Source organism: Neomesorhizobium albiziae (genome assembly GCF_900114255.1).
Lineage (GTDB): Bacteria > Pseudomonadota > Alphaproteobacteria > Rhizobiales > Rhizobiaceae > Neomesorhizobium > Neomesorhizobium albiziae.
In genome coordinates this window covers 56503-114173 of record NZ_FOSL01000011.1, presented here as the reverse complement: position 1 = coordinate 114173, position 57671 = coordinate 56503, and the positions used below count along the sequence as shown (strand labels likewise).

44 protein-coding genes and 1 tRNA gene (2 of these 45 only partly in view) are annotated in these 57671 nt (G+C 62.3%); 25 read left to right on the top strand and 20 right to left on the bottom strand.

Annotated elements, in window-relative coordinates; genetic code table 11:
- The 3 genes from F3H98_RS18020 to F3H98_RS18010 form a co-directional block, all read left to right on the top strand.
- Positions 1-533: the 3' portion of a transglutaminase family protein gene (locus F3H98_RS18020; protein ID WP_149761559.1), read on the top strand. It extends 262 nt beyond the left edge of the window; 533 of the gene's 795 nt are visible here — the last part of the coding sequence; its start codon lies beyond the left edge, outside the window; the stop codon is at positions 531-533.
- Positions 534-566: 33 nt separating this feature from the next.
- On the top strand, positions 567-1301 hold the full coding sequence (locus F3H98_RS18015) for a proteasome-type protease (protein WP_149761557.1): 735 nt from the start codon (positions 567-569) through the stop codon (positions 1299-1301).
- 381 nt (positions 1302-1682) lie between these two features.
- Positions 1683-3095 carry a pyridoxal phosphate-dependent decarboxylase family protein gene (locus tag F3H98_RS18010; protein WP_149761555.1) on the top strand — a complete coding sequence of 471 codons (1413 nt, stop codon included), beginning with the start codon at positions 1683-1685 and terminating at the stop codon, positions 3093-3095.
- Here the strand turns inward: F3H98_RS18010 and F3H98_RS18005 are convergent.
- The 5 genes from F3H98_RS18005 to F3H98_RS17985 all read right to left on the bottom strand — a co-directional run bounded on the left by F3H98_RS18005 (position 3090) and on the right by F3H98_RS17985 (position 7983).
- Positions 3090-3860 carry an SDR family oxidoreductase gene (locus F3H98_RS18005; RefSeq protein WP_149761553.1) on the bottom strand — a complete coding sequence of 257 codons (771 nt, stop codon included), beginning with the start codon at positions 3858-3860 and terminating at the stop codon, positions 3090-3092. The genes F3H98_RS18010 and F3H98_RS18005 overlap by 6 nt on opposite strands.
- The gene (locus F3H98_RS18000) at positions 3857-4852 is read right to left on the bottom strand and encodes an ABC transporter permease (RefSeq protein WP_149761551.1); all 996 of its coding nucleotides are present in this window, start codon (positions 4850-4852) and stop codon (positions 3857-3859) included. The genes F3H98_RS18005 and F3H98_RS18000 overlap by 4 nt, the downstream gene beginning before the upstream one ends.
- 120 nt (positions 4853-4972) lie before the next feature.
- Positions 4973-6013, bottom strand: coding sequence for a sugar ABC transporter substrate-binding protein (locus tag F3H98_RS17995; RefSeq protein ID WP_149761549.1), 1041 nt, complete (start codon positions 6011-6013; stop codon positions 4973-4975).
- A gap of 42 nt (positions 6014-6055) precedes the next feature.
- On the bottom strand, positions 6056-6820 hold the full coding sequence (locus F3H98_RS17990; protein WP_149761547.1) for an ATP-binding cassette domain-containing protein: 765 nt from the start codon (positions 6818-6820) through the stop codon (positions 6056-6058).
- On the bottom strand, positions 6817-7983 hold the full coding sequence (locus F3H98_RS17985) for an ROK family transcriptional regulator (RefSeq protein ID WP_149761545.1): 1167 nt from the start codon (positions 7981-7983) through the stop codon (positions 6817-6819). The genes F3H98_RS17990 and F3H98_RS17985 overlap by 4 nt, the downstream gene beginning before the upstream one ends.
- Before the next feature lie 432 nt (positions 7984-8415).
- Between F3H98_RS17985 and F3H98_RS17980 the strand changes: the two genes are divergently transcribed.
- The 10 genes from F3H98_RS17980 to glpK all read left to right on the top strand — a co-directional run bounded on the left by F3H98_RS17980 (position 8416) and on the right by glpK (position 18997).
- Positions 8416-9180, top strand: a complete 765-nt coding sequence (locus F3H98_RS17980; protein WP_149761543.1) for a DeoR/GlpR family DNA-binding transcription regulator — start codon at positions 8416-8418, stop codon at positions 9178-9180.
- Between the two features lie 129 nt (positions 9181-9309).
- Positions 9310-10836 (top strand): glycerol-3-phosphate dehydrogenase, encoded by a 1527-nt coding sequence (glpD, locus tag F3H98_RS17975; RefSeq protein ID WP_149761541.1) that lies wholly within the window; start codon positions 9310-9312, stop codon positions 10834-10836.
- Between the two features lie 18 nt (positions 10837-10854).
- Positions 10855-11937, top strand: a complete 1083-nt coding sequence (locus tag F3H98_RS17970; RefSeq protein ID WP_149761540.1) for an ABC transporter ATP-binding protein — start codon at positions 10855-10857, stop codon at positions 11935-11937.
- Between the two features lie 11 nt (positions 11938-11948).
- Entirely contained in the window at positions 11949-13019 is a 1071-nt protein-coding gene (locus tag F3H98_RS17965) for an ABC transporter ATP-binding protein (RefSeq protein ID WP_149761539.1), read from the top strand.
- A gap of 2 nt (positions 13020-13021) precedes the next feature.
- Positions 13022-13888, top strand: coding sequence for a carbohydrate ABC transporter permease (locus F3H98_RS17960; RefSeq protein WP_149761538.1), 867 nt, complete (start codon positions 13022-13024; stop codon positions 13886-13888).
- Positions 13889-13989: 101 nt separating this feature from the next.
- Complete coding sequence (locus F3H98_RS17955; protein WP_244621781.1) at positions 13990-14808, top strand: carbohydrate ABC transporter permease; 819 nt, start codon at positions 13990-13992, stop codon at positions 14806-14808.
- The gene (locus tag F3H98_RS17950; RefSeq protein ID WP_149761536.1) at positions 14808-15188 is read left to right on the top strand and encodes a hypothetical protein; all 381 of its coding nucleotides are present in this window, start codon (positions 14808-14810) and stop codon (positions 15186-15188) included. The genes F3H98_RS17955 and F3H98_RS17950 overlap by 1 nt, the downstream gene beginning before the upstream one ends.
- Positions 15189-15192: 4 nt before the next feature.
- Positions 15193-15474 (top strand): DUF2160 domain-containing protein, encoded by a 282-nt coding sequence (locus tag F3H98_RS17945; protein ID WP_149761535.1) that lies wholly within the window; start codon positions 15193-15195, stop codon positions 15472-15474.
- Positions 15475-15548: 74 nt separating this feature from the next.
- Positions 15549-17273, top strand: a complete 1725-nt coding sequence (locus tag F3H98_RS17940; protein WP_149761534.1) for an ABC transporter substrate-binding protein — start codon at positions 15549-15551, stop codon at positions 17271-17273.
- Positions 17274-17506: 233 nt separating this feature from the next.
- On the top strand, positions 17507-18997 hold the full coding sequence (gene glpK / locus F3H98_RS17935; protein WP_149761533.1) for a glycerol kinase GlpK: 1491 nt from the start codon (positions 17507-17509) through the stop codon (positions 18995-18997).
- 170 nt (positions 18998-19167) lie between these two features.
- On the opposite strand, the gene F3H98_RS17930 is transcribed toward glpK, so the two are convergent.
- Positions 19168-19668 (bottom strand): BA14K family protein, encoded by a 501-nt coding sequence (locus tag F3H98_RS17930; RefSeq protein ID WP_149761532.1) that lies wholly within the window; start codon positions 19666-19668, stop codon positions 19168-19170.
- Positions 19669-19894: 226 nt separating this feature from the next.
- Between F3H98_RS17930 and F3H98_RS17925 the strand changes: the two genes are divergently transcribed.
- From F3H98_RS17925 to F3H98_RS17915, 3 genes are all read left to right on the top strand, one after another.
- Positions 19895-19970: transfer RNA gene (locus F3H98_RS17925), tRNA-Lys, on the top strand.
- Between the two features lie 302 nt (positions 19971-20272).
- Positions 20273-22669 carry an arylsulfatase gene (locus F3H98_RS17920; RefSeq protein ID WP_149761531.1) on the top strand — a complete coding sequence of 799 codons (2397 nt, stop codon included), beginning with the start codon at positions 20273-20275 and terminating at the stop codon, positions 22667-22669.
- Positions 22670-22953: 284 nt separating this feature from the next.
- Positions 22954-23136, top strand: a complete 183-nt coding sequence (locus F3H98_RS17915; RefSeq protein ID WP_149761530.1) for a hypothetical protein — start codon at positions 22954-22956, stop codon at positions 23134-23136.
- Between the two features lie 123 nt (positions 23137-23259).
- Here F3H98_RS17915 and F3H98_RS17910 read toward each other — a convergent pair whose 3' ends face one another.
- The 3 genes from F3H98_RS17910 to F3H98_RS17900 form a co-directional block, all read right to left on the bottom strand.
- Positions 23260-23856 carry a hypothetical protein gene (locus F3H98_RS17910; protein WP_149761529.1) on the bottom strand — a complete coding sequence of 199 codons (597 nt, stop codon included), beginning with the start codon at positions 23854-23856 and terminating at the stop codon, positions 23260-23262.
- Between the two features lie 468 nt (positions 23857-24324).
- On the bottom strand, positions 24325-28923 hold the full coding sequence (locus F3H98_RS17905; RefSeq protein WP_149761528.1) for a translocation/assembly module TamB domain-containing protein: 4599 nt from the start codon (positions 28921-28923) through the stop codon (positions 24325-24327).
- Positions 28920-30848 carry an autotransporter assembly complex protein TamA gene (locus tag F3H98_RS17900; protein ID WP_431311653.1) on the bottom strand — a complete coding sequence of 643 codons (1929 nt, stop codon included), beginning with the start codon at positions 30846-30848 and terminating at the stop codon, positions 28920-28922. The genes F3H98_RS17905 and F3H98_RS17900 overlap by 4 nt, the downstream gene beginning before the upstream one ends.
- Positions 30849-31326: 478 nt before the next feature.
- Here F3H98_RS17900 and F3H98_RS17895 point away from each other — a divergent pair, with 478 nt between their 5' ends.
- From F3H98_RS17895 to glmS, 4 genes are all read left to right on the top strand, one after another.
- On the top strand, positions 31327-32070 hold the full coding sequence (locus F3H98_RS17895) for a cytochrome c biogenesis CcdA family protein (protein ID WP_149761526.1): 744 nt from the start codon (positions 31327-31329) through the stop codon (positions 32068-32070).
- Between the two features lie 242 nt (positions 32071-32312).
- Positions 32313-33530, top strand: a complete 1218-nt coding sequence (locus F3H98_RS17890) for an MFS transporter (RefSeq protein ID WP_188130452.1) — start codon at positions 32313-32315, stop codon at positions 33528-33530.
- Between the two features lie 236 nt (positions 33531-33766).
- Complete coding sequence (gene glmU, locus F3H98_RS17885; RefSeq protein WP_149761524.1) at positions 33767-35110, top strand: bifunctional UDP-N-acetylglucosamine diphosphorylase/glucosamine-1-phosphate N-acetyltransferase GlmU; 1344 nt, start codon at positions 33767-33769, stop codon at positions 35108-35110.
- Between the two features lie 163 nt (positions 35111-35273).
- Positions 35274-37097 carry a glutamine--fructose-6-phosphate transaminase (isomerizing) gene (gene glmS, locus F3H98_RS17880; protein WP_149761523.1) on the top strand — a complete coding sequence of 608 codons (1824 nt, stop codon included), beginning with the start codon at positions 35274-35276 and terminating at the stop codon, positions 37095-37097.
- A gap of 54 nt (positions 37098-37151) precedes the next feature.
- Here glmS and F3H98_RS17875 read toward each other — a convergent pair whose 3' ends face one another.
- Positions 37152-37583 carry a hypothetical protein gene (locus F3H98_RS17875; RefSeq protein ID WP_149761522.1) on the bottom strand — a complete coding sequence of 144 codons (432 nt, stop codon included), beginning with the start codon at positions 37581-37583 and terminating at the stop codon, positions 37152-37154.
- Positions 37584-37745: 162 nt separating this feature from the next.
- Here F3H98_RS17875 and F3H98_RS17870 point away from each other — a divergent pair, with 162 nt between their 5' ends.
- The gene (locus tag F3H98_RS17870) at positions 37746-38534 is read left to right on the top strand and encodes a DUF502 domain-containing protein (protein ID WP_244621771.1); all 789 of its coding nucleotides are present in this window, start codon (positions 37746-37748) and stop codon (positions 38532-38534) included.
- On the opposite strand, the gene recG is transcribed toward F3H98_RS17870, so the two are convergent.
- Positions 38486-40594: an ATP-dependent DNA helicase RecG gene (recG, locus tag F3H98_RS17865; RefSeq protein WP_149761521.1), complete on the bottom strand. Its 2109-nt coding sequence runs from the start codon at positions 40592-40594 to the stop codon at positions 38486-38488. The two genes, F3H98_RS17870 and recG, sit on opposite strands and share 49 nt — an antisense overlap.
- Before the next feature lie 90 nt (positions 40595-40684).
- Between recG and F3H98_RS17860 the strand changes: the two genes are divergently transcribed.
- Positions 40685-40978: an FAD assembly factor SdhE gene (locus F3H98_RS17860; protein ID WP_149761520.1), complete on the top strand. Its 294-nt coding sequence runs from the start codon at positions 40685-40687 to the stop codon at positions 40976-40978.
- Between the two features lies 1 nt (position 40979).
- Positions 40980-44480 carry a transcription-repair coupling factor gene (gene mfd, locus F3H98_RS17855; protein ID WP_149761519.1) on the top strand — a complete coding sequence of 1167 codons (3501 nt, stop codon included), beginning with the start codon at positions 40980-40982 and terminating at the stop codon, positions 44478-44480.
- 141 nt (positions 44481-44621) lie between these two features.
- Here mfd and F3H98_RS17850 read toward each other — a convergent pair whose 3' ends face one another.
- The gene (locus tag F3H98_RS17850; RefSeq protein WP_149761518.1) at positions 44622-45305 is read right to left on the bottom strand and encodes a DsbA family oxidoreductase; all 684 of its coding nucleotides are present in this window, start codon (positions 45303-45305) and stop codon (positions 44622-44624) included.
- Between the two features lie 13 nt (positions 45306-45318).
- Positions 45319-47046: an extracellular solute-binding protein gene (locus F3H98_RS17845; protein WP_425294853.1), complete on the bottom strand. Its 1728-nt coding sequence runs from the start codon at positions 47044-47046 to the stop codon at positions 45319-45321.
- A gap of 328 nt (positions 47047-47374) precedes the next feature.
- Between F3H98_RS17845 and F3H98_RS17840 the strand changes: the two genes are divergently transcribed.
- The gene (locus tag F3H98_RS17840; protein ID WP_149761516.1) at positions 47375-48001 is read left to right on the top strand and encodes an invasion associated locus B family protein; all 627 of its coding nucleotides are present in this window, start codon (positions 47375-47377) and stop codon (positions 47999-48001) included.
- Positions 48002-48126: 125 nt separating this feature from the next.
- Here the strand turns inward: F3H98_RS17840 and gltA are convergent, their stop codons facing one another.
- Both gltA and gltX read right to left on the bottom strand, forming a co-directional pair.
- The gene (gltA, locus tag F3H98_RS17835; protein ID WP_149761515.1) at positions 48127-49455 is read right to left on the bottom strand and encodes a citrate synthase; all 1329 of its coding nucleotides are present in this window, start codon (positions 49453-49455) and stop codon (positions 48127-48129) included.
- Between the two features lie 179 nt (positions 49456-49634).
- Complete coding sequence (gene gltX / locus F3H98_RS17830) at positions 49635-51059, bottom strand: glutamate--tRNA ligase (RefSeq protein WP_149761514.1); 1425 nt, start codon at positions 51057-51059, stop codon at positions 49635-49637.
- A 121-nt stretch (positions 51060-51180) separates the two neighbouring features.
- Between gltX and F3H98_RS17825 the strand changes: the two genes are divergently transcribed.
- Positions 51181-53577 carry a ComEC/Rec2 family competence protein gene (locus F3H98_RS17825; protein WP_244621770.1) on the top strand — a complete coding sequence of 799 codons (2397 nt, stop codon included), beginning with the start codon at positions 51181-51183 and terminating at the stop codon, positions 53575-53577.
- Between the two features lie 103 nt (positions 53578-53680).
- Here the strand turns inward: F3H98_RS17825 and lexA are convergent, their stop codons facing one another.
- The 5 genes from lexA to trpD all read right to left on the bottom strand — a co-directional run.
- Positions 53681-54403 (bottom strand): transcriptional repressor LexA, encoded by a 723-nt coding sequence (lexA, locus tag F3H98_RS17820; protein WP_149761684.1) that lies wholly within the window; start codon positions 54401-54403, stop codon positions 53681-53683.
- 107 nt (positions 54404-54510) lie between these two features.
- Complete coding sequence (locus tag F3H98_RS17815; RefSeq protein ID WP_149761512.1) at positions 54511-55719, bottom strand: molybdopterin molybdotransferase MoeA; 1209 nt, start codon at positions 55717-55719, stop codon at positions 54511-54513.
- A gap of 4 nt (positions 55720-55723) precedes the next feature.
- On the bottom strand, positions 55724-56215 hold the full coding sequence (moaC, locus tag F3H98_RS17810) for a cyclic pyranopterin monophosphate synthase MoaC (RefSeq protein WP_149761511.1): 492 nt from the start codon (positions 56213-56215) through the stop codon (positions 55724-55726).
- Between the two features lie 5 nt (positions 56216-56220).
- Positions 56221-57054, bottom strand: coding sequence for an indole-3-glycerol phosphate synthase TrpC (gene trpC, locus F3H98_RS17805; protein WP_149761510.1), 834 nt, complete (start codon positions 57052-57054; stop codon positions 56221-56223).
- On the bottom strand, positions 57047-57671 hold the 3' portion of the coding sequence (trpD, locus tag F3H98_RS17800) for an anthranilate phosphoribosyltransferase (RefSeq protein ID WP_149761509.1). The gene runs 398 nt beyond the window's last position; only the last 625 of its 1023 coding nucleotides appear in the window; the start codon falls outside the window, past its right edge; the stop codon is at positions 57047-57049. The genes trpC and trpD overlap by 8 nt, the downstream gene beginning before the upstream one ends.

Here is a 57671-nt window from a genome sequence, read left to right as displayed (position 1 = left end):
TCATGGGCGCACATCGCGGCTTCGCGCCGCTGTGGCTGTTTGGCAGCGAAACGCGCCTCACCACCGCAGGCGACGGCATCCGAGCGCTGGCTGGAGGCGTTGGCGGCGGCTCCGATCTCGACCGGTTGCACCGGCTGATGGGGAACATCCGCGAGCGTGTCGCCTACACGGTCGGCGCCACCGATTCCGGAACTTCAGCCGAGGAGGCGTTGCTCCAGGGCACCGGGGTGTGCCAGGACCACACCCATATTTTCACATCCGCCGCCCGGCTGCTCGGTTTCCCCGCGCGTTATGTCAGCGGCTACCTGATGATGAACGACAGGCTCGACCAGGTTGCCACCCACGCCTGGGCGGAAGCCCATGTCGCCAATCTCGGCTGGGTCGCCTTCGATGTCGCCAACGGCATTTCCGCCGACGCGCGCTACGTCCGCGTCGCAACCGGCCGCGACTACCGCGAAGCCATGCCGGTCTCCGGCATTCGGCTTGGACAAGCGCAAGAACAGCTTGCAGTCCACATCACTGTGGAGCAGTAATCGCCTGAATCAGTGGGCAATCAGTGAGATTCCATGACCTATTGCGTCGGCCTCAGGATCGATAGCGGCCTCGTCTTCATGTCGGACACGCGCACCAACGCCGGAATCGATTCCATCTCGACCTTCCGCAAGATGCACGTCTGGGAGGACCCCGGCGAACGCGTGATCGTGCTTCTGACCGCCGGGAACCTGGCCACGACGCAGGCCGTCGTCAGCCTGCTCGATGAACGCTCCAAGTCGATTGCCGACCGGGTGCCGACGCTGCTGGAGACGCCATCCATGTACCAGACCGCCCGGCTGGTCGGGAATACGGTCAAGGAGGTCATTTCCAGTCACGCGGACGCTGGCCAGAAGGCTGATTCCTACTTCAACGCCTCCTTCATCCTCGGCGGCCAGATCAAGGGCACGCCGCCGCGGCTCTTCCAGATATATCCGGAAGGCAACTTCATCGAATGCAGCGAGGACACACCGTTCTTCCAGATCGGCGAGACCAAATACGGCAAGCCGATCATCATACGCGCCTATGACCGCGCCATGAGTTTCGCCGAAACCGCGAAGCTGCTGATCGTATCGTTCGATTCGACGCTGAAATCCAACCTTTCGGTCGGCCTGCCACTCGACCTGATGTTCTATGAGAAGGACACGATGAGGGTCGGCTTCAAGAAGCGCATCGGCATCGACGATCCCTATTACCGAACGGTCTCCGACGGCTGGTCGAACGCACTGAAGAACGCCTTCAAAAGCCTGCCGGATTTTCCTGAAACCTGACCGCCGCTAGCTTCCATTCCGAATTCTTCGGAATGGAACAAGTCAGTACCCGACGAGCACGCTTTGGGCGGGGGGGCTTGGGATCACGCGCCCGCCGGGTTTGCCGTTCGGAGTCAAGAGCGGCCAGCCGACAATGGAACTTTTGGACGCTCTACACCATCAGGTGTTTTGCTAGAATTTTTATCGGGACTTTCCTTTAGGCCAGACTGCCAAGCATACCACTTATGCGGCGGCGCGCGAAATCGTTCGACCGCTCTAAGTCATTGTTTTATCGCAGTTCCAAACCGGAAAACCGTTGGGCATTTTTCTCGGAAAAAGCCCTGCGTCGGAATCTCTGCTAGTGATTGCGGCATCACGCAAAAACAACGCCAAGGAGCCTTCATGAACCCCGACGAATTCCGCGACTGGTCCACAAAGGCTGCCGAATGGGGCGTCGCCTATCGCGAGACGCTGCGCGAGAGGCCGGTGCGGGCGCAGACGCAGCCCGGCGATATTTTTGCACAGATTGCCGCGTCGCCGCCGGAGACGGCCGAGCCGATGGAGAAGATCTTCGCCGATTTCGAGGAGAAGATCGTTCCCGGCATGACGCATTGGCAGCATCCGCGCTTCTTCGCCTACTTCCCCGCCAACGCAGCGCCGGTGTCGGTGGTCGCGGAATACCTCGTCTCGGCAATGGCCGCGCAATGCATGCTGTGGCAGACGTCGCCCGCCGCAACCGAACTCGAGACGCGCATGGTCGACTGGATGCGCCAGGCGCTCGGCCTTCCCAGCGGCTTTTCCGGCGTAATCCAGGACTCGGCCTCTTCCGCCACGCTCGCCGCAGTGTTGGTGATGCGCGAGCGCGCGCTTTCCTGGGAGGGCAACAGCCACGGCCTGTCCGGCCAAGCCCCAGTGCGCATCTACTGCTCCGGACAGGTCCATACCTCGATCGACCGCGCCATCTGGGTGTCGGGCATCGGCGAGCAAAATCTCGTGCGCGTCGCCTCGGGCGGCCCGCTGCGCGGCATGGATCTTGCGGCGCTTGAGGCGGCAATCGTCGCGGACAAGGCGGCCGGGCTGCTGCCGGCCGGCATCATCGCCTGCGTCGGGGGCACCAGCATCGGCGGCACCGACGATATTGCCGGCGTCTCGGCAGTCGCCGCCCGCCACGGTCTCTACCTGCATGTCGACGCCGCCTGGGCCGGCTCGGCGATGATCTGCGAAGAGTTCCGACATTACTGGAACGGCGTCGAGGGCGCCGATTCCATCGTCTTCAACCCGCACAAATGGCTCGGCGCGCAGTTCGACTGCTCCATCCAGTTCGTCCGCGAGCCGGAGAGCCTGGTGAAAACCCTGGCGATCCAGCCGGAATATCTGAAAACCCATGGCAAGGATGGCATCGTCAACTATTCCGAATGGTCGGTGCCGCTCGGCCGGCGTTTCCGCGCGCTGAAGCTGTGGTTCCTGCTTCGTGCGCACGGGCTGGAGGGTCTGCGTACCATGATCCGCAATCACGTCCGCTGGAGCGAAAATCTCGCGGCGCGGCTGGCCCGAACCCCCGGCTTCGAGATCGTCTCGCAACCGATGCTGTCGCTGTTCTCGTTCCGCCACCAGCCGCGGGCAGGTGGGGATGCCGACCGGCATAATCTCGACCTCGTCAACGCCATCAACGACGATGGCCGCATCTATCTTACCCAGACCCGGGTGGACGGCCGCGTCGCCATCCGTTTCCAGGCCGGCCAGTTCGAGACGACCGAAGCCGATATCGACACGGCCTTCGAGGCTATCGTCGAGATGGCCAATGGATTCTCATGACGGCAGGATGCGGAAATCGGCGCCCTCGGGCAGCAACTGGCCGCCATCGACGACGATGGTCGTGCCGGTGATGTAACTGGCGTCGTCGGAGGCGAGGAACAGGAAGGCGTTGGCTACGTCGCGCGGCTTGCCGAGCCGCCCCAGCGGCACGGCGTCCTCCATGCTTTTGATGAACGCCGCGTCGCGGTGCATCTGCATGCCCTCGGTCAGGATATTGCCAGGCTCGACGCCGTTGACGGTGATGCCATAGCCGGCGAACTCCAGCGCGGCTGCGCGAATGAAGCCGTTGATGCCGGCCTTGCTGGCCGAATAATGGCCATGTCCGGGGCTGGTCACATGCGGCCCGGTGATCGACGAGGTAAACAGCATGCGGCCGGAACGCTGCGCCTTCATCGGGGGCAGGGCGGCGCGGGCGGCATTGAAGGAGCCGCGCAGATTGACCGCCATGACACGGTCCCAGTCGTCGGAGCTGGTCTGCTCGATCAGTTGCCAGGGGTAGACGCCGGCGTTCTGGACGACGATATCGAGCCGGCCGTGCCGTTCCAGCGCCAGCGCCACCGCCGCCTCGGCGTCGGCCATTCTGGAAATATCCGTGTGGATGAAGATCGCGCCGAGTTCGCTTGCGGTCTGCCGCGCGGCGTCGGCCTCGACGTCGGCAAGCACGAGGCCTGCGCCTTCCTCGGCGAAACGCTCCGCGATGCCCTTGCCGATGCCGCGGGCGGCCCCGACGATCAGCGCGATCCTGTCTTGCAGCCTTCCAGTCATGCGAGCCTCTGGCGAATGCCTTGTTTGAACGTGTCGAGCATGACGGCGGCCAGCACCAGCAGCCCATGGATGACCTGGGTGAAATTGGCGGGCAGCCCCATCAGGTTGATCGCCGTGTTGATCGACGACAGCAATAAGACGCCGGCATAGACGCCGGGGAGGGAGCCGACGCCGCCCTTGAGGCTGACGCCGCCGATCACCACGGCCGCGAAGGCGTTGAACAGAAGGCCGACGCCCAGGTTGGCGGTGGCGCCGGAGGTGCGGATCGCCAGCAGCCAGCCTGCAAGACCGGCGATGGCGCCCGCCAGCACGAAGGCGATGATCAGGTTGCGCTTGACCCGGATGCCGGCACGGAAGGTGGCGGTCTCGTTGCCGCCGATCATCACCAGGTGCCGGCCGAACGGCGTCTTGGCCATGATCAGCGAAAAAACGACGAAGCAAAGGATGGCGATCCAGGCTGTCAGCGGCAGGCCGAGCAGGCGCTGGATGCCGAACCAGCGGATGGCGGGCGCCAGGTCCTGCGCGGAGCGTCCGCCCGAAACGGCGAGAACCAGGCCGCGCACCCAGATATAGGCGGCGAGCGTGATGATGAAGGCATTCATCCTGGCTTGCACGATGAGGTAGCCGTTCAGCGAACCGACAAGGGCGCCGACGGAAAGCGCGACCAGCAGCGAAACCGGCACCATCAGCCATTGGGGGTGCAACTGCACGCCCATGCCGATGCCGGCAGAGCAGAACAGGATGCCGACCGCCATGGCGCCGAGGGCTGCCACCGATTCCACCGAAAGGTCCATGTGGCCGGCGATGATGACCAGAGCCAGCCCGATCGACATGACGCCGAGCACGCTCGACGCCTCGATGATGTTGGCGAAGATGCCGAGCTGGAAATAGTTGGGAATGAACAGCGAAAAGATCGCCAGCACGAAAATCAGCATGAACCAGACGAGGTTGTCGAGCACGAATTCGAGGGCGCGGCGCGTGCGTGGGTTCATGCGGGTTTCTCAGTGGTGAACGGTATTTGCATCAAGCCGCGTGGCTTGCGCCAAGTGGAATTCCCCTCTCCACGACGCGAAGCGAGACGGAGAGGGGGAATATGCATCAGCAGGTGAAAATCACTCCACCGGTTTCACCGTGTCGGACGGCGGCTTCAAATTGCCCCAGAAGGCGGGGTTGTCGACGTTTTCCTTGCTGATCGCGGCACCCGGGATCTTGATGTTCGGCCCCCAGGCTTCCGTGGTCACCGTGGACTTGAGGCCGAGCACGTCATATTCGCCAGGCTTGATTTCCTGTTTGCCGACGATCTTGTCCATGAACATGGCGACCGCGGCCGCCTGCGCATAAAGCGGCTGTTCGACCTCGACGTTCAGCCAGCCCTTGCGGATCAGGTCGAGACCGACCGGCGCGCCGTTCGAGCTCATCATCAAGACGTCGCCGGGCTTCTTGCCGGCGGATTCCAGCGATGCGACGGCCGCGACGGAAAGATGCGCCGCATGGCTGAAGATCAGGTCGATGTCGGGATTGGCAAGCAGCTGGTCGGCAACGATGGTGCCGGCATTGCTGGCTTCCCACTGCATGGCAGGGTTCGAGATGATCGTCACCTCGGGAAACGCCTTCATCTTCTCCTCGAAGCCCTTCTGGATATCGAGCGTGTAGGGATCGCCGGGGTCACCCAGCACCTGCAGGATTTTTCCCTTCACGGAGCCGTTCTTCGCGGTGAGCAGCTTTTGGGCCTGCTCGGCCGCGACATGGCCGATCTCGACAGTGCCCGCGACAGACGTAAAGTCGGACGGTGTCGAGGTGATCTGGCGGTCGAACTCGACCACCGGAATGCCGGCGGCGCGCGCCGCCTCGATGGACGGCTTCAAGGCGTTGAAATCGACGGCGGCAAGGATGATTGCCGCGGGCTTCAGCGCGATGACGTCGTTCATCTGGCTTTGCTGGCCGTCAGTCTTGTTGTCGGCGTTCAGCGTTTTCATTTCATAGCCGACCTGCTTCAGAAACATTTCCAGCGCGCTCACCGAGCCGGTCTGGAATTCGTCGAGCAAGGTGGGAACCAGGTAGTAGACCGTGCCCTTCGTCTGCGCGAAGGCCGGCATCAGTGTTGCGAGGCAGAGCGCTGCGACGCTGAACAAGGCTAGAAGTATTCGCTTCATGATCAAGTTCCTCCTGTTGCGCCGGACTCCCTGTTTTTTGCCTCAGCCAGCCGGTCCGGCACCGGCGAGAGTTTCCCCGGTGATCATGTTGATCACCGCATCGGGACTGGTTTTGCCGCGCGCGACATCGCCCGCCACGACGCCGTGGCGGATCACCACGATCCGGTCGGCGACCTGAAAGGCCTGTTGCATGATGTGGGTGATGATGACGACGCCGATGCCCTGGCTTGCCACCTTGCGGATCATTTCGAGCCCGCGCCGCGTCTGGTCGACGCCAAGGGCTGCGAACGGTTCATCGAGAAGCACCAGCTTGCCGCCCCAATGGACGAAGCGGTTGAGTTCGATGGCCTGCCGCTGGCCACCCGAAAGATGCTCCACGTTGCTCCGCAACGACGGAATGCGCGTGCCCGCACTTGCCAGCGCCTTCTCCACCACCGTCTCCATGGCGCGCTCGTCGAGGACGGGGATGCCGAGAACTTTTCGGGTGATCTCGCGGCCCATGAAGAAGTTGGCGACCACGTCGACATTGGTGCACAGCGAAAGGTCCTGGTAGACCGTCTCGATGCCGGCGGCCTTGGCCTCGGCGGGCGTTTTGGCGAGGAACTCCTTGCCTTCGAACAGCATCTTTCCCGAAGTCGGCTCGAGCCCGCCCGAAATGATCTTGACCAGCGTCGACTTGCCGGCGCCGTTGTCTCCCAGCAGCGCCACGACCTCGCCCTTGCCGATCGAAAAACTGATGCCGCGCAGCGCTTCGATGGCGCCGAAATTCTTGCGGATGTCTTCCAGCACCAGCAGCGCTTCGCTCATGCCGCAATTCCCTTGCCTGGCAGAGGGGCACGCACACCCTGTCGTTCCCCGGTGAACATCTGGCCGAAACGCGGCGACAGCACGCCGGAAACCGCAAGGGCTGCGGCGCCGCGCAACACCGAGTGCTGGCCGCCGCGCGCCACCAGCAGGCGAGGGGCGGTACGGTCGCGTCGCGCCGAAACCGAATTGGGAAGGGTTTCGACAGTGCCGGCCAGCCGTTCCAGCAGGGCGGCGGACGCCAGCCCGCCAATGACGATGGTTTCCGGGTCGAACAGGTTTTCGATTGTTGCGACGGTGTTGCGGAAGATCGGCGCGATGTTCTCCACCCAATCGGCTTCGCTGAGCTTCGACCGCCCCAGGGCTTCCAGCGACAGGTAGCGTTCGAGGCAGCCGCGGTTGCCGCACGGGCAGGCTTCGCCGTCAGGTACGAGCGGGACGTGGCCGATCTCGCTGGCGTTGCCCCAGGCGCCGCGAAGCACGGTTGCGTCATGCACCATGGTTCCGCCGAGCCCGACGCCGATATAGAGGTAATAATAGTCTGAGAAGCCGGCGCCGAGGCCGTAAAGCTGTTCGCCGAGGGCCGCCGCCGCCACGTCGGTTCCCAAGAATGCCGGCAAGCCGGTGACCTCGGCGAGGCGTTCCCTGAGCGCCACATCCTGCCAGCCATTCATCGTGGTCGGGCCGACGAAGCTCATGGAATCCACGCCGAACGGGCCGGGCATCACCATGCCGACGCCGAGCATGCGACCGCCGGGTTTGAGCCGCATCAGTTCGGAAACCTGGGCGCCGATCAGTTCGAAACCCTGGTCGGGCGTCGCGTGGGCGGCCTCGCGGTGCACGCTCGCGATGACGTCACCATCGAGGTTGATCAGGGCCGCTTCGATGCCGAGCGGCGTGACGTGGACACCAACCGCATAACCGCCGTCCGGGTTGATCGTCAGCGTTGTCGGCGGCAGTCCGCGCCCCTTAGGCTCCTCCCGTGTGGAGAGGATATATCCCTGCTCCTCGAGTTCGCGCACGATGGTGGAAACGGTCTGGACAGTAAGGCCGACGCGCTCGGCGATGTCGCCTCTCGCGATCGGCCCATGCAGACGCACAGACTCAAGCACGATGCGCCGATTGTACGGCCTTCCGAACCCCTGATTGGTTCCCCGGAGCGTCACGCCAAATCCCTCGCGTTACGGAAACTAAGCACCGACTATTTATTCAGTCAAATGGATTTCAAAATTATCCGGGCCGGTTAAGGGCATTTCTTTCGCGGCGCGAGTTTTGCCGGCGCGATTTTTCAATCTCTCCGGGCGCGGGTTACCCGGCAAAGCGTGAAAATTGCATCCCGGCGCGGAGAGGTGACGGAGAGCGACGGGTCTGTCGGGCGCTTCGACAGGCAATTTTTGGCGGGTTGTCGTGCGAAGATTCCGATTTCATCAAGCCGGAAGGCGAATTTGCAAAAATCGGGGTCACTTAGCGGAGAGTTTTACCGGCAACAGCCGAAAATCTGCTGCCGGCGAGGCGTTTCGTTTGGCCGAAGCATTGACTCCGAACCACTTTCGTTTTCGAATGCATTCATAAAAAACGAAAACGGGAGCACCTGAGCCATGTATCTCACCCCGCGCCATTCGGAAATAATTCAGATGGCGAAGGACAACGGGCGGGTGCTGGTCGATGACCTTGCAACCTATTTTTCGGTGACCCCGCAGACCATCCGCAAGGATTTGAACGATCTGTGCGACCAGCGCCTCCTGACCCGCATTCACGGCGGCGCGCTGTTCCCGTCCGGCATCGAAAACATGGAGTACGAGGCGCGGCGCAAGATCGCCGCCGACGAGAAGGAAGCGATCGGCAAAGCGGCGGCGCGGCTGATCCCCGACAATGCCTCGCTGTTCATCAACATCGGCACCACCACGGAAGCCGTATCGAAAGCGCTTCTCGATCATACCGGCCTGATGATCATCACAAATAACATCAATGTTGCCAATAGGATGCGCGTTTATCCTGAGATAGAGGTCGTGATTGCAGGCGGCGTCGTGCGCGGCGCCGACGGCGGCATCGTCGGTGAGGCGGCGGTCGATTTCATCAAGCAGTTCAAGGTCGACTATGCGGTGATCGGTGCCTCGGCGATAGACCATGACGGCGCGCTGCTCGATTTCGATTTCCGCGAGGTGAAGGTCGCGCAGGCGATCATCGCCAACGCGCGGCAGGTGATCCTGGTTTCGGACTCGACCAAATTCGAGCGCACCGCGCCCGTCCGCATCGGCCATCTCAGCCAGGTTGACACCTTCATCACCGACCGTTGCGACATCGAGGCGGTGCGCAAGATCTGCGGGGAAAACGAGGTCGAGCTCATCGAGACGATGCGTTGAAGGCATGCCGGTTCGGTGAACCTTCTCCGCTCCTAATATTTCGTTTGACATTCGTTAGTGTTTCGAAATAATTCCAAAATGCTTTCGGTAAGCAGCCGGGATGCTGCAGTGCGAAAGCAGGGAGGACTTGTGGACGAACATCCGATCCATGACATTTTCGTCATTGGCGGCGGCATCAACGGATGCGGCATCGCACGCGACGCGGTGGGTCGCGGATACACCGTTTTTCTCAGTGAAATGAATGACTTGGCGAGCGGGACGTCGTCCGGCTCGACCAAGCTGATCCATGGCGGCCTGCGTTATCTCGAACATTACGAGTTCCGTCTCGTCCGCGAGTCCCTGATGGAGCGCGAAGTGCTCTGGAGGAACGCGCCGCACATCATCTGGCCGATGCGTTTCGTGCTTCCTTATGCCGAAGGATTGCGGCCGGCCTGGCTGATCCGGCTTGGGCTTTTCCTCTACGACCACATTGGCGGGCGCAAGGAACTGCCGGCGACGAAGACGCTCGACATGACTGCCGATCCGGCCGGCAAGCCGTTGAAAAAGCTTTTCAAAAAGGCGTTCGAATATTCCGACTGCTGGGTTAACGATGCCCGCATGGTGGTGCTGAACGCCCGCGACGCCGCCGATCGCGGCGCCACCATCCGAACCCGCGCGAAGGTGGTCGGCGCCCGCCGTGACGGCGAGCACTGGATCGTCAGCGTCGAAAACCTGCGCGACCGACGGGTCGAAGAGGTCAAGGCGCGGTTGATCGTCAACGCCGCCGGCCCCTGGGTCGATCATGTGCTGTCGGCGGCGGTCGGCCAGAACGACGTCCACAATGTTCGCCTGGTCCAGGGCAGCCATATCGTCATTCGCAAGAAGTTCGACGATCCGAGGGCTTATTTCTTCCAGAACCGGGACAGTCGCATCATCTTCGCCATTCCCTATGAGGAAGATTTCACCCTCATCGGCACCACCGACCGCGACTATCAGGACGATCCGAAATCGGTTGCCATATCCGATGCCGAGATCGACTATCTCTGCGATGCGGCCAGCGAATATTTCAGCCAGCCGGTGAAGCGCGACGATATCGTCTGGACATATTCGGCGGTGCGGCCGCTTTACGACGACGGCGCCTCGAAGGCGCAGGAAGCAACCCGTGACTACGTGCTGAAGGCCGAGCATCCCGAAGGCTCCGCCCCGATCGTCAACATTTTCGGCGGCAAGATCACCACATACCGCCGGCTTTCGGAGGCCATGCTGGAAAAGATCGAGGATCTGCTCGGCAAGAAGGGCAAGCCGTGGACGGCGAATGCCGCATTGCCTGGCGGGGATTTCCCGGCAAAAGGATTTGATGCCGAGGTCAAAAAGCTCAAGAATATCTATCCTTTCCTGGATTTTGCTCATGCGCGGCGGTTGACGCGCCTTTACGGGACACGCGCCAAGACGATCCTTGGCCTCGCAAAATCGAGCGCCGACCTGGGAAGGAATTTCGGCGCCGATCTGTACGAAGCGGAAATCCGCTACCTCGCCGAGAACGAATGGGCGGTCACGGCCGAGGACGTGCTGTGGCGGCGCACCAAGAGGGGGCTGCGGCTTAGCAAGGAGCAGGCTGCCGAACTCGATAAATTCATGCGCGGACTGGCCAACATGCACACTGCGGCTGCAGAGTAGGGCGGAGGAGAAAAACCGATGCTCGAGCTCAGGAACGTTTCGAAAGTGGTGAGCGGCCAGACGCACATCAGCGATGTGTCGCTGACGCTGCAGCACGGCTCGCTGAACGTGCTGCTCGGCCCGACGCTTTCGGGCAAGACCAGCCTGATGCGGCTGATGGCCGGGCTCGATGCGCCGACATCGGGCTCGATCTGGTTCGACGGCGTCGACGTTACCGGCGTGCCGGTGCAGAAGCGCAAGATCGCCATGGTCTACCAGCAGTTCATCAACTACCCGGCAATGACGGTCTACGAGAACATCGCTTCGCCGCTCAGGGTGGCGGGCGTAGAGCAATCCAAGATCGATTCCGAGGTCCGGCGGGCCGCGGAACTGCTTCGGCTGACGCCATATCTCGACCGCACGCCGCTTCATCTGTCAGGCGGCCAGCAACAGCGCACGGCATTGGCCCGCGCCATCGTGAAGAACGCCGGCCTGGTGCTGCTCGACGAACCGCTCGCCAACCTCGACTACAAGCTGCGCGAGGAACTGCGCGCCGAATTGCCGAAGATCTTCGCCGCCTCTGGCACCATTTTCGTCTATGCGACGACCGAGCCGCACGAGGCGCTGCTGCTCGGCGGCAACACCGCGACATTGTCGGAAGGACGCGTCACCCAGTTCGGGCCGACCATCGAGGTGTTCCGCATGCCGGACGACCTGATCACCGCCAAAACCTTCTCCGATCCGCCGCTCAACACCATCGTGCTGCGCAAATCGGGCAAGGGGTTCCAACTCGATGGCGGGGTCAGCCTGCCGGTCCCGGCGGAGTTTTCGCACATCGCCGACGGCTCCTACACGATCGGCTTCCAGCCGCACCATCTCTCGCTTGGCCGGCCGAACGCGGAGTCCGTGCCGGTGCGCGCCAAGGTGACCGCGACCGAAATCACCGGCTCGGAAAGCTTCGTGCATCTCGATTTCGCCGACGTGCGCTGGGTGATGCTGGAACACGGCATCCACCATTTCGAAGCGGACGAGATGATCGATGTGTTCATCGACCCGCGGCACCTGATGGTGTTCGACAGCGACGGCCGCTCGGCCGCCGCTTCACGGAAACTGGCGGCTTAGGAGGGCGCGAGATGGCTCGGATCGACCTCAATCACATCCGCCACTCCTATGTGGCGAACCCGAAGTCGGAAGCCGACTATGCGCTGAAAGAAGTGCATACGAGCTTCGCCGACGGCGGCGCCTATGCGTTGCTGGGGCCTTCCGGCTGCGGCAAGACCACGCTTTTGAACATCATTTCCGGCCTGTTGCGCGCGTCGCACGGCCAGCTCCTGTTCGACGGCGTCGACGTCAACAAACTGTCGACGCAGGAACGCAACATCGCGCAGGTGTTCCAGTTCCCGGTCATCTATGACACCATGACCGTTTACGACAATCTGGCGTTTCCACTGCGCAATCGCGGCATTGCCGAAGCCGATGTCGACCGCAAGGTGCGCGAGATCCTCGACATGATCGACCTCGCAAGCTGGGCGAAGAAGAAGGCGCGCGGGCTGACCGCTGACCAGAAGCAGAAAATCTCACTCGGCCGCGGCCTGGTGCGTTCGGACGTGAACGCCATCCTGTTCGACGAGCCGCTCACCGTCATCGACCCGCATATGAAATGGGTGCTGCGCTCGCAGCTGAAGCAATTGCACCGCCGCTTCGGCCACACCATGGTCTATGTCACGCACGACCAGACCGAGGCGCTGACCTTCGCCGAAAAGGTCGTGGTCATGTACGAAGGCGGGGTCGTGCAGATCGGCACCCCGGACGAATTGTTCGAAAGGCCGAGCCATACGTTTGTCGGCTATTTCATCGGCTCACCCGGCATGAACGTCATGCCGGTGGCGATCGACGGCCGCAGCGCGCGTGTCGGCAGCCAGACCATCGACCTGCCCGGCAAGTTGAAAAGCCCGGGCGAGGGAACGATGGAACTCGGCATCCGGCCCGAATTCGTGCGGCTCGGCAAGGCCGGCATGCCGGTGTCGATCCGCAAGGTCGAGGATATCGGCCGCCAGAAGATCGTGCGCGCCAATCTCGAAGGCCGCGAGATCGCGGCGATCGTTGGCGAAGACGCCTACATTCCCGCCGACCCGCATGTTTCGTTCGATCCCAAGGGGATCAACATCTATGCCGGCTCCTGGCGTGTTGAGATGGGAGCCTGACCATGGACAGAACCTGGAACAACAAAGCCTGGTTCATGGTGCTGCCGGTGCTGGTGCTGGTGGCGTTCTCGGCGCTCATCCCGTTGATGACGGTGGTGAACTATTCGGTGCAGGACACCTTCGGCAACAACCAGTTCTTCTGGGCAGGCACCGAATGGTTCGAGGAAATCCTGCATTCCGACCGCTTCTGGCAAGCGATGGGCCGCAACCTCATCTTCTCCGCCATCATCCTGGCTATCGAAGTGCCGCTCGGCATTTTCGTGGCGCTAAACATGCCGCGGTCGGGCTGGGGCGTGCCGGTCTGCTTGGTGCTGATGGCGCTGCCGCTGCTCATACCGTGGAATGTCGTCGGCACCATCTGGCAGGTGTTCGGACGCAGCGACATCGGCCTGCTCGGCTACTACGTCAACGCGATCGGCATCGACTACAACTACGTTCGTGATCCGATCGACGCCTGGGTCACGGTCATCATCATGGATATCTGGCACTGGACGAGCCTTGTCGTGCTCCTCTGCTACGCCGGGCTCGTGTCGATCCCCGAAGCCTATTACCAGGCAGCCAAGATCGACGGCGCCTCGCGCTGGGCGGTGTTTCGCTACATCCAGCTGCCGAAGATGAACCGGGTGCTGCTGATCGCCGTGCTGTTGCGCTTCATGGATAGCTTCATGATCTACACCGAGCCCTTCGTGGTGACCGGCGGCGGCCCCGGCAATTCGACGACGTTCCTGTCGATCGATTTGGTCAAGATCGCGCTTGGTCAGTTCGACCTCGGACCGGCGGCCGCGATGTCGATCGTCTACTTCCTGATCGTGCTGCTGCTGTCGTGGGTGTTCTACACCGTCATGACCAACTATGACGCGGAGCGCTGAGCATGGCCGAGCTTAGAGACACGCTTGCAACTGCAAGGACAGAGGCCGAACCGGCCGGAGCGCCTGCGGCTTCGGCAAATCAGGCGGCGGTGGCGCGCGCCATGCGCCGGCGCGGCGATGAATCGCGCTTCTGGTGGCTGACGCCGACCCTCTACATCATATTCCTGATGCTGCCGATCTACTGGCTCATCAACATGAGCTTCAAGACCAACACCGAGATCGTCACCACCATGACGCTCTATCCGCACGCGCCGACGCTGCGGAACTACCAGATCATCTTCAGCGACCCTTCCTGGTATTCGGGCTACATCAACTCGATCACCTACGTGGTCATGAACATGGTGATTTCCGTCTCCGTGGCGCTGCCTGCTGCCTATGCTTTCTCGCGCTACCGCTTCCTCGGCGACAAGCACCTTTTCTTCTGGCTGCTGACCAACCGCATGGCGCCGCCAGCGGTCTTTGCACTGCCTTTCTTCCAGCTCTATTCCGCCTTCGGGCTGATCGACACGCATATCGCGGTGGCGCTGGCGCACTGCCTGTTCAACGTTCCGCTGGCGGTGTGGATTCTCGAAGGCTTCATGTCCGGCGTGCCGAAGGAGATCGACGAAACCGCCTATATCGACGGCTATTCCTTCCCGCGCTTCTTCTTCAAGATTTTCATGCCGCTGATCGCGTCCGGCATCGGCGTAGCAGCGTTCTTCTGCTTCATGTTCTCGTGGGTGGAACTGCTGCTTGCCCGCACCCTGACCACCACCGACGCCAAGCCGATCGCCGCGGTGATGACACGCACCGTTTCGGCTTCCGGTATGGACTGGGGCCTGCTGGCCGCGGCCGGCGTGCTGACGCTTATTCCCGGCGCGCTCGTCATCTGGTTCGTGCGCAACTACATCGCCAAGGGCTTCGCCCTGGGGAGGGTGTGATGAGGTACGTCCTGGCAACGCTCACCGTTGTGCTCGGCGCCGCGCCGGCCTTGGCCGATGCCGAGCCGGAGGAGTTCCGATATGTCGGCGACAACCACAAATGGTCGCTGGTCTGCAACAGTTCGGGTTACCAGCTGAAGTCGCAATACCCGGTCGCCCGTTTTGTCGAGGCCGGCGTCAACTCGAAGGTCGTCGAGGGCATCGAAACGCTCGATCTCGGCAAGACTTGCGATGCGCTTCACAACGTTCTGGGCAAAGGCAAATGGTGCTGGGCCAATGGCGGCTTCCGCGCTGAATTCGAAAATTCATCGATCGGCTTTCCCCGGCAGGAACTGACCTGTCCGGACCCGAAGGACGACAAGGAAGGATGCGGGTGCTGAAGCCATGAACCTTTCCTGGATGGCATGGACGCTGCCGACCGCGATCTTCTTCGCGACGATCTTTGCGCTGCTCGTTGGCATGGCAGTGTGGGAATATGTCTCGCCTGGCGGAAATCCCCGCGTCGGCATCCTGCGCTTCGAAACGACGCGCGGCGACCGTCTCTTCGTTTCGCTGCTTGGCAGCGCCTACATCCATCTCGCTTGGCTGGGTCTTGTCGGACCCAGCCTGTGGTGGGCTCTCGCTCTCTCCGTGGTCTACGCCATCGGCGTGTTCCGCTACGTATAGAGGGGGAAACTGTTGGGACGACCGCGTGCCGGCGGCCGCCCCAAATCGCACTTGCAACCTTTGGGAGGAAACTCATGCGACGGCAAATACTAACATCAACAAGCATTCTCGCACTCATGCTTTGCTCCAGCCAGGCATATGCCGGGATGGACGAGGCGAAGGCGTTCCTTGACAAGGAAATCGGCGACATGTCGACGCTCGACCGCGCCGCACAGGAAGCCGAAATGCAGTGGTTCGTCGATGCCGCGAAGCCTTTCGCCGGCATGGAAATCAAGGTGGTGTCGGAAACCATCACCACCCACTCCTACGAATCGGAAGTGCTGGCGCCTGCCTTCTCGGCCATCACCGGCATCAAGCTCACCCACGACCTGATCCAGGAAGGTGACGTGGTGGAGAAGATCCAGACCCAGATGCAGACGGGCGAAAACCTCTATGACGCCTGGGTGAACGATTCCGACCTGATCGGCACGCACTGGCGCTACCAGCAGGTGCGCAACCTGACCGACTGGATGGCCAACGAGGGCAAGGATGTCACCAATCCGAACCTCGATCTCGCCGACTTCATCGGCACGTCGTTCACCACCGCGCCGGACAAGAAGCTCTACCAGCTCCCCGACCAGCAGTTCGCGAACCTCTACTGGTTCCGCTACGACTGGTTCAACGACGAGAAGAACAAGGCCGACTTCAAGGCGAAGTACGGCTACGATCTCGGCGTGCCGGTCAACTGGTCGGCCTACGAGGACATCGCCGAGTTCTTCACCGGCCGCGAGATCGACGGCAAGAAGGTCTACGGCCACATGGACTACGGCAAGAAGGACCCGTCGCTCGGCTGGCGGTTCACCGACGCCTGGCTGTCGATGGCCGGCAATGGCGACAAGGGCATCCCGAACGGTCTGCCCGTCGACGAATGGGGCATCAAGGTCGACGAGAATTCGCGTCCTGTCGGTTCCTGCGTGGCGCGCGGCGGCGACACCAACGGCCCGGCCTCCGTCTACGCCATCCAGAAGTATCTCGACTGGCTAAAGGCCTATGCGCCGCAGCAGGCCCAGGGCATGACCTTCTCTGAATCCGGGCCGGTGCCGTCGCAGGGCGAGATCGCCCAGCAGATGTTCACGTATACGGCCTTCACCGCCGATTTCGTGAAGGAAGGCCTGCCGGTCGTGAACGAGGACGGTACGCCGAAATGGCGCTTCGCTCCGAGCCCGCACGGCGTCTACTGGAAGGACGGCATGAAGCTCGGCTACCAGGACGTGGGCTCTTGGACGCTGATGAAGTCGACGCCCGACGATCGGGCCAAGGCTGCCTGGCTCTACGCGCAGTTCGTCACCTCCAAGACCGTCGACGTGAAGAAGAGCCATGTCGGCCTGACGCTGATCCGTCAGTCGACCATCGACCACAAGAGCTTCACCGATCGCGCTCCGAAACTCGGCGGCCTGATCGAGTTCTACCGTTCGCCGGCCCGTGTGCAGTGGTCGCCGACCGGTACGAACATCCCGGACTATCCGAAGCTTGCTCAGCTCTGGTGGCAGGCGATCGGCGACGCGTCGTCGGGCGCCAAGACCGCGCAGGAGGCGATGGATTCGCTCTGCGCCGAGCAGGAAAAGGTGATGGAGCGTCTCGAGCGGGCCGGCGTGCAGGGCGATATCGGCCCGAAGATGGCCGAAGAGCATGATCTCGAATACTGGAACAAGGATGCCGTCTCGAAGGGCAACCTTGCACCGCAGCTCAAGATCGAGCCGGAGAAGGACAAGGCGATCACCATCAACTATGACGAACTGGTGAAGAGCTGGCAAAAGTAAGGGGCGTGTTTGCAAACTCTACTGCGGTGGCCAACTGACGGCGTTTTCTGCGCTTCCGGTGCTCACGTACTAAAAGTACGCTGCGCTCCGGTTCTCGAAACCACCGGCATTTGACTCACCGCAGCGAGTTATCAAAACAGCCCCGGGAGCGTTTTCGGCGTTCTGCCTGTTGAAATCGAGGGGAGGCGGGTTACACCGGCTCCCTTCTTCATATCACAGCCGAGGGAGGCTTCATGTCCGGCTTTGTTCTGGCGATCGACCAGGGAACTACCTCTTCGCGCGCCATCGTGTTCGACGGCGCGATGAAGCCCGTTGGGACCGGGCAGAAGGAGTTCACGCAGTTTTATCCGGCGTCCGGCTGGGTCGAACACGACCCGGAGGAGATTTGGGAGAGCGTGCTTGTCACCTGCAAGGCCGCCCTGAAGAAGGCGGACGTCACCGCGGCCGACATTTCAGCGATCGGCATCACCAATCAGCGCGAGACGGTGGTGATCTGGGACAGGGCGACGGGCAAGCCGATTCATAACGCCATCGTCTGGCAGGATCGCCGCACCGCGGCCTTGTGCGCAAAGCTGAAGAAGCAAGGGCTTGAAGCGAAATTCACGAGAAAAACCGGGCTGCTGCTCGACCCGTATTTTTCGGGCACCAAGATCGCCTGGCTGCTCGACAATGTGAAAGGCGCAAGGAAGCGCGCCGAGAAGGGCGAATTGCTGGCCGGCACGATCGACAGTTTCCTGATATGGCGGCTGACCGGGGGGCGGGTTCACGCTACCGACGCCACCAACGCGTCGCGCACGCTTGTCTACAACATCCAGGAGAATGCCTGGGATGCCGAGCTGCTGAAAATATTGCGCATTCCGTCAACGCTGCTGCCAGAGGTGAAGGATTGCGCCGATGATTTTGGAATCACTGAGGAAAAACTGTTCGGCGCGGGCATAAGAATTCTCGGCGTCGCTGGCGACCAGCAGGCGGCGACCATCGGCCAGGCCTGCTTCGAGCCCGGCATGATGAAATCGACCTACGGTACCGGCTGCTTCGCCATCCTCAACACCGGCAGCGACCTGGTCCGCTCGAAGAACCGGCTGCTGACGACGATCGCCTACCGGCTGAACGGCAAGACAACCTATGCGCTGGAAGGTTCGATCTTCATTGCGGGCGCCGCCGTTCAGTGGCTGCGCGACGGCGCCAAGATGATCGGCAAGGCCGAGCACAGCGGCGAACTCGCTGCGCAGGCCGACGACACGCAGGAGGTTTATCTGGTGCCGGCCTTCGTCGGCCTTGGCGCGCCGCACTGGGACGCCGACGCGCGCGGCGCGATTTTCGGACTGACCCGCAATTCCGGTCCGGCCGAGTTCGCGCGCGCTGCCCTCGAAGCGGTCGCCTTCCAGACCCGCGATCTTCTGGATGCGATGCGGAAGGACTGGAAGAGCGGCAACGGAAAGACCGTGCTGCGGGTCGATGGCGGCATGGTAGCCTCCGACTGGACCATGCAGCGGCTGGCCGACATTCTCGACGCGCCGGTCGACCGGCCGACCATCCTGGAGACGACCGCGCTCGGGGCCGCATGGCTTGCCGGCTCGAAAGCCGGCGTGTGGCCGAAGGCCAGGGATTTTTCCAAGGCCTGGGCGCTGGACCGCCGGTTCAAATCCGCCATGGAGCCTGCAATGCGGACGCGCAAGCTGAAGGGCTGGCAGGATGCGGTTCGGCGAACGCTTTCGAAATAGGGTGTGTTGATCAGGTGATGCTGGCCTGACCTGAATCCCAACACACCACGCTAGCGCATGATTTTACCCGAAAATCGGTTTCCATTTTCGGGATCATGCTCTGACCAACGGCGACGTGAAAAACCCGCGCCTTTCAGCGCAGGTTTCTTCTGACTGTCGCAAAGCGATCGTCAGTAGGGTGAAATGCACTGCTGGCGCGGGCCGTTGTAAGGCTGATAGGTGTTGTCGGAAGCCCGATACGACCGGTAGCGGTCGTAGCACCAGCGCACATGCGCGTTGCCGCTGCTGACGGCAGGAGGCGCGGCAAGCGCTCCGCCGATGATCGCGCCAGCGACAAAGGCACCCGCCGGGAACCACCAGCCGTTGTATACGCGGTAGCCCGGACGGTAGTCGCGATAGCCGCGATAGCCGTTGTAGTAGTAGATGTTACCGCGGCGGTTGAAGCACCCGTAGCAATTGCCACGATAGGCCGGACGGCGGAATTCGCCACGATAGGCGGGACGAAACTCGCCTCGACGCGGATACCGTCGGTACTGGATATCCCAGACATCGGTTGTCGCCGACGTCGTGCGCGGCGCCATGACTGGCGCTGCATTGACCGGTAGGAGGCTGGTGGCGGTGAGTGAAAGCGCCAGCGCCGCCGTGCATAGCCCCGACAACAGCTTCTTCATCTTGGTATCCTCGTTAAAGTTGTATTCCCCGCAACGAATGGAAAGCATATTTGGTTCCCAAAGGCGAGCCTGGCATCGCCCCGGGAAGGGGACAGATCGAGCCGGCGGGCATAGCGTGCGAGCCCGCTTGGAAAGAGCGGCGGGCACGATGTTTTTCGGGTTGACCGGCCCCGCCTGTCTCCCTATGTTCCGCCGCAATTTCCGGGGCGGTTTTGCCGGCCCACGGGAGCGCGTAGCTCAGCCGGTAGAGCAACTGACTTTTAATCAGTAGGTCCAGGGTTCGAATCCCTGCGCGCTCACCAACAAAATCAATAATTTACAAGACAATTGTGACAGGGCCTAATGGCCAAAAAGTAAAAACGGGTACATTTTCGGGTACAGCCGCTTTTTTTTGTCCCGATAGTGTCCACTGACGCGCGTGATCCCACGCCAAAGCTGATGACCCAAAAAAGCGCGCAGAAACCCCGGAAGGGATCGGGAATCTTCCCATCCCGAAATAGGGCAACGCCCGATGATCTGCGAGGAAGCAAAATCGCATGATTGGATCGCCGTTGGTTCAACTCCCCAGCGGACGCAACGGCAGAGAATCCGCGAGGAGCCAAGCATGAGATTCCACTCCGGCAGCAGCAGCGTTTTTGGATCGGCTAGAAAAACCCTAGCGCTCAGTGTTTCAATTTTAGTTGCTACAAGTTGTAGTGCAGCAATTGCCCAGGACGCCGCGGTTACGCAACGTGGTCAGGCGGTTTTGCCCTACGCAGAGCAAAAGTATCGAGGGAACGTTGGGACGAGCTATCTGGATTCCGATCCGGCGGAGTTTCCCGCCCCACAAAAGGCTCCGGCAGGGGCACCGAATGTCTTGCTCATTCTCCTCGACGACGTCGGCTTCGGCCAATTCTCGGTGACCGGCGGTGGTGTGCCGGCGCCGAAGATGGAGGAACTGGCCAAAGAAGGTTTGCTCTTTAACCGCTTCCACACAACGGCGGTGTGTTCGCCTTCGCGTGCTGCGCTTCTCACTGGTCGCAACCATCATGTCGCTGGCACCGGGAACATTACCGAAGTTGCGACTGGATTCGATGGCTACACGGGGATCATTCCCAAGGACACCGCGACGGTCGCAGAAATCCTGCACCAGAACGGCTACGTCACTGCCTGGTTCGGCAAAAACCACAATACGCCTATCTATGAGACCAGTCCGATGGGGCCGTTTGACCACTGGCCGAACGGCCTGGGCTTTGACTTCTTCTACGGATTCATGGCCGGCGACACCAGCCAGATACGACCCTATCTCTACCAAAACCAGACGCCACTCGGCACGCCAACTGCACAAGACTACTATCTGAGCGTCGACCTAGCGGATCAAACGATCAACTGGCTCCAAGGGGCGGAGGCAATCCAGCCCGAGAAGCCTTGGTTCATCTACTACGCTCCGGCAGCAACGCATGCGCCGCACCAAGCCCCGAAGGAACTTATCGACAAGTTCAAAGGTCAGTTCGACATGGGCTGGGACGCCTATCGCGAGCAAACTTTTGAGCGGCAGAAGAAGATGGGTGTCATCCCGCAGAACTCGGTGCTGACAGAACGCCCACAGAGTCTCCCCGCATGGAACACGCTCACCGAGGATCAGAAACGGCTCTACAGCCGCATGATGGAAGTCTTCGCGGCCTACGGAAATCAAGTGGACCACGAGGTGGGTCGGGTTCTCGATTTCGTCAAAACTATGCCCGATGCCGAAAACACCATGATCATCTACATCGTTGGTGACAACGGGTCGTCAGCGGAGGGCGGATTCGATGGCACGCTAAATGAGAACGCCTTCTTCAACGCGTATCTCATGAAAACGGACGAGATGCTGGACCGGATCGACGAAATCGGGACGGAGAAGCACTTCAACCATTTTCCAGCGGCATGGGCGCACGCCATGGATACGCCTTTCAAATGGGCGAAACAGGTCGGGAGCCATCTCGGCGGTACCCGCAACCCGATGATCGTGAAATGGCCCGCCCGGTTCCAGCATGGTGGCGAGGTCCGCAGCCAGTTCACGCATGTGATCGACGTAGCGCCGACTATCCTCGCCGCGGCGGGCGTCGAAGAGCCGCGAAGTGTGAACGGAACCGAACAGACGCCAATCCAAGGCCGCAGCTTCCTGCAGGCTCTCGAGAAGGCCGATGCACCTGAGTTCCGCACCAGTCAGTACTTCGAGATGTTGGTCAACCGTGGCATGTACAAGGACGGTTGGTGGGCTGCGTCACTCTCTTTCGAGCCATGGCAGCCTGAACGCGGTGAATTTGATCCATTGACTGCGAAGTGGGAACTCTACAACCTCGACGAAGATTTCACGCAAGCAAATGATCTTGCTGAGAAGGAGCCTGCGAAACTTGCCGAACTGACTACCCTTTGGTGGGCACAGGCTTCGGCAAACAAGGCGCTGCCGCTCGATTGGCGCGGAGCAGAGCGTTTTAGCTCTGAGTTAACAGGTAAGCCGAACCTTGCTGCGGGGAGATCGACGTTCGTCTACCCGGTTGCGCTAGCCGGGCTTCCAGAAGCATCTGCGCCAGACTTGAAGAACAAGTCGTTTTCCATCTCTGCTAAAGTCCGGATCGACGACAATGCCAGCGGGATGATTTTCACTCAGGGCGGCAATACCGGCGGCTGGGCACTCTATCTGAAAGAGGGCAAGCTCGTGGCCGCTCACAACTACATCGACGTGGAACACTATTCGGTCGAAAGCACCGGCCCCGTGCCATCTGGCGAACACGAACTCAAAATGGAGTTCTCGTACGAGGGTGGAAAGGAGACGGGCAAGGGGGGCACCGTGAAACTCTCCGCCGATGGCCAACAGCTTGGCATTGGAAAGATCGAAAAGACCACCCCGTTCAAATACTCGCTGTCCGAAAATCAGGATATCGGCTCTGACACGGGCACTCCGGTGACTTACGATTATACCCCACCGTTCAACTTCCAGGGGACCTTGGAGGAGGTAGTCGTGGAAGTGGGGCAGTAAGCGGTTCCGGCTAGGAAAGGGCTTCGAGGCGCGTCATGCATTCTTGCATGGTCGAGTAAAAGCCCATCGTAGGCGCGTCTGGCGCGAACTATGAATATCTGGCTGAGACGCTCGACCTATACGGCAATCGACGGAATTGCGAAGATGTCAGACCGAATCGAGCTGGACCGTCAAATTGACGATTCGAGAAAGCCGCCAGGGCATGGTGGGGGCAACATATGTCGGATTCGCCTCACGAGCGGCGCGGTGATCGCCGCAATTTTGCGCGGGGATCAGCCGTTATCGTGAAAACTGCCGTGGTCATGCTTGTCGGCTTGACCGTCGCCGGCTGTGGCGCGGCCAGCGCGGCCCGGGAGAGCGGCAAACTGTTCGACAAATACGGTTGCCTCGCACGGGAATTCAAAGGTGAGCCGCCGTGCAAGGCGCCGGCCACGCCGGGCGATACCGCCACGGTCGCTCCCAACTGAGGGCGATACGGGACGGCGCGACAGATTCAAGGTTTTCGCAGTCGTGGCATTTCCGGAATTGCGCCCGTGATGCCCTTCCAGCGCCGTCAGCAGTTTTTCTTGTAGAAGACGCCGAGCTTGCGGCTATCTCAGGGTGTATTGGCTGAGAGCCACGCCGTCGATCTGTCCATCTTTAAGGCGGTAAACGAGAGATTGGAGCTTGCCTTTCCCGTCCGCATCGGGCTGGACGTTGTGCGTGTAGCGAATAATGCCATCCGATGTCGCCGCTCCAAACGTGGCGACGAGGTCTTTTTCGCCGCCGTCGAGACTGGGCACCGGCAAAGTCCAGTGGGACAATGTCTCGGGACCGACTTCGCATCCCGACTGCGCCGCGTCACCTTCGTCACCGGCGATCGTGGTGAGGACACCCTTGCCCTCAGCGCCGCGACCGTCCGAAATGAACCACTGGCGATTGTAGCGATCGCCAATCTTGACCTCGTAGCAGAGCCAACTGACGGGGGCCGCGTCGTTTCCACGGTTGTGGATGGTTCCGCCAAACTGGGCCACGACTTCGTCGAGCGTCGTCTTCTCAAGAACGATGTCGAGCGTGTCCGCCTTTATCGTGTTGTCAAAAGGCCCGCGCATCGGGAGTTGTTGCGCATCTGCCGCCAGACCGGACAACACAAGCGAGGGGAAACCCGTCAGTCTGAGATCGTCGGCAGCAGCCTGCCCCAGAGGCAAGCTGCCTACCAGAATGGCTATGGAGACTGCGAGCTTCGACCGTCTGGGTTTCCTATTTTTGCACGCCGCATGCATGGTCCTGACCCCTCTACCTCGATTTGACATGACCGACTCCTGCGTGGCCCCGGACGGGAGCCGGTTCGTTTACTGTCAGGCGTCGACCCTCTTGCTGATTTGATCCAGTTGATGGCTCCTTTGCACGCGTTGTCCCAACGATCACAATCGTCGACGACCGCGTCGAGGCCGACATCGGCGGTCTCGCCGGCGCGACCGCGAGCGAAAGGCTAGAATACCGATGCAGGCAGGAACATCAGGTTATCTCCCATAATTCCTGGAGGATTCTACCGAGCGCCTTATGCGCATTTGCCATGGGAAGTCTTGTTCGCCTAGCACACGCCGATCATTGTCGACGGGAAACATCAAGCGCCGCAGGAACGAGCCCTGCTGGGTGACGCCGCTTTTGCGCCGTCAGTAATCTTTCTCGTAAAAGATGCCGAGGCCAGTATCGCCGTCGGAGCCTACCGAGCCGCGCGCCTTCAGATTGTCGGTGACGTCGAGGTTGATGGTGCCCTTGGTCGAGCCGCCCGCGCCGGCCTCGACGCCGAGATAGACATTGTCGCTGATGTAGCGCCCGGCGCGCACAGCCGCGTTGCCCTCGCTGTCGGTGACGACATCGAGATCGTCGAGGCCCGTTGCGGCGCGCAGGTTGCCGAGCAGCGACGTGTTGCCGCCGCCCGCAAGCTCGGCGGCGGCCGCGGCGAGTTGGGCGATCTGGATGGGCGACAGTTCGTTGATGCCGCGATTGAAGATCAGGCGGGCGAGCACCTCGTCCTGCGGCAACTCGGGTTGCGAGGAGAATTCCACTTTGAGGTCGGAGACGCGGCCGCTGACAGTGATGAAAACGGTGATGTCCTGGCCGGGCGAGCGGGCGACGAAGTTCAGGAACGGGTCGAGGTCGCCGACCAGCGTAACCGTGCCTTCGTCGAAGGTGATGCGTTGGCTGAGGATCGAGAGCCGCCCGCGGATCATCTGGAAGCCCCCGACCGGCTGGATATCGGTGACAGGGCCGGTAAGGCGCACGGAGCCACCAAGTTCGGCGTCGAGGCCGCGGCCGCGAACGAAGATGCGGCGCGGCGCGTTGACCGTGACGTCGAGCCTGACGACGCTCGGCCGCGCGCTCGGCGTTGGCGTGCCGTCGTTGGCCTTGGCGCGCTTCAGCGTTGCCACCACGCCCCTCGGCGCGTCGATATGCTTGACGTCGATGGCGGCGGCGGCCCCGCCAAGACTGTCGGGCACCAGGATTTCGGCGCGGTCCACGTCGATCGTGCCGCTGAGGAGCGGATCGCGGGTGAGGGCGCCGGTTATCGCAAGGGCGCCATCCACCGTGGCCACGACCATGTTGCCGTCCGCATATCTGGCCTTGTCGAGGGTGATGCGGATGTTGGCGGGGAAACCGGCTGCAGCGTTTGTCGAAATGGTGCCGGAGGCCCCGATCCTGCCGCCGGAGGCGAGAGCTGCCGAGACGTTGCGGAGCGTCACGGTTTCGCCGTCGATGCTCGCCATCACCGCGATGTCGCGCAACTGCACGTTGGTCTCCGGATCGACGAAGCCGGCACCAACCGTTGAGAACATGCCGCGTATCGACGGCTTCCTCAGGTTGCCGGAAACATTGGCGCTGAGTTTCAACGTGCCCGAAACCTGGGCGCCGCGCTCGGCCAGAAAACGGTTGGCAAGCGACAGCGGGGCCTCGCCGTTGATGGTGACGCCGATGCCGTCGCCGGCAAGCGGCACGCGGCCGCTCGCCGAGACGGTCAGGCCTTGCGGGCCGTTGACAGTTGCCGACGAAAGATCGAGCACCCTGCCGCCGTAGCGGCCGGTGGCCGCGACATCGAGCGGTGCGACGCCGGCGGCTTCTAGGGGTGCCGCCCTGACGCCTGCGGCGCGCAGCTGGAACGACGCGCCGGGATCGGCAAGCCTGCCGGTGACCTTGGCGGAGCCGGAAAGATTGCCGCCAAGGTTCTGGCCGGGAGCGACTGCGTTCAAAACAGCGAGTGGGAACGCCTCGAGGGCGACATCTAGCGCCAGATTGCCATCGTCGAGGGGCACGCCGCCCGACAGCCTGGCGCGCAATCCCTCCGGGCTGGTGACGGTTGCATCGAGGTTGAGGCGGCTGGTCGAGGAAGTTCCCCTGGCGTCGACGGAAATCGACCTCAACCCCGACTGGCTGAGTGCCGCCGCGGCCAGCTGCCTTCCCTGAATGTTGAAGTTGATATCCGGCCTGGCGCGTGTACCGCCTATTTTGGCGGAGCCGTCCAGCGTGCCGCCCAACCTGAGGTCGGGCTTGATGGTGTTGGCGATCGCCAGGGGCAGCGCCTTTATCGCGACATTGAGATCAAGCGTATCCTCGACCTTTCCGGATGCGGTGATGCGACCGCCGCCGACATCCATGGCGAGATTGTCGATCGCCAGGTTCTGGCCGCGTATGGTGATGGCTGCAGGCTGCACCAGGCGGGCGGAAAGCTGGCCCTGCGTCACATCGAGATTTCCGAGACCGACGCGGTAGCCGCCTTCGACCGGGCTCAGTGCGCCCTTCACAGAGGTTTTGGTGCCGTTCTTCAGCGACGCGTCGGCGACGAAGCCGGTGGTGTCGCCATTTTTCACTGCGGTTGCCTGCATTGTCGCAATGTCGATGCCGCCCGCCGACAGATCGGTCGCCGACATCGAGCCATCGATGGCCGGCACCTTGAAGAGGTCGGAAATCTTTGCCTGCAAATCGGCCTTGCCGAGCCTGACAGCATCCATTTCGAAGCCGGTGACCGTGGCGGTGACGTCGGCGTTCTGGATCAGGCCATCTGCCGCAAGGTCGATCGTCGCCTCCACCGCGCCCTTGGCATTGACCAGGGCAAGGGCTGCGGCGGTGGAAATATCGGCTGATTTCAGCTGCAGCTGACCGGTCAGCTGGCCTTCCCTGGCCTGGGTGACATCGCCGGTGATGCGTGTGGCGCCGGCCGAAAAATCGAGATCGCCAAGCCGGCGTTCGTTTTCGGTGACAGCGATTGCCGAGGCGAGGCTGACCTTGACGCGTTCGAGGAACGCGCTGCCGGTTACCTGGCCGTTGAGGTCGTTGTTCTGCAGCGTGCCTTCGAAGCCCAGGGCGGCATTGCTGAGGTTCTTGCCGACCAGCGTGCCGCTGGCGATGTCGGCGCCGAAGGTCAATCCGATCAGGCCGTCGGCGCCCGACGCACGGCCCTTGGCGGTCAGCCGGCCGGAGGCCTGCTCGGACAGCAGCGCGAGGTCGGCGAGCGCCAGGTCCAGATTGAAATCGGCGGCGCCGGTGGCGTAGGTGCCATCGGCGGTGAGGTCGACCTGGTTGTTGAAGACGCGTAGTTTGTCGGCGACCAGGCCCATCTCGCCGCGGGCGACGCGGCCGGTGATACGGGTTTCGCCCTCCAGCACATTGTCGGCGGCCTTGTTGTCGATCCTGAGCTCGGTCGCGGTGCTGTCCAGGGTCAGGTCGAAAGCGCCGCCGACCGGCTTTACCTCGCCATTTGCCTTGAGTTTCATGGCGCCGGCGAGCTCGCGTCCGGCGAGGTCGGAGAATGGCGCGATGCTTGCCGCATCAACCGCGATGTCGCCCTTGAAGGCGAGTGCGGCAATGTCGCCGGCAAGCGAGACGCTCAGCCCATTGCCGGCCAGCAGCGCCCTGGCGAGCTTGACTGGTTGGCCAGCGTTCCAGGCGCCCTCGATGTCGAGGGCGATGCGGTCGCCAAGCGCCTTTTGAACGTCGGCCCGATCGGCGACGATGCCGGATGCGCTGCCATCGGCCTTGAACGTGATCTGGCGGCTCGCCGGCTGAGAAAGATTGCGGGCAAGGCCGCCCAGCGCGATGGCGACCTTGTCGGAACCGAATGTGCCCGTCGTCAGCTTGTCGATATCGATGGCGCCGCTCCATTCCTCCGAGGCTGTTTCGCCAAAGGTGAGGGAGAGGGCGGCACGCTCGACGGTCGTTTCGCCGCCGGGCACCGGCAGCAGCACCGTTTCCGCAGTCGCGTCGTCGATCACGGCATTGAGCTTGAGGCGTTGCAGGAAACCGTCCGTGGCTGTCTCCGCAGCGGCATCGATGGTGAGTGCTGCGCTCTTCAGGGCGAGGTTGTCGAGCAGGAAGCCGCCGGCGTCGCGGACCAGGCCGTTCGCGACCAGCGTGGTCTCAGCACCGAAGAAGGCGCGGAACTGCGCGGGGATGATTTTGGCGATCGGGCCTTCGAGATTGGTCGAAAACCCGTATCCGTCACCCTGCCGGCGTATCTGGGTGGTGCCGGTCAGCACCCTTTCCGCATTTGCATCGAGCGTCAGGCCGAGGTCGAGGTTGGAAAGCGGGCCCGACCCCTTCAGCGCCAGCGCCACTGGCGGACGGCCTTCGATGCCAAGCAGATTGGCGATGATACCGTCGGCAGGCTCGGACAGGGTGAAATCGAGGTCGAGATTCTGGGTGGCGTTGGCGTAAGTGGCGGTCAATCCCATCTGGCCGCCCGGACCGTCGAGACGGGTCACATTCAGCGCGGTATCAAGCGAGCCGTCCGCCAGCCGCAGGCGGCCGGTGACGCCGATCTCGGAGGCCAGCCCGAAGACGCCTTCGCCGAATGTGACGCGCGCCACCTCCAGATTGCCCAGCGTGATCGAAAGCGGCAGTTCGGGAAGCTTGAAACTGCCGGATTCCGGCGCGGGCAGGCCTTCTTCCGGCAGCGGCTTGCGCAGCACCTCGATGCTGTCGGCCGCAAGCGTGTCGATGTCGAGTCGCCCCAACAGCAGCGCTGAACGGGTCCAGACGATGCGGGCGTTGGCGATGCGCAGCCAAATGCCTTCGCGGTCGGCTATGGTGATCAGGCCGATGGTTGCGTTGGATGACAACACGCCCTGGATGCCGGAGATCCTGATCTGCCTGTTCGGGGTCGACAGCTGGTTTTCGACGAAGCCAACGAAATAGGAACGCTCCTCGTCGGCCGTTTCCTGCGCGAGGGCGGGCAGCGCCAGAATGAAAAGAGCGAGGGCGAAGAGGATGCGGGTCAAAACGCTTGTCCTATTCCAACGTAGAAAGCGACGCTCGGGTCGTCGCGCTGCCGGTCTAGCGGTACGGCGAGATCGAGCCTGATCGGACCGAGGCCGGTATAATAACGCAGGCCGCCGCCGACGCCGACACGCAGATCCTCGGCGAAGTCCGGAAAGGATTCCTCGCCGACATAACCGGCGTCGACAAAAGCGACGAGGCCGATGCCGTCGGTGACGCGGGCACGGATTTCCGCCGAAGCCTCGATCAGCGACCGGCCGCCGATGACTTCGCCAGCCGGTGTCACCACGCCGATGTTGCGGTAGGCGTAACCGCGCACCGACCCACCACCGCCGGCGAAGAACAGCTTGTCAGGTGCGGTCTCCGAGATCGGCGCGCCGAACAGGGTCCCGAGCTTGACGCGGCCGGCCAGCACGACCGGGTTTTCCTTGCCGAAGCCGTAATAGGTGCGGCCTTCGGCGGTGAGTTTGCCGACCGCGTTGCCGTAGTTGAATTCGTAAAACGGCTCGGCGATGGCCTCGACGAAGTAGCCTTGGGTGGCATCGGTCTTGTTGTCGCGGTTGTCGAAGGTGAGCCCGCCGAGAAAACCGATATCGGCGAAGTCGCGGGTGCCGAACGTGTCGTCCTCGAACTGGGCGTAACCGCCCTTGAGGAAAAGCTTTCCGGAAAGCTCTTCGGAAAACATGTGGTTGAAGCCGAGCTGCCCGGTGACGGCGGTGCGCGTGTAGGGATCGAGCACCTCGCGGTCGCCAAACAGCGAGGCTTCGAAATCGGTGTCGGGCGTGTAGACCCCAGGCTTGATGAAGGTGGCGCCCACCCGGTAGGTGAGTTCGTCGGGCTCGAACGTCTGACCGATGTTCGCCACCTTGGCGTCGAAGCGCAAACGTTCGGCGCGGCCGAACAGGTTGCGGTGCAGCCAGTAGGCTTCAAGGCCGAGACCGTCGAGGGTGGAGTAGCTGCCGCCGACGCCAAAACGGCGCAGCTTGCGTTCCTGCACCACGACAGTGAGCGGCAGGCGGCCGTTCTGGTCTATGACGTCCCCCTCCTGGATGCGCAACGCCCGGAAGACATCGAGCCGCGACAGGCGCTTGTTGGCGCGGTCGATATCATCTGGATCGTATTCCTGGCCGGGCTTGAGGCCGGTCATCCAGGCGACGAACGCCGGGTCCATGCGCTCGGTGCCTTCAACGGCGACATCGTCATAATAGGCCTTGCGACCGGGATCGACCTCGATGATGGCGTCGACCGTGTTGTTGTCGTGCGCGGCAGTCACCCGCCGGTCGGCGATGTTCGCCTTGGGGTGGCCCTGTTCGCGCCATGCTTCGACGGAGAGCTTTTCCGCCTGCAGAATGACGCCGGAACGCGCCGGCTGGCCCATCGCGAAACCTTCGTCTTCCGGCAGCGGCACCCTGTCGTCGCGACGCTGAGGCGGCGGCGCGCGGTTGATGATGCTGGCCTTGTCGAACAGGAAGACGGGCCCGGGGTTTACCGTGATCGAGACGGAAGCGGTTTCAGCCACCGTGGCGTCTGGGGGCAGGTCGGCTGCCTCGCGCCCGTCGACCAGGATGCTGATGGTGCCGCCGTAGCGGCCCTGTCCATAGAGGGCGGCCAGCAGGCGCCTGTAATCGCTGCGCGCCTTTGCCAGGAGCCCGGCGGCGCCGGAGGCCGGCTTTTTCCGGTCCGTCCACAGGCCAGACGCGCCTTTCAGCGTCTTCTCGACGTTCCTTTCCTCGCCGGTGACGATGAAGTCGACGGTGTAGTCCTGCGGCTCGCCGATCGTTTCGTCCGCTTCGTCCGCCTTCTTCTCTCCCCAGAGATGGATGCCGAACAGTTCGAACGCCGTCGCAGGCGACGGCGCAACCAGTGTCGCGCCCGCGAAAATCACGCCGATAAGCAGGGAACAATGCCGCAACGCCAATACCTTCACTGATACTCCTCGACGCGATGGGCGGGCATTGAGCCCATCTTCATGGGGCGGGTGGTGCGAGCAAGTCACGAACAATTGCAAACTGCAATGAAACCAGACTGCGCGCCAGGTTCCGCTCCAGCCGCCAATGCTAGCGGAAAGCATTGACGAATCCTTGAAGGCTCATGACAAAATTGGGGATTTGATGCAATCCGGTAAGGATTTGTTCACTACGCGCGTGTAACGGGTTGTGTATCGCGTTTGTATCGAGTAGCTCCGCGATCGATGCTCGGAAGGAGGCGGGGTTACCCTCGCCATTCAGGCAATTCCTCCCGGGTATCGTCTAAAGGTTGTGCCGGGGGGCGGCAATCTTTCTTTCCTTCGTTCGCTGGGCTCAAATCCTGCCAGCGACTTCTTGCCACGCAATGGTGATTGGAGCGCCCAGCGCGACGCGGCTATATGCAGTCGCGACAATTGCGGGGCTTAGCGAATCCAGATCATGGCCATCGACGTCGGATATCTCAGCGCGGTTGGGGCAGGAGCCTTGTCGTTCCTGTCGCCATGTGTCTTGCCGCTGGTGCCGCCTTATCTCTGCTACATGGCAGGCGTTTCGGTCGAGGATTTCCGGGCCGAAAGGGCGAATGTCGATGCCGGGGCAAAAAAGGCGCTGATCCTCGCCTCGGTCGCCTTCGTGCTCGGCTTTTCAACCGTTTTCGTGGCACTTGGCGCCGGAGCGTCGACGATCGGCCGCCTGTTGCGCGTCTGGCAGGAACCGCTGGCGATCGCGGCCGGTGTGCTGATCATCCTGATGGGGCTGAATTTCCTCGGCATACTGCGCATTCCGCTTTTGTCGCGCGAGGCGCGGTTCCAGGCCGAGGGCAAGCCCGCCAGCACTGCCGCTGCCTATGCCATGGGACTGGCCTTCGCGTTTGGCTGGACGCCTTGCATCGGCCCGGTGCTCGGCCCGATCCTGACGCTTGCCGGCGGCCGCGAAACGGTGGGCGAGGGCGCCTTGTTGCTGGCGGCCTATTCGATCGGGCTCGGCATCCCGTTCCTGGCCGCTGCACTTTTCTCCGGCGCCTTCATGCGGTTCCTGTCGCGCTTCCGCATGCATTTGGGGCGGGTGGAAAAGGTGATCGGTGCAATGCTGGTGCTCGCCGGTATCTTCTTCATCACCGGCGGCGTGCAAACCACAGCTTACTGGCTGCTCGAGACGTTCCCGGCGCTGGGGCGGCTTGGCTGAGGCGTAAAAAGGGTTCTAAGCGGCAGGAAGATTCTTCGTTCCAGCCTGCCTTCAAGTGTTTATCGGTACGGAAAGTTTTCCCGCCCAACGGGCAGACTGCGTCAAATACACGCATGGATGATATGTATCTACCAGTGGCCCTCCGTCAATTTCGATACAGTTAACACGGTCGATCCAAGCTGATGCGACGCCGGAACGGGAGAGGCATTCTCCTTTGCCTGCGGCGGCCAAAGGAGATCGCCTTGCCCCTCAGTGCACAGCAGAGAAAAACCGTCCTTGCGTCATTCCTGGGCTGGACCCTCGACGCCTTCGACTTCTTCCTCTTGACCTTTCTGCTGACGGATATCGCAAACGAATTCCAGGTCGGCCTTCCCGCAGTTTCGCAAGCCCTGTTCCTCACTCTGGCGACCCGTTTCATAGGCGCCCTTATTTTCGGCAGGCTGGCCGACAGGTTCGGACGCAAGCCGATCCTGATGCTCAACATCGTCAGCTATTCGGTGATCGGCGCGCTGGCTGCCTTCGCGCCAAATCTCACTATGTTCCTGATCCTGCGTGCCATCTTCGGGGTCGCTATGGGCGGCGAATGGGGCCTCGCAAGCTCGTTGGTGATGGAATCCATTCCCCCATCTGCGCGCGGCAAGGTCTCGGGTCTCCTTCAGGCGGGCTATCCCACGGGCTATCTTCTGGCGGCTGTCGTCTACGGCCTGTTCTATGGCCAGAATATCGCCGGCCATGTGGTCGGCTGGCGTACAATGTTCCTGCTCAGCATCCTGCCAGCATTTATGGTGCTCTTTATTCGGTCGCACGTTCCCGAATCACCTGCTTTCGTTGAAGCCCGGGAGCAGGCGAGACCTGATCTTGGAGAGACCTTGCGGCGGCACTGGAGCGTCGCCCTCTATGCCGTGGTGCTGATGATGTTTTTCAACCTGTTCAGCCACGGCACTCAGGATCTCTATCCGACCTTCCTGAAGAAACAGCATGGCTTCGATGCTGAGACGGTGAGTTGGATCACGATCGTCGCTAATCTCGGTGCGATCGCCGGCGGCCTGCTGTTTGGGTCCCTGTCCGAGAGAATAGGCCGCGTCAACGCCATCACCATCGCCTGCCTAATCGCACTGCCTTCTCTGCCGCTTTGGGCCTACAGCAGTACGCCCGCCATGCTGGCGGTCGGCGCTTTCATGATGCAGATCTCGGTACAGGGTGCGTGGGGTGTCATTCCGGCGCATCTCAACGAGCTTTCGCCGGGCGCAGTCCGTGCGACCTTGCCAGGCTTCATCTATCAGGCCGGCAATCTCGCGGCTTCCTATAGTGGCCCCTACCAGGCCAGCCTCGCAGAGGCTTCGGGCAGCAGCTATGGCTATGCGCTAGCGCTCTTTGCCGGCGTTGTGGCTATCTGCATCATTGTCTTTATCTACTTCAGCCCGGAACGGCGCGGACAAGTGATGACCGTTATTGAATGACATCTGGATAGAGTTGGCAGAATTCTCACCCCACCCTGAGGCGAACGTCAAAACCCTGCCGCATTGGAGTGAAACGGCTCCGATGCTAGAGTGGAATGCATTCAAGTCGAACCTGACATTCCGCTCTCTCGGTTTGTTTTAGCCGCATTTGTGCGACGCCAGGTGATTTCCACCGGGCTGCAAAATGCTCTAAACATTCGCCCCGAATCCATCCCTTTTTCCTCGCGGACGCTGCCATGACATCGAGAACCTGCCTGTCGATCATCCTTGCCGCGGGCGAAGGCACGCGCATGAAGAGCGCCAAGTCGAAGTTGCTGCATGAGATCGCCGGCCTTCCGATGGTGATACACGTCATGCGCGCGGCGCAGGCGGCCGGCGCCGGCGATCTTGCGCTTGTTATCGGCCACGGAGCCGACGAGGTGCGGGCAGCAACGTCCTCTGGCGGGGGCACGGAAAGTTTCGTCCAGGCCGAACGCCTGGGGACCGCGCATGCGGCACTCGCGGCCCGCGAGGCGATCGCGCGCGGTTACGACGATGTGCTGGTGATGTTCGGAGACACGCCGCTGATCGATCCGGCGGCGCTGATCGTGGCGCGCGATAAGCTGGCGAATGGCGCGGCGGTGGCGGTTCTCGGTTTTCGCACGCCCAACCCCACCGGCTATGGCCGGCTGCTGGAAAAGGATGGCGCATTGCTTGCCATCCGCGAGGAAAAGGACTGCTCGGAGGAAGAACGGAAGGTCACGTTCTGCAACAGCGGGCTGATGGCGATCGACGGAAAACTGGCGCTGTCGCTGCTTGAGGCTGTCCGCAACAACAATGCCAAGGGCGAATATTACCTGACCGACATCGTCGGCATCGCCAACGAGCGGGACCTCAAGGTCGTCGCGACCGAGGCGAGCTACGAGAATGCGCTCGGCATCAACAACCGCGCCGAACTCGCGGAAGCCGAGGCGATCTGGCAGAAGCGCAAGCGGCGCGAGATGATGCTTTCCGGCGTAACGCTGATTGCGCCGGAAACGGTTTTCTTCTCGCACGACACCGAAATCGGCGCCGAAACCGTGGTTGAGCCGAACGTCTATTTCGCAACGGGCGTGAAGATCGCCGGCAACGCCACCATCCACGCATTCTCGCAACTCGAAGGCGCGACGGTAGCGAGCGGCGCGTCGGTCGGGCCGTTTGCACGGCTGCGTCCGGGCGCCGATCTCGGCGAAAAATCGAAGGTCGGCAATTTCTGCGAGGTGAAGAAAGCCAAAATCGAGGCCGGCGCCAAGATCAACCACCTTTCCTACATCGGCGATGCCAGGGTGGGCGCGAAGGCGAATATCGGCGCGGGTACGATCACCTGCAATTACGATGGCTACAGCAAGTTCTTCACCGACATCGGCGAGGGAGCCTTCGTCGGCTCCAATTCCGCACTTGTCGCGCCGATCAGGATCGGCAACGGGGCCTACATCGCATCGGGCAGCGTGATCACCGAAGAGGTGCCGGACGATGCCCTGGCCTTCGGCCGGGCGCGCCAGAAAACCCTGCCGGAGCGCGCCAGGCAATTGCGCGAGCGGCGGGCGTCAGCGAAGAAATAACGAATTGCGCGAGCGCTTTGCAATAGTTCCCGCTCCATAATACAGGGGACGTCCGAGGTCGGCTCTTCTGACAAGAAACGACACGACAAGTGATTTTTGCACGTCCTGCTTCCATTCTAGAGGGGAGCCAGGGTGACACTCTTTTGAAACGGGGTTTGGACGCATGTGCGGAATTGTTGGGATCGTCGGCCGCGGGCCTGTAGCGCCGCTTATCGTCGATGCGCTGAAGCGGCTTGAGTATCGCGGTTACGATTCGGCCGGCGTCGCGACCATCGAGGCCGGCGTTCTCGGCCGCCGGCGCGCGGAAGGCAAGCTCGTCAATCTCGAGAAGCGGCTCAACGCCGAGCCGCTCGACGGCAAGATCGGTATCGGCCACACGCGCTGGGCCACGCATGGCGTGCCCAATGAAACCAACGCGCATCCGCATTTTTCCAACGGCGTCGCCGTGGTCCACAACGGCATCATCGAGAACTTCGCCAGCCTGCGCGACGAACTGATTGCCGACGGTTATGTTTTTTCCTCGCAGACCGACACCGAGGTGGTCGCCCACCTGATCGCCCGCGAACTGAAGCGCGGCGCCGATCCGGTCGCCGCCGCGCACGGCACGTTGAAGCAGCTGGAAGGCGCCTTTGCACTGGCCATCATGTTCCAGGGCGACGAGGATCTGATCGTAGGAGCCCGCAACGGCCCGCCGCTGGCCGTCGGCCACGGCGAAGGCGAGATGTTCCTCGGCTCCGACGCCATCGCGCTTGCTCCTTTCACCAATTCCGTGACTTATCTGGAAGATGGCGACTGGGCGACCATCCGCCGCGACAAAGCCGAAATTTTCGACATGGACGGCGCCCGCGTGGAACGCAAGCGCCAGCAGTCGCTGTCGACCAGCTACATGGTCGACAAGGGCAACCGGCGGCATTTCATGGAAAAGGAAATCCATGAGCAGCCGGAAGTAATCTCGCACACGCTGGCGCACTATCTCGATTTCACCAGCGACAGCTCGAAGCCGCTGGATTTGCCATTCGATTTCGCCAAGCTCGACCGCATCGCGATCTCGGCCTGCGGCACGGCCTATCTGAGTGGCCTGATCGGCAAGTACTGGTTCGAGCGGCTGGCGCGGCTGCCGGTCGATATCGATATCGCTTCCGAGTTCCGCTACCGCGAAATGCCGATTTCGAAGGACAGCGCGGCATTCTTCATCTCGCAATCAGGCGAGACCGCCGACACGCTTGCCTCGCTGCGCTATTGCCGCAGCGCCGGCGTTCCGATCGGCGCCATTGTCAACGTGCGCGAATCGACCATAGCGCGCGAGTCCGACGTCGTCCTGCCGACGCTCGCCGGGCCGGAAATCGGCGTCGCCTCGACCAAGGCGTTCACCTGCCAGCTTTCGGTTCTGGCTTCACTGGCGGTGCGGGCCGGCGTGGCGCGCGGAACCATTTCGCGCGAGCAGGAAAAGGCGCTGGTGCACCAGCTCTCCGAGGCGCCGCGCTTTGCCACCCAGGTGCTGAAGCTCGAGGAGCAGATCGAGAAGTTGGCACGCGATCTTTCACGCTACCACCATGTACTCTATCTCGGCCGCGACACCAACTTCCCGCTTGCCATGGAAGGCGCGCTCAAGCTCAAGGAAATTTCCTATATCCACGCCGAAGGCTACGCGGCGGGCGAACTGAAACACGGCCCGATCGCGCTGATCGACGAGAATATGCCGGTGATCGTGATCGCGCCGCATGACCGCATTTTCGAAAAGACGGTGTCGAACATGCAGGAAGTGGCGGCGCGCGGCGGCAAGATCATCCTGATCACCGACAAGAAGGGCGCAGCACTTGCCAGCGTCAAGACGATGGAGACCATCGTGCTGCCGGACGTGCCGGAGATCATCGCGCCGCTGATCTATGCGTTGCCGATCCAGATGCTGGCCTATTTCACGGCGGTGTTCATGGGCACCGACGTCGACCAGCCGCGCAACCTGGCGAAGTCGGTGACCGTCGAATAGGGCGTGTCGATATTCAGGTGATGCCGGCCTGACCTGAATCTCAACCTGTGGAGCTCAGGCAGGCGCGAGTTCGTAAATGATAAAGCCGTTGCTGCGCTCGCGTTCGTTGAAACCGATAATGCGAAACCATTTTGCGACATCGGGACGGTCCAACCAACTGTATGAATGGATCGGGAGGTTGCCACAGAGGGCCTGGATTCGCCTGATGTGCTTTTTGCAAAAGCGGACGCTGGACCGTGAGAAGAAGCTTTCATGTGCTGCGAAGGCCGTTTGGGCAGCGTGATCGCTCTCGCGCCAGGCGATGAGAGCGACCGGTTTTCCATCCTCCAGCAGCGTGTGCGCCCGGCCTTCTTTGAGGCTCATCACGAATTCGTCCTTCACCTCGTCGATGTTCAGACCGGCGGTCGCGTATTCGGAGGCCATCCGGCGAGCCAATTCCCGGAAAATGGTGGCGAGATCTGCGATGGTCGCGGTTCGATATTCCATGGTTCACTCCATCGGGCGGTTTCTGCCTGAACGACGCTGAGGTGGCCAGTTTGTTCCATTTGGCTCGATCAGCGCAAACTGTCGCGCTGTCGTCACATTCGGCTATTCAAACATTGTTTCAACACGCTACCTTGTTGCGGCGCACAATGTTAGTGAAGACCAATGTCAAAGCCAGTAACCTCCGTCTCCGGCATGCTCAGACTCAGGAACTATTTCCTGACCGGCATAATCGTATGCGCGCCGCTGGCGATTACCGCGTATTTGTCCTGGACGGTGATCCACTGGGTCGATTCCTGGGTGAAACCCTACATTCCGGGACGCTACAACCCGGACAACTACCTGCCGTTCGCGGTTCCGGGGTTCGGGCTGATCGTGGCTCTGGTGCTGATCACGCTGATCGGCTTCCTCACCGCCAACATCATCGGCCGCTCGATCATCAACTACGGCGAGAAGCTTCTCAACCGCATGCCGCTGGTGCGCAATGTCTACAGCGGCCTGAAGCAGATATTCGAGACGGTGCTGGCGCATCGCACGGAACTGTTCTCGAGGGTCGGGCTGTTCGAATATCCGCGCAAGGGCGCGTGGTCGATCGTCTTCATAGCGGCGCAGGAAGACAGCGAAATCAGCGACGCGCTGGAGGAGCGGGAAGGCAAGACGATCGCGGTATTTAGGCCGATCACGCCGAACGTAACGACAGGGTACCTGCTTTATGTGCCTGAAAAGGACGTCATTCCGCTCGACATGAGCGTCGAGGATGCCGCCAAGCTGTTGATTTCAGCAGGACTCGTCGGCCCGGAATACAGAAATAAAACCAGGGCGTTGGCAAAGGAAGCTCTGGCAAAACAGAAAGCCGCTCCGCAAGCTGTCACCGAGGCGGCGAACGACCCCGCGACAACCGGGGATCAGCCGGCGCGCAGCAGTCGCACCGCCTCGTCACGCCCGAAGAGATAAAGCAGGATCCGGATTGCTTCGCCGCGCCCGGACTGGAGTTCGGGGTCCTGTGAAAGCAGGAGCCGCGCATCGTCGCGGGCGATTTCCAGGAGGTCGGCGTGGAACTCGATGCGCGCCACCTGGAAGCCGGGTGTCCCGGACTGCCGGGTGCCCAACACTTCGCCTTCGCCGCGCAATTTCAGGTCTTCTTCCGAGATCAGGAACCCGTCCTCGGTTTCGCGCATCACCGAAAGGCGCCGCCTGGCGGTTTCGCCGAGAGGGTCCTTGTAGAGCAGCACGCAGGACGACGGTTTGTCGCCGCGCCCGACCCGGCCACGCAACTGGTGCAGCTGCGCAAGGCCGAAACGCTCGGCGTGCTCGATTACGATGATGGTGGCGTCCGGAACGTCGACGCCGACTTCAATGACGGTGGTGGCGACGAGGACGCGCGTTTCGCCGGCCTTGAAGGCACGCATCGCCTCGTCCTTCTCGGCGCCTTTCATGCGGCCATGCACCAGGCCGACGATATCGCCGAAAATCTCTTCGAGCATCGCATGGCGATCCTCGGCCGACATTAGCTTGATCTCTTCGGATTCTTCGACCAGCGGGCAAATCCAGTAGACCTTCTGGCCGTCGCCGATGGCGTCGCGCATGCGGCCGATGAGATCGTCGAGGCGGTCGAGCGGCAAGGTGACGGTGCGGATCGGCTGCCGGCCTGCCGGTTTTTCGGTGAGTCGCGAGACATCCATGTCACCGAATGCGGTCAGCACCAGCGTGCGCGGGATCGGCGTCGCGGTCATCACCAGCATGTCGGGCGCGTCGCCCTTGGCGGTGATCGCCAGGCGCTGGTGGACGCCGAACCGGTGTTGCTCGTCGACGATCGCGAGCACCAGATCGTGATAGTTGACCGGCTCCTGGAAAAGTGCGTGCGTGCCGATGACGATATCGATTGAGCCGGTTTGCAGTCCGTTCAGGATTTCGGTGCGTTCGCGGCCCTTTTCGCGTCCGGTAAGGACGGCGGTGGTCAACCCCGCGCGCGCCGCGAGAGGTGCGATGGTGGCGAAATGCTGCCGCGCCAGGATTTCGGTCGGCGCCATCAGCGCCGCCTGGCCACCGGCCTCGACTGCACGAGCCATGGCAAGCAGCGCCACAACGGTCTTGCCGGAGCCGACATCGCCCTGCAGCAGGCGCAGCATGCGGTCGGGGCTCGCCAGATCGTCGTTGATTTCGGCCAGCGCCTGTTCCTGCGAGCGGGTCAGCGAATAGGGAAGTGCTGCCCTGATCTGTTCGACGATGCGGCCATCGCCTGTGAGCGGCCGACCGGAGAGTCGCTTTGTACGTGCGCGCACCAGCGCCAGCGAAATCTGCCCGGCGAGAAGCTCGTCATAGGCAAGCCGCCGCCACGCCGGATTTTCCGGCGAAACGTCGATCGGGTCGGCGGGGTTGTGCAGGCGCTGCAAGGCTTCGCCAAACAGCGGAAAGGTCTGGCGGCGCTTCACCTCGCCATCAAGCCACTCCGGCAGTAAGGGAACCCTGGCCAGGGATTGCCCGATTGCGCGCCGCAGCACTTTCGCGGAAAGGCCCGCAGTCAATGGATAGACCGGTTCAAGCAGGGGCAGCCCGTCGGCCTGGCCGGCCAAGGCGATGTGGTCGGGGTGAACCATGGTGGGGCGGCCGTTGAACCATTCCATGCGGCCGCTGACGACGATGTTTTCGCCGACCGGCATGGCTTTCTCCAGATAGGCGGCATGCGCGTGGAAAAAGGTGAGGCCGATCTCGCCGGTGTCGTCATACGCATAGACGCGGTATGGCACCGAGCGGTTGCCGCGCGGAGGCGGCTGGTGACGGTCGACACGCAGGTCGAGCGTGACGATGGCGCCGGCCGGCGAAAAGGCAATGCCCGGCCGGTTGCGGCGATCGATGATCGAATGCGGCAAGGTGAACAGAAGGTCGCCGGCGCGCGCATGCCGGTCGGTGAGGTCGGCCGGCACGACCTTTTCGATCATGTCCGCGACTTTTGGGCCAACGCCATCGAGCGAAGTGATGGGTGCAAACAGCGGATCGAGCAGGGAAGGGCGCATGCCGCCAACTTATGCAGGGTTGCCGCGCATGCAAGGCTGACAGGGCGCGCCATCCACGCTATATGCGCCGCTCTCATCGGGAAAACGACAATGACCGGCATGACGCGATCGAGCGAAGGACTGGATGCCCGGCGGCGCAAGCTTCTGTTCCGCTCCTGGCATCGCGGCATGCGCGAGATGGACCTGATTCTCGGAAGCTTCGCGGACGCCGAGATCGGCGCCTTGAACGAGGCCGAAATCGACCAATATGAGAAGCTTCTCGATATTCCCGACACCGAATTGCTGCCCTGGGTCACCGGCGAACGGGCGATCCCGGAAGCCGACCGCAGCGACATCCTGTTAAAAATCCTGGCGTTCCGCCGGGCCATGACTTTCAGAAGCTGACATGAGCCTTATCGATCCTATCGGCCTTTCCAAGGCGCGCGGCGGCCGCTCCATCGTCGACGGCGTAGCCGATGGCTACGAGGCGTTCGCGCTTGCAGCGCTCGCCGGCGAAATCGCAAGCGACGGGCCGATCCTCTTCGTCGCCCGCGACGGCCAGCGGTTGCCGGCGATCGCCGAGGCGCTGGCGTTTGCCGCGCCGGAGCTTCCGGTGCTGGAATTCCCCGCCTGGGATTGCCTGCCTTACGACCGGGTGTCACCGGGTTCCGATGCCGCGGCGCGCCGCCTCGATGCACTGGCGGCGATGATCGCGTTGCAGCAGAAGCCGCATCGCGCCGTTATCCTGACCACCGCCAATGCGGTGTTGCAACGGATTCCGCCGGCGAGCGTCATCGAAGCGCAGACGTTCCATGCCCGCGCCAGTGGCCAGGTGGAGATGAATCAGTTGATCGCGCGGCTCGAAAATTCGGGCTTCGAGCGGGTGGCGACAGTGCGCGACGTTGGCGAGTTCGCGGTGCGCGGCGGCATTCTCGATCTTTATGCGCCGGGCACGCCGGAGCCGCTGCGGCTCGACTTCTTCGGCGACACGCTGGAATCGATTCGCGCCTTCGATGTCGCGACGCAGCGCACCATCGGCCAGCGCAAGACATTGACGCTACAGGCGATGAGCGAGGTGGCGCTGACGCCCGAAACCATCAGCAGGTTTCGCCGCAGCTACATCGAGGCGTTCGGAGCGCCGGCGCGCGATGACGGGCTCTATGCCGCTGTCAGCGAAGGCCGCCGTTTCGCCGGCATGGAACACTGGCTGCCGTTTTTCTACGAAAAGCTCGATACGGTTTTCGACTTCGTGCCGAACGCCCCTGTGGTGTTCGATCATCTGGCCCGCGAAGCGCTCGCCGAACGACACACGCTGATCATCGACTATTACGAAGCGCGCAAGCGCGGCGCCGAGGGCGCGCTGAAGGATGCCGTGCCATACAAACCGGTGCCGCCGGCGTTGCTCTACCTCTCGCCGGACGATGTGACCGGATCGCTTGGCGAGCGCTCGGCAATCGAGCTGACGCCATTCGACACGCCTGAAACCAGTGAAACGCGCGTCTACCACGCCGGATCGAAGCACGGCCACACCTTCGCGGAAGAGCGCGCCGATCCCAACGCCAACGTTTTCGACGCGGTGGTCAAGCATATTTCCGCCGTGCGCACCGGCAAGCAGCGCGTCGTGGTCGCCGGCTGGACGGAAGGTTCGCTCGACCGCCTGACCCAGATTCTCGAGGAGCACCATCTCGGCAACCTGAAACGCGTCGCCACGCTGGCAGAGGTCGAGGCCCTCGAGCCGGGGCAGGCGGGTCTTGCCGTGCTGCCTCTGGAGACCGGGTTCGACGCGCAGAAATTCATCGTCGTGGCCGAACAGGACATTCTGGGCGATCGGCTGGTTCGGCGCTCGAAGAAACGCAAGCGCGCCGCCGACTTCATTTCCGAAGTGGCGTCGCTGGCGGCCGGCGACATCGTCGTGCACGCCGATCATGGCATCGGGCGCTTCATCGGCCTGCGCACCATCGAGGCCATGGGCGCGCCGCATGATTGCGTCGAAATCCACTATGCCGGCGACGACAGGCTGTTCCTGCCGGTCGAAAATATCGAGCTTCTGTCGCGCTACGGTTCGGATACGGCAGAGGCCCCCCTCGACAAGCTTGGCGGCGGCGCCTGGCAATCGCGCAAGGCGCGGCTGAAGCGCCGCCTGCTCGAAATGGCGGGGCAGCTGATCCGCATCGCCGCCGAACGGCAGATGCGCGCGGCGCCTGCGATGAACCCCGCCGAAGGGCTCTATGGCGAGTTCGCGGCGCGCTTCCCCTATGAAGAGACCGACGACCAGCAGAACGCCATCGACTCTGTCGTAGATGACCTCGGCGCGGGCAAGCCGATGGACCGGCTAATCTGCGGCGATGTCGGCTTTGGAAAAACAGAGGTAGCGCTGCGCGCGGCCTTTATCGCGGCGATGGAAGGGTTCCAGGTGGCGGTGGTGGTGCCTACCACCTTGCTCGCCCGCCAGCATTTCAAGACGTTTTCGCAGCGGTTTGCCGGCTTGCCGATCAGGGTGCGGCAGGCATCGCGGCTGGTTGGCACCAAGGAACTGGCCGAGACCAAGAAGGGCATCGCCGACGGCACGGTCGACATCGTGGTCGGCACCCACGCGCTGCTCGGCGCCTCGATCTCGTTCAGGAATCTCGGCCTGCTGATTATCGACGAAGAGCAGCATTTCGGCGTCAAGCACAAGGAACGCCTCAAGGACCTGAAAAGCGACGTGCACGTGCTGACGCTTTCGGCGACGCCGATCCCGCGCACATTGCAACTGGCGCTGACCGGCGTGCGCGAACTGTCGTTGATCGCCACGCCGCCGGTCGACCGCATGGCGGTGCGTACGTTCATCTCGCCATTCGATCCGCTGGTCATCCGCGAGACGCTGCTGCGCGAACGTTATCGCGGCGGGCATTCGTTCTATGTGGTGCCCCGCATCTCGGATCTCGCCGAAATCCTTCAGTTCCTGCAGGAATCGGTGCCGGAACTGAAGGTGGGCGTGGCGCACGGCCAGATGGCGGCCGGCGAGCTCGACGACATCATGAATGCCTTCTACGACGGGCAGTACGACGTGCTGTTGTCGACCACCATCGTCGAATCCGGACTGGATATTCCGACCGCCAACACGCTGATCGTGCACCACGCCGACATGTTCGGCCTAGCGCAGCTCTACCAGCTGCGCGGTCGCGTCGGCCGTTCGAAGGTGCGCGCCTATTCGCTGTTCACGCTGCCGGCCAACCGCAAGCTGACAGACACCGCGGATCGCCGCCTGAAGGTCCTGCAGTCGCTCGACACGCTCGGAGCAGGCTTCCAGCTCGCCAGCCATGACCTCGATATTCGCGGCGCCGGCAACCTTTTGGGCGAAGAACAGTCCGGCCATATCAAGGAAGTCGGTTTCGAACTCTACCAGCAGATGCTGGAGGAGGCGGTGGCCGAGGTGAAGGATTCAGGCGAGGTGGCCGACAGCGGCTGGTCGCCGCAGATCGCGATCGGCACCGCCGTGATGATCCCCGAAGGATATGTGCCCGACCTGCAGCTCAGGCTGGCGCTCTATCGCCGCCTTGGCGAATTGGAGACGCCGGAGGAAATCGACGCGTTCGGCGCCGAAATGATCGACCGCTTCGGCTCGCTGCCGCAGGAGGTCGAGCATCTCCTGAAGATCGTCTACATCAAGGCGCTCTGCCGCAAGGCCAATGTCGAAAAGCTGGATGCCGGGCCGAAAGGCGTCGTCATCCACTTTCGCAAACGCGAATTCGCGGACCCGACGGGCCTGGTGCGCTTCATCGCCGAACAAGGCTCGCTGGCGAAAATCCGTCCGGACCAGAGCGTTGTGTTCATCCGCGACTGGCCGAACCCGGAAAAACGCCTGGCGGGCGCCGCCGTGGTGATGACGCAACTGGCGCGGCTGGCGGAAAAGGTGGAGGCCTAGGGTGTGTCGATATTCAGGTGAGGCCGGCCTGCAAATGGCGGCTTTCTCCGCTTCCGGTGCTCACGTACCAAAATGTACGCTGCGCTCCGGTTCTCGAAATCCACCACTTTCGGCTCGGCCTGACCTAAATCTCCACACACCCTAGACAGGTTGCGGATCGAGTTCGCCCCGCGCCTTGGCGGCCGCGACCTGGCGAATAGCATCGGCGAGTGTGGCCGTGTCCTGCGCTCCCATGACCGCATATTTGCCCTGGAGCAGGAAACACGGCACGCCGGTAATTCCCATGCGTGCCGCGGTGCCGATCTCGCCCATAACGGTATCGCGGTCGGCGTCTGTCGGGAGCAGCGTTTCGACCACCGCGGCGTCCATGCCGGCCTCACGCGCCGCTTCGACAAGCACGGTGTGATCGCCGATGTTTGCGCCTTCCTCGAAATTGAGCTGGAACAGCCGGCGCACCAGGCGATTCTGAACGCCGTCTCCAGCAGTTCCCGCCCAGCGGATCACACGGTGTGCGTCGAGTGTGTTGGGGGCCACCTTGATGGCGCCGAAGTCGAAGGCAATGCCTTCGGCCGCGCCCAGCGGTTCGATCCGCTCGTGAATCTGGCGGATGCGCTCCTCGCTGCCGAATTTGTCCAGCATGTACTGTTTGCGGTCCTTGCCCTGCGGCGGGATCGTCGGATCGAGCTGATAGGGGCGCCAGTGGACTTCGACCGCGATTTCAGGCACTGCCTCGATGGCCTTGTCGAGGCGTTTCTGGCCGATGAAACACCACGGGCAGACCACGTCGGACACGACATCGACGGTGATGGAAGGGACATCAATCATAGCTGTCATCCGATCAGTCGGGTTTGCGCCACCAGGTGAACAGTTGATATCCGAATATAGGTGTCTTGTCCGGATGTTCGAGATAGTTCCAGTATGCCATGAACTGCTCTGTGTTGTGCTGCGTTGGCACGATATAGGCGCCCGAGATCAGTAGCCGGTCGAGCGACCGCACGGCCGCGACATAATTTTCCCGGCTGTCCGCGTTGAGAATGGCTTCGATGACAGCGTCGATGGCAGGATCGGCGACGCCAGCCAGATTGAACGAACCTTCGGCATCGCGCGATGCAGATCCCCAGCGGAAAAGCAGTTCAATGCCGGGCGAGAGCGTCCCCTGGAAACCGGTGGTTCCGATCAGCGCCTCGAAATCAAAGCGTTGCTTGCGCATCTGGATCTGATCCGCTTCGAGCGCGCGGATGGTGACGTCAATGCCGATCTTCTGCAGCGTGCGCTGATAGATCGTTGCGAGCCGCTCCTCGCTCTGCGACGCGATCAGGATTTCAAAGCCGAATGGTTCGCCAGAAGGTTGCAGTAGTTTTCTGTCCTTGAATGAAAAGCCGGCCTCTTTCAAAAGATCGAGCGCCGCACGCAGCAGCTTGCGGTCACCGCCCGAGCCATCGGCCCGGGGAGGGCGGTAGGTGCCGTTCATGAGTTCAGGCAGGACCGCATCGGGGAATGGAGCAAGCAGTTTTCGTTCGAAATCGCTCGCCGGCTGGCCGATGGCCGACAATTCGGTGTTCTGCCAATAGCTTACCGTCTGCTGGTACTGTCCCGCGAAGAGATTCCTGTTCGCCCACTCGAAATCATAGAGCATGGCAAGGGCGCGGCGCACGCGCACGTCGGCGAATTTCGGCAAGCGTGTGTTGAACAAAAAGCCGGTCACGACCGGAGGAAGGCCCGTTTCGAAGGTTTCGAGCACGACCTGGCCGCTCTTGACGGCGGGAAAATCGAAATCGCGCTCCCGCTTCACCGGGTCAGCCTCGGTCTGAATCGAGCACAGCCCTTTCTTGAACGCCTCGAATTGCGAATTGGCGTTGAGGAAGTAATCGATGGTGATGCGATCGTAGTTGTCGACCCCACGCTTGGCGGGGATGTCCTTTGCCCAGTAGTCAGGATTGCGTTCGAACACGATGCGCTGTCCTGGAACCACTTGCACGATCCTGTAGGCGCCGCTGCCGATCACTGGCTTCAGCGTGGTTTCGTCGAAAGTGTCGAAATTGAAGGCATGCTCGGGAAGGATCGGCGTCAGCGCCACGACCAGCGGAAACTCGCGATCCGAGTTTTCGTTGAACGTGAAGCGGACCTTGTGTTCACCGGTCTTTTCGATCTTTTCGATCTTCTTCATGCGGTCGCTGTAGGGCGGGCGGCCCTTTTCAGTGAAAACCTTGTACGTAAAGATCACATCTTCAGGCCTCACCGGCCGGCCATCCGACCATTTCGCCTTCGGATTGAGGTTGAATTCCGCGATTTTTCGATCCGGCGTAATGTCGATCGACTCGGCCAGCAGGCCATAAAGCGAAAATGCCTCGTCGGCGCTGCGCTGCATGAGGGGTTCGAAGACGAGGTTCCCGAAGATGGTGTCGATCACGCCTCGCGCGGTGGTTCTGAGGCTCTTGATGATGAATGGGTTCAGATTGTCGAAGCTTCCGACCACGCAGTAATTCACGGAGCCGCCTTTCGGCGCATCGGGGTTGGCGTAGGGAAAATGCGCGAAATCGGCAGGCAAACCCGGCTCGCCCTGCATGGCGATCGCGTGCCTGGGCTCGGCGATAGCGTTGGAAACGGGAGTAATCGCGCAAAAGCCGGCCAAAAGCAGCGCTGACAGCAGATGGCGCATGGTCAAACCTCCATTCGCGGCTGAAAATCCTGATTCGGTGCTGAACCTACCATGCCGGGGCACTTTACCCGCCAGAACCGGGTCGAAGCGCATAATCCACGCTTTTGCGGCTGGATTCGCAGCCCCATGCGGTGTAACACGCCGGCGAGAGTCATTCTGTTGCCTTATTTGGGCAACACTTAGCGGAACCTTCCGGCTCCGGCCGGACCCGAATTGTTGAGAGGATTTCTAAACGATGGCGAGCCTGAAACCCAACGCTTCCCTTTCCGTCATGGCTGCAGGCGTGGTCGGGCTTCTTGGCGCCGGTCTTTCGCCGGCCGTGGCCCAGCAGCAACAGCAGGTTCCGGAAGGCTGGTTCAAGGCGTGTTCGAAGCAGGAAGACGTCGATATCTGCAACGTGCAGAATATCACGCTGGCCAGCACCGGCCAGATGGTCACCGGCGTCAGCATGATTGAGCTCAAGGGCAAGGTGAACCGCAAGGTCTTCCAGGTGTCGGTCCCGAGCGGCCGCCTGGTACCTCCCGGCATCGGCCTGCAGATCGACGGCGGCAAGGCGCAGAAACTCGACTACGTCATCTGCTTCCCAGACCGCTGCGTTGCCGAGACCGCACTTTCCGACCAGCTCGTCGCGAGCTTCAAGAAGGGCCAGGAAATCACGCTGACCTCGGTCAACTTCCAGAACCAGCCGAACCCGATCAAGGTTTCCCTGAAGGGCTTCACCGGCGCCTATGACGGCGCGCCGATGCAGCAGTCGGACATCGAAGACCGCCAGAAGAAGCTGCAGGACTTCGTGACCAAGAACAACGAGGACTTCGCAAAGAAGCTCAAGGAAGAGCAGGACAAGGCGAAGGCCGGCAACTGATCCCAGCCAATTGCTGGACATCGAAAAAGCGGGGCTACGGCCCCGCTTTTTTTAGGGCTTGTTCCTAGCCAACAAAAAAGGCGCCTTGCGGGCGCCTTTTTTGTTGCTGGTGTTCTGCGCCGGGATCAGCGCTTGGCGATCGGCACGTAGTCGCGTTCCGGAGCGCCGATGTAGAGCTGGCGCGGACGGCCGATCTTCTGGTGCGGATCCTCGATCATTTCCTTCCACTGGGCGATCCAGCCGACGGTGCGGGCGACCGCGAACAGCACGGTGAACATGGTGGTGGGGAAGCCCAGCGCCTTCAAAGTGATGCCGGAATAGAAGTCGATGTTCGGATAGAGCTTCTTCTCGATGAAATAGTCGTCGGTGAGCGCGATCTTTTCGAGCTCCATGGCGACGTCGAGCATCGGATCGTCCTTGATGCCGAGTTCGCCCAGCACCTCATGCGTGGTCTTCTGCATGATCTTGGCGCGCGGATCGTAGTTCTTGTAGACGCGGTGGCCGAAGCCCATCAGCCGGAACGGATCGTTCTTGTCCTTGGCGCGGGCGATGAATTCCGGAATGCGGTCGACGGTGCCGATCTCGGAAAGCATGTTGAGTGCGGCCTCGTTGGCGCCGCCATGCGCCGGGCCCCAGAGGCAGGCGATGCCGGCCGCGATGCAGGCAAACGGATTGGCGCCCGACGAGCCGGCAAGCCGCACCGTGGAGGTCGAGGCGTTCTGCTCGTGATCGGCGTGCAGGATGAAGATGCGCTCCATGGCGCGCGCCAGCACCGGGTTGACCTTGTAGTCCTCGCACGGCACCGCAAAGCACATGTGCAGGAAGTTGGCGGCGAAGTTCAACTCGTTCTTCGGGTAAATGAACGGCTGGCCGATATGGTACTTGTAGGCCATCGCGGCAATCGTCGGCATTTTCGCGATCATGCGGATCGACGCGACCATGCGCTGGTGCGGGTCCGAGATGTCGGTCGAGTCGTGATAGAAGGCCGACATCGCGCCGACCACGCCGCACATGACCGCCATCGGATGCGCGTCGCGGCGGAAGCCGGTGAAGAACCGAGTCATCTGCTCGTGCACCATGGTGTGGCGGGTGACGCGGTAGTCGAAATCGTCCTTCTGCGCCTTGGTCGGCAGTTCGCCATAGAGCAGCAGGTAGCAGACCTCGAGGAAATCGCCGTGTTCGGCAAGCTGGTCGATCGGGTAGCCGCGATGCAGCAGAATGCCTTCGTCGCCATCGATGAAGGTGATCTCGGATTCGCAGGAGGCGGTCGAGGTGAAACCCGGGTCGTAGGTGAAGGCGCCGGTGTCCTTGTAGAGCGAGGCGATGTCGATGACATCCGGTCCGACCGAGCCTTTGCGTACAGTGAATTCGTGAGACTTGCCGCCGAATTCCAGCTTGGCGGTCGGTTCAGGAGCTTTGCCGCCAAATTCCAGTTTTGTCGCAGCTTCGGTCATCGCAAACTCCTTCGTTTCATCAGTGCCAGGAAGGCAAAACCCGGCTGTAACAAGGCAAATGCATTTCAATGCGCGGATGTGCTAGCGCATTTGCCCATGCCTGCCAAATTAGCCCATGGGCACAATGTTGCACCGCAACAGGCGGATTTCAATGCACAATTCAGAGAGACTCCGAGGCGTTAATCGATTTGATCTCCGATGCGCGCCAGGCTCTCCTCGCGGCCGAGGACGGCGAGCACGTCAAAGACGCCCGGCGAAGTACTTCTTCCTGTAAGCGCTGCACGCAACGGCTGTGCGACAGCGCCGAGTTTCAGCTCGTTCTGGGTGGCAAATTCACGGATTGCAGCCTCGGCTGAGGCTGCATTCCATCCATCCGACACCTTCTCCAACGCTTTTCTGGCGCCCTTCAGAATGCCGCGCGCTGGCTCGCCAAGCACCCCGGCCGCCTTTTCGTCGAGCGGTAGCGGGCGCTCGGCAAACAGGAATGCGGCCCCTTCTGCGAGTTCGACCAGCGTTTTCGCACGCTCCTTCAGGCCGGGCATGGCTTGCAGCAGCTGCGCCTTTTTCTGTTGGTCCAATCGGTCGGCGATCGGCTTGCCGTTCTCCAGATAGGGCAGGGTGGCGATAAACGTGTCGGTGAGCGCTGCGTCGTCCATCTGCCGCATATGGATGCCGTTCAGCGCCTCCAGCTTCTGGAAGTCGAAACGCGCCGCGCCCTTGTTGACATCCTCGATCTCGAACCAGCGGATCATGTCGTCGAGGCTCATCACCTCGTCGTCGCCATGGCTCCAGCCGAGGCGGGCGAGATAGTTTCGCAACGCGGCCGGCAAATAGCCCATGGCGCGATAAGCATCGACACCCAGCGCGCCATGACGCTTCGACAGTTTCGCGCCGTCAGCACCATGAATCAGCGGAATGTGCGCCATCACCGGTACGTCCCAGCCCATGGCGTTGTAGATCACCGTCTGCCGCGCCGCATTGGTCAGGTGGTCGTCGCCGCGGATGATATGGGTGACACCCATGTCATGATCGTCGACGACAACGGCATGCATGTAGGTCGGGTTGCCGTCGGAACGCAGGATGATGAAATCATCGAGGTCCTTGTTGGGAAAACGCACATCGCCCTGCACGCGGTCGCGCACGATGGTTTCGCCGTCACGCGGCGCCTTGATGCGGATCGCGCCTTTGACGCCGGCAGGCGCCTCGGACGGATCGCGGTCGCGCCAACGGCCGTCATAACGCGGCGGCCGGCCTTCGGCGCGGGCCTTCTCGCGCATCTCGTTGAGTTCCTCGGGCGACGCATAGCAATAATAGGCCTTGCCCATGCGCACGAGTTCCTCGGCAACCTCGCGGTGGCGCGGCGCACGCTCGAACTGCGAGGTCGGCTCGCCTTCCCAATGCAGGCCGAGCCAGGTCAGCCCATCGATGATCGCAGCCGTCGCCGCCTCGGTGGAGCGCTCGCGGTCGGTGTCTTCGATGCGCAGCAGCATGGTGCCGCCGGTGTGGCGGGCATAAAGCCAGTTGAAGAGCGCCGTGCGTGCGCCGCCGATATGCAGGTAACCGGTGGGCGAGGGGGCAAAGCGGGTGACGACGGTGTCGGACATCTGATTTCCCGGAGGATTCAATTATTCGCGCGGCAGGCCGGTCGAGCTCTGCGGGCACATGGTGTTTCGGTGGCGTTCATGTAGCATAGGCGGACCGGGGTGCAAGGGGCGGGGAACCGAAGTGGCCGGCGGGGCAGCCGACACCGTGCGTCGAGATGTCAGCGAGCGGTCGTTTTTGGGCGCGCCGCCGGGTGACGTGTTGCCGGCAACCGCCGATCCGGCATCTTTCCCGACCCTTCCGTCCTCACGCATCCGACCGCCGCTTGCCGCGCCGCCGGCGAAAAATCTGCTGGTCCGCATTGGAACCCGCCTTACGCGCGGGCTTGCAGCCGCGCTGTCGACAGAGGCCGACCGAGGCACGCTGTTCCTGTTCGTGCCGGTGCTGCTCGCGGCAGGCGCCATCCTCTATTACACCGCGCCCGGCGAGCCGGCTTTCTATGCGCTGTGGGCAAGCGCGGTCACACTGGCCGTGCTCACGGTGATGTCGCGAGGCAACAGGCTCATACAACTGGCACTTCTGTCCGCCCTGATCGTCATGCTTGGCGTGCTGATTGCCAAGTTCGAAAGCTGGCGCGCAGGGACAAAGGTAATCGGCTCGGAGATATCGACCCGGCTTACCGGCCGCGTCGTTCTCATCGAACATCAGGCCAACGGCCGCGTCAGGCTGACCGTGGACGTTATCGCAACGGCGCGTCCGGTGCTGCGCCATGCGCCGGACAGAGTGCGCGTTTCGGCGCGCGAAATACCGGCTGGCGTGATTGCCGGATCAGAGGTGGTTGGCGTCGCGCGTTTGCGGCCACCGAGCGGCCCGGTTCGGCCCGACGGCTACGATTTCTCCTTCGAAAGCTATTTCGACGGCATCGGCGCCAACGGGTTTTTCCTGAGCGGGCCGGATCTGGTGGAGGCTTCGGCCGCCCCTGGATTTGCCGCGCGATTCCGCGCCGCCGTTGAGAATACACGCGCAGCGCTTGCCAGGCATATCCGCGAGCGCATCGGCGGCGTCGAGGGCGAGATCGCCGCCGCGCTCGTCGTTGGGGTGCGTGCGGGCATTCCGGAGCCGGTGAACGAGGCGCTGCGCCGCACCGGCCTCGCCCACATCCTGTCGATTTCCGGGCTGCATATGGCGTTGGTGGCGGCCACGATCATGGGGGCGCTGCGCGCGGGTTTTGCCTTGTTTCCCGATTTCGCTTCCCGGCGGCCGGTCAAGAAATATGCAGCCTCGGCCGCGTTGGTGGCGATTGCCGTCTACCTGTTCATCTCCGGCTCGGCGGTCGCCGCCGAACGCAGCTTCATCATGCTGGCGGTGATGCTGACGGCGCTGCTGTTCGATCGCGCGGCACTGACCATGCGCAATCTTGCGATTGCCGCACTGGTCGTCATCGTCTGGTCGCCGCACGAAGTCGCCGGCCCGAGCTTCCAGATGTCGTTCGCCGCCACGGCGGCGCTGATCGGCGCCTATGCGTGGTGGTCAAACCGGGAGTGGATGCGCGCCACCACGCCTGACGACTTCCACCGTCCGCTTGCCTTCAGACTCGTCCGCAAGGGCCTTCATTATGCTGGCGGCCTCGCGCTGACGTCACTGATCGCGGGCGTCGCGACGACGCCCTACGGCGCATACCATTTCCAGCGCATTTCGCCGTTCAGCCTTGCCGCCAACCTTGCGGCAATGCCGGTCGTTTCGGCCGTTGTCATGCCGGCGGCGGTGCTGGGGATGGTGGCAATGCCGTTCGGGCTCGACGGCCCGGTCTTCGACCTGATGGGCAAGGGCCTTTCCGTCATGCTGGCGATCGCCGAATGGTTTTCGGAGCGCTCGCCGCTCGACGCCGTTGGTATCGTGCCGCCCGGCGCCGTCATAATCCTCACCATCGCACTGGCGATCTCAGCACTTTGCACGACCTGGCTGCGCCTGGCCGCATTGCCGTTTCTCTGTGTCGGGCTGATCTGGATCGGCGGGCGGCAGACGCCCGACGTGCTGGTTTCGGAGGATGCACGGCTCATCGCCATGCGTCTTGACGATGAAAACGTCGCGGTCAATCGCAGCCGGCCGAGTTCGTTCACCATACAGAACTGGCAGCGGGCGCTGCAGGCGGCGGATGTCATGACGCCGAAGAACCAGGCGTTTGCGAAACCCGAAGTGGATGGTGAGCCGGATATGGGTTTCTCCTGCCAGTCCGGCCTCTGTCTCGCACGCCACCGGAGCGGCGCGGTCGTGGCTCACGCCGGCAGCGGAGAAAGCGCAAAAGCGGCATGCGACACGGCCGACCTGATTGTGGTCGACGATGCCTCCGTGCAAGATCTTTGTGCGGGCAAACCTGTCGCAGTCATCACCAAGCGCGATCTGGCGCGGCGAGGGAGTGCTGAAATATTCCTGTTGCCCGATTCTGCGCCGGCTATCGACTATGCGATAAGCGAGCCTTACCGGCCATGGCACAGCCAGCGCCAGTTTTCACGCGAGGCGCGAGGCCTGCCGCCCTACAGGCGTCTTGGCCAAACGTCGGCACCAACCGAAAACGATTGATTTTCAATTCATTGTTGCAATGACTGAAAGCAGAACAGCAACCGTCTGCGTGATCGGCGCATTGTATTGCCCGCGAAGAATTGCCCGGGAAGCACGGGCAAAATCAGTACCGGCGAATGAGCCCAACGAGCTTGCCGCGCACGCTGACACGGTCAGGACCGAAGATGCGTGTCTCATAGGCAGGGTTCGCGGCTTCCAGCGCGATCGAGGCGCCCTTGCGGCGGAACCGCTTCAGCGTCGCTTCCTCGTCATCGACGATCGCTACCACGATCTCGCCGGGCGTGGCCGTGCTGGCATTGCGGATGATCACCGTGTCGCCGTCGAAGATGCCAGCCTCGATCATCGAATCGCCTTTCACCTCAAGCGCATAGTGCTCGCCACCGGCGATCATGTCCGGCGGCACGGAAATGGAGTGCGTTCTCGTTTCGATTGCCGCGATCGGCACACCGGCAGCGATGCGGCCCATCACCGGTATGGAGATCGATGCGGCGACATCGTCGTCGTTGCTGGCGGCCTGAAGGCGCGGCGCTTCCTTCGGCTGCGGCCGACCGAGGCTGCCCTGGATGACGCTTGGCGAGAACTTTTTCGCGGCGTTCAAGCCCGGCGCGATCGAGTCGGGCAGGCGCAGCACTTCCAGCGCCCTTGCACGATTGGGTAGCCGGCGAATGAAGCCGCGTTCCTCCAGCGCCGTGATCAGGCGGTGGATGCCAGACTTCGAGGCGAGGTCGAGGGCCTCTTTCATTTCATCGAAGGAAGGAGGGATTCCAGCTTCTTTCAAGCGCTCATGGATGAACATCAGAAGTTCATGTTGTTTGCGCGTCAGCATGGCGTTCCCCCGGGGAATCAGATCAAAAACAAAACCAGAACAAACACTATCTGTTCCAGTTGTGTTCCGCAACCGTTTAAATTTTAATGAATACGTTGACGCTTTGTTCAGCGTAACATCAACACCCGGCAAGCATTGCCCTTTTCGGCAGCCGGCGCGAAGGGTGCGCGCACGATCAGCGCGTTAGCCTCGGCCAGGGTTCTGAGCATCGACGAGTCCTGCACCGCGAACGGCGTCGCGACAAGCTTCCCGTCCTCTGCCACCACCGCCTTTGCCCTGATATAATCCTGGCGCTGATCGTTTGCCGCCATGGCGGTTCCGAGCGCCGCATCGCGGAGGTCGGGCGCATGACGCCGGCCGCCGAGCCTCGCCAGCAGCGGTTTCAGGAAAAGGTGCGAGCAGACCAGGCTGGCGACGGGGTTGCCGGGCAGCCCGATGACGCGTGTGCGGCCCAGTCGGCCGAACATCAGCGGCTTGCCCGGGCGCATGGCGATCTTCCAGAAATCGAGCGCCATGCCTTCGCCGGTCAGCACGTCGTGGATGAGGTCGTGATCGCCGACCGAAGCGCCGCCCAGCGTGACGATGACATCGGCACCTGCCGACAATGCGCGTTTCACCGCGGTGGCGATCGCTTCGTTTCGGTCCGGCACGATGCCGAGGTCGAGCACTTTGGCGCCGACCGACCCGGCGATCGCCGCAACGCCGTAGCCGTTGGAAGCGATGATCTGATCCGGTCCCAATGCGCTGCCTGGGGGCAGCAACTCGTCGCCAGTGGCGATGACGGCGACGAGCGGCGCCTTCACGACGGGGAGGCGAGGATGGTTGGCCGACGCGGCGAGCGAAAGGGCGGCGGCGTCGAGCTGCCGGCCGCGCTCAAGCAGCACGTCACCCTCGACGAAATCCAGGCCGACTTTCCGGATGTGGCGGTCGGCTGCAACCGTCTCGACAGCCTTGATGCGGCCACTACCAAGAAGACGCGTATTTTCCTGGATGAGGATGGTGTTGGCGCCTTCCGGCACCGGCGCGCCGGTGAAGATGCGTACTGCCTGGCCGGGCCCGACCGTGCCGGGGAATTGTTTGCCGGCTGGCGCCTGGCCAATGATTTCGAGCTCTACCGGAACCGTCGCGATGTCGGCGGAGCGAACGGCATAGCCGTCCATAGCGGAAGCAGCAAAAGGCGGTTGCGTGCGCAGCGCGACAACCGGTTCGGCCAGCACTCGGTCGGCCGCCTCGGCGAGCGAAACGCTTTCAGCCGGTCCGGCCTCGGCATCGCTCAACAGCCGTGCAAGCGCCTCTTCGACGGGGAGCAGCGCCATAATCTCAACCTTTGGAAGCGCGGTAGTCGCCGGACTTGCCGCCGGTCTTCTCGACCAGCCGCACGCCGGTGATGACCATGCCGCGATCGACGGCCTTGGCCATGTCGTAGATGGTCAGGCAGGCGACCGAGGCTGCCGTCAGCGCCTCCATCTCGACGCCGGTCTTGCCGGTGACACGCGCCAGAGCCTTCACGCGCAGGCCGGGAAGCGCTTCGTCGGCTTCGATATCGACGCTGACCTTGGTCAGCAGCAGCGGATGGCAGAGCGGGATCAGTTCATGCGCCTTCTTGGCGGCCATGATGCCGGCGATGCGCGCCGTGCCCAGCACGTCGCCCTTTTTGGCATTGCCCTCGAGGATCATTTTCAAGGTGGCCGCCTGCATCGTCACCGCGCCCTCGGCGATTGCCGTACGCTCGGTCTCGGCCTTGCCGCCGACATCGACCATGTGCGCTTCGCCGGAGGCGCGTATATGGGTGAGGCCGGCCTTTTGCGTCATCTCGATCAATGCCGCTCGTTGGGCTGCTCGTTGGGCCGCTCGGTGGCGACGCCGTGGAGCAGCGCGCGGGTGGCGGCGGCGACGTCGGCCTGCCGCATCAGGCTTTCGCCGACGAGGAAAGTGCTGACGCCATGGTGGGAAAGCCGCTTGCAGTCGGAATTGGTGAAGATGCCGCTTTCGCTGACCAGCAGCCGGTCGCTCGGTACCAGTTTCGCCAGCCGTTCGGAGACATCGAGGTTGACCTCGAAGGTCCTGAGGTCGCGGTTGTTGATGCCAATCAGCCGCGAGGAAAGTTTCAGCGCACGCTCCGTCTCGGCCTGGTCATGGACTTCGACCAGAACATCCATGCCGAGTTCAAACGCAACCTCCTCGAGCCGCCGTGCGTCGTCGTCGGCAAGGCTCGCCATGATCAGCAGGATCGCATCGGCGCCCCACAGCCGCGCTTCATGCACCTGGTATGGCTCGAACATGAAATCCTTGCGCAGCGCAGGCAAGGTAACGGCGGCGCGGGCCTCGGTCAGAAACTCCGGCGCGCCCTGGAAGGAAGGCGTGTCGGTCAGCACCGAAAGGCAGGCCGCACCCCCTTCGGCATAGGCCTGGGCCAGCACAGGCGGGTCGAAATCCTCACGGATAAGGCCTTTCGACGGACTGGCCTTCTTGATCTCGGCAATCAGCCCGAAGCTTCCCGCCGCACGTTTTTTCTTCAGTGCAGCCAGAAATCCGCGCGGCTTTTCGACGTCGCCCAGCCTGGCGACAACTTCGCGCAAAGGCAGCCGGCTTTTCGCGGCGGCGATCTCGTCGCGCTTGTACGCTTCGATCCTGCGAAGGATGTCAGCCATTGTCGTACCCGCCGGAAACGGCGATCAACCTGTCCAGCACCTTGGCGGCCCGGCCGCTGTCGATGGCATTCGCCGCCGCTGTGGCGCCGTCCTTGAGCGTTGCGGCGGTGCCGGCCACCACGAGGGCGGCGCCGGCATTCATCAGCACCGTGTCGCGGTAGGCGCCGGGCGTGCCGGACAGCACTTCGCGCAGGGCATGCGCGTTGTAGGCGGCGTCGCCGCCCTTCAGCGCCTCGCGCTTGTGACGCGATAGGCCGATGTCTTCGGGGTTGACGGTGAAGCTCTTGATGGCGCCGTCCGACAATTCGGCGACGCGGGTTTCACCGGTCGTGGTGATCTCGTCGAAACCGTCGCCGTGCACCACCCAGGCACGTTCGGCGCCAAGCGCCTTCAGCGTTTCAGCCAGCGGCTCGACCCATTCGGGCGAAAACACGCCGACCATCTGGCGCTTCACGCCAGCCGGATTGGAGAGCGGGCCGAGCAGGTTGAAGATGGTGCGCGTGCCGAGTTCCACCCGCGTCGGGCCGACATGCTTCATGGCGGGATGATGCGCCGGTGCGAACATGAAGCCGACGCCCGCTTCGCGGATGCAATGGCCAATCGCTTCCGGCGGCAGG

What these genes read in the sequence shown, in the direction of transcription:
- F3H98_RS18015 (WP_149761557.1), top strand. Translation starts at nt 567, where the DNA reads ATGACCTATTGCGTCGGCCTCAGGATCGATAGCGGCCTCGTCTTCATG.
- F3H98_RS18010 (WP_149761555.1), top strand. Translation starts at nt 1,683, where the DNA reads ATGAACCCCGACGAATTCCGCGACTGGTCCACAAAGGCTGCCGAATGG.
- F3H98_RS18005 (WP_149761553.1), bottom strand. Translation starts at nt 3,860, where the DNA reads ATGACTGGAAGGCTGCAAGACAGGATCGCGCTGATCGTCGGGGCCGCC.
- F3H98_RS18000 (WP_149761551.1), bottom strand. Translation starts at nt 4,852, where the DNA reads ATGAACCCACGCACGCGCCGCGCCCTCGAATTCGTGCTCGACAACCTC.
- F3H98_RS17995 (WP_149761549.1), bottom strand. Translation starts at nt 6,013, where the DNA reads ATGAAGCGAATACTTCTAGCCTTGTTCAGCGTCGCAGCGCTCTGCCTC.
- F3H98_RS17990 (WP_149761547.1), bottom strand. Translation starts at nt 6,820, where the DNA reads ATGAGCGAAGCGCTGCTGGTGCTGGAAGACATCCGCAAGAATTTCGGC.
- F3H98_RS17980 (WP_149761543.1), top strand. Translation starts at nt 8,416, where the DNA reads ATGTATCTCACCCCGCGCCATTCGGAAATAATTCAGATGGCGAAGGAC.
- F3H98_RS17970 (WP_149761540.1), top strand. Translation starts at nt 10,855, where the DNA reads ATGCTCGAGCTCAGGAACGTTTCGAAAGTGGTGAGCGGCCAGACGCAC.
- F3H98_RS17965 (WP_149761539.1), top strand. Translation starts at nt 11,949, where the DNA reads ATGGCTCGGATCGACCTCAATCACATCCGCCACTCCTATGTGGCGAAC.
- F3H98_RS17960 (WP_149761538.1), top strand. Translation starts at nt 13,022, where the DNA reads ATGGACAGAACCTGGAACAACAAAGCCTGGTTCATGGTGCTGCCGGTG.
- F3H98_RS17955 (WP_244621781.1), top strand. Translation starts at nt 13,990, where the DNA reads ATGCGCCGGCGCGGCGATGAATCGCGCTTCTGGTGGCTGACGCCGACC.
- F3H98_RS17950 (WP_149761536.1), top strand. Translation starts at nt 14,808, where the DNA reads ATGAGGTACGTCCTGGCAACGCTCACCGTTGTGCTCGGCGCCGCGCCG.
- F3H98_RS17945 (WP_149761535.1), top strand. Translation starts at nt 15,193, where the DNA reads ATGAACCTTTCCTGGATGGCATGGACGCTGCCGACCGCGATCTTCTTC.
- F3H98_RS17940 (WP_149761534.1), top strand. Translation starts at nt 15,549, where the DNA reads ATGCGACGGCAAATACTAACATCAACAAGCATTCTCGCACTCATGCTT.
- glpK (WP_149761533.1), top strand. Translation starts at nt 17,507, where the DNA reads ATGTCCGGCTTTGTTCTGGCGATCGACCAGGGAACTACCTCTTCGCGC.
- F3H98_RS17930 (WP_149761532.1), bottom strand. Translation starts at nt 19,668, where the DNA reads ATGAAGAAGCTGTTGTCGGGGCTATGCACGGCGGCGCTGGCGCTTTCA.
- F3H98_RS17920 (WP_149761531.1), top strand. Translation starts at nt 20,273, where the DNA reads ATGAGATTCCACTCCGGCAGCAGCAGCGTTTTTGGATCGGCTAGAAAA.
- F3H98_RS17895 (WP_149761526.1), top strand. Translation starts at nt 31,327, where the DNA reads ATGGCCATCGACGTCGGATATCTCAGCGCGGTTGGGGCAGGAGCCTTG.
- glmU (WP_149761524.1), top strand. Translation starts at nt 33,767, where the DNA reads ATGACATCGAGAACCTGCCTGTCGATCATCCTTGCCGCGGGCGAAGGC.
- glmS (WP_149761523.1), top strand. Translation starts at nt 35,274, where the DNA reads ATGTGCGGAATTGTTGGGATCGTCGGCCGCGGGCCTGTAGCGCCGCTT.
- F3H98_RS17875 (WP_149761522.1), bottom strand. Translation starts at nt 37,583, where the DNA reads ATGGAATATCGAACCGCGACCATCGCAGATCTCGCCACCATTTTCCGG.
- F3H98_RS17870 (WP_244621771.1), top strand. Translation starts at nt 37,746, where the DNA reads ATGTCAAAGCCAGTAACCTCCGTCTCCGGCATGCTCAGACTCAGGAAC.
- recG (WP_149761521.1), bottom strand. Translation starts at nt 40,594, where the DNA reads ATGCGCCCTTCCCTGCTCGATCCGCTGTTTGCACCCATCACTTCGCTC.
- F3H98_RS17860 (WP_149761520.1), top strand. Translation starts at nt 40,685, where the DNA reads ATGACCGGCATGACGCGATCGAGCGAAGGACTGGATGCCCGGCGGCGC.
- mfd (WP_149761519.1), top strand. Translation starts at nt 40,980, where the DNA reads ATGAGCCTTATCGATCCTATCGGCCTTTCCAAGGCGCGCGGCGGCCGC.
- F3H98_RS17850 (WP_149761518.1), bottom strand. Translation starts at nt 45,305, where the DNA reads ATGATTGATGTCCCTTCCATCACCGTCGATGTCGTGTCCGACGTGGTC.
- F3H98_RS17845 (WP_425294853.1), bottom strand. Translation starts at nt 47,046, where the DNA reads ATGCAGGGCGAGCCGGGTTTGCCTGCCGATTTCGCGCATTTTCCCTAC.
- F3H98_RS17840 (WP_149761516.1), top strand. Translation starts at nt 47,375, where the DNA reads ATGGCGAGCCTGAAACCCAACGCTTCCCTTTCCGTCATGGCTGCAGGC.
- gltA (WP_149761515.1), bottom strand. Translation starts at nt 49,455, where the DNA reads ATGACCGAAGCTGCGACAAAACTGGAATTTGGCGGCAAAGCTCCTGAA.
- gltX (WP_149761514.1), bottom strand. Translation starts at nt 51,059, where the DNA reads ATGTCCGACACCGTCGTCACCCGCTTTGCCCCCTCGCCCACCGGTTAC.
- lexA (WP_149761684.1), bottom strand. Translation starts at nt 54,403, where the DNA reads ATGCTGACGCGCAAACAACATGAACTTCTGATGTTCATCCATGAGCGC.
- F3H98_RS17815 (WP_149761512.1), bottom strand. Translation starts at nt 55,719, where the DNA reads ATGGCGCTGCTCCCCGTCGAAGAGGCGCTTGCACGGCTGTTGAGCGAT.
- moaC (WP_149761511.1), bottom strand. Translation starts at nt 56,215, where the DNA reads ATGACGCAAAAGGCCGGCCTCACCCATATACGCGCCTCCGGCGAAGCG.
- trpC (WP_149761510.1), bottom strand. Translation starts at nt 57,054, where the DNA reads ATGGCTGACATCCTTCGCAGGATCGAAGCGTACAAGCGCGACGAGATC.